Origin of the sequence: Paraburkholderia sp. LEh10, assembly GCF_017814945.1 — a bacterium.
GTDB lineage: Bacteria > Pseudomonadota > Gammaproteobacteria > Burkholderiales > Burkholderiaceae > Paraburkholderia.
The window spans coordinates 57672-114632 of the sequence record NZ_JAGIPX010000019.1 but is presented as its reverse complement, the minus strand read 5'-3'; the positions used below and the strand labels follow the sequence as shown (position 1 = coordinate 114632).

Below are 56961 nucleotides of genomic sequence, written 5' to 3'. Positions count from 1 at the left end.
GATCAGAAACAGCACGATGGCCGTCTGCAGCACGACCTTGCGTCCGAACAGATCGCCGAACTTGCCGTACAGCGGCACAACGATCGTCGAGGTCAGCAGATATGCGGTGACGACCCACGACAGACTGTCGAGCCCGCCGAGCTCGCCGACGATGGTCGGCAGCGCGGTCGAGACGATGGTCTGGTCAAGCGCCGCGAGCAGCATCACCAGCAGCAGCGCGGGAAACAGCACGCGAAGCGACGGCCGCTCGATGGTGCCGGGCGCCGCGTCGGGGGTGAGGGTTCGGGTGTCCGTCTGCACTTCCGGTGCTTTCAAGTTGCCTTGAAATTAATTAACATGAAGATTAATATATTCCCAATGCGGACATTCGTCAAATTCACAGTTCACCGTCATGGCAAGAAAATCGGCAGCGCAATCGGGTGCGGAACAGGCAGAAGGTGCGGGCCATAACCAGGGTGAAAGCGGACTGCGCGCGCCGGCGGACGGCGACGCGGTGCCGGCAGCCGCGCGCAAGCCGGGCCGGCCATCGGGCAGCGGCCGCGGACCGGAGCAGCGCGCCCGTCTGCTGGACGCGGCGCTCGCGCTGTTTGCGCGCCAAGGCATCGTCGATACGACGCTCGGGCAGGTTGCGCGCGAGGCGGGATTCACGCCGGCGATGATGCATTACTACTTCAAGACGCGCGATCAACTGCTCGACGTGTTGATCGACGAGCGTTTCCTGCCGCTGCGCGCGAGGCTGACGGGCTCGTTCCAGGTGCATCCCGACGATCCCCTGGCGGCCATCACGCTGCTGGTGCGGCGGCTCGTCGAAGTGGCGGGGGACTACCCGTGGTTTCCGTCGCTCTGGATCCGCGAGGTGATGAGCGAAGGCGGCCTGCTCAAGCAGCGCATGCACGAGCGCTTCGGCGATGCGAACCAGCGCGCCGGCACCGCGTACATCGAGCGATGGCAGAAGGAAGGGCGGCTTAGTCGGGATCTGGAGCCGTCGCTGGTTTTTCTGTCGGTGATTGGTCTGGCGATATTGCCGCTCGCGACGTCGGCCGTGTGGCGCAACGACCCCGCGCGGCGCAAATTGACGGCTGACGATATCGCGCGTCATGCCGTGGCGCTCCTGACCCACGGCGTCGGCCGCCCTGCGCCGGCATAAGCCGCATTTCGTCCCCATTCCCTTTTCTGCCCGGTTCCGCCATGCGGGCAACCCCCAATTTATGCGGCACGCAACATGCTTGATCCTGGTGCGCTTCGCGAGTCGCGGATCATGCGTGTGACCGCACTCTCGCGTTATCTGCCTGCCTTCAGACGGTCACGCAAGCGCCTGGCGCGCTCGTCAAGAGGACGCGGTGCCGTTCGCGGGCAAAGCGTGGGGATGAACCGTCACGCCATGCTCGCAACCGCACAGTCGCGTGCAACTCGACGCGGAAAATCGAGTCCGAAGGGAGGATGTGCCCGCCCCAGCGTGCGGGCCGCGACGAATACGCGAAGCGCGAGGGGTTGGCGGTACGGACAGCGCGTCCGTCCACCTCGGTAAGAACGTCCTATGAGAGTAGAAACGTTGAACTGTTTTCCGCTGCCGGCGCTGGCGCGGTACACAAGTGCGTAACATCATGTCCACGTCAGAATGCATAACCCGCTTTTCAAGCAATAACATCAAGATGAACGGAGTATTGAGGCTCGATCAGGCCACGATCGTGCTCGTCGAAGACGACCCGCAGAGCAGGGAATCGTTGAAAATTCTGCTCGAATCGGAAGGGGCGCACGTCATCGCGGTGGCGGATGCGGAGGAAGGTGTCGAAGCTGTGGTGCGCGCGCTGCCGGATGCCGTCGTCTGCGATCTGGACCTGCCCGCGATGGACGGCTTCTACCTGATTCAGCGCGTGCGGGATCACGAGATTCGCGGCGATCATTCTCCTTCCGTCGCGGTGGCCTTGACGGGCCATACGGATGAAGCCTACCGGCTGCGCAGCATCGGCGAAGGATTCCAGCACTTCATGACGAAACCGGCGCCGCCCGAGGCGCTGGTGACGCTTCTGCACGATGCGATTGGCGCGCGCGCCGCAGGTTTGACCTGACGCTCGAACCGCGGCGTTCCCGTTGGCGAATTCAGCTGCCGGTGGCCGGTGCCGCCTGGCACGCTGAACAGAGCCCTTTCAGCTCGATCCCATCCCCGGCGAGCCGGTAGCCCGCGTTTTCGATTTGTGCGACGAGCGCCTCGCGCAGCGCGGGTTGATGCAGTTCGGTGACATTGCCGCACTGCTGGCACACGACGAGAATGCCGTGCTGGCATTGCGTGAGGTCATGACAGACGGCGAACGCGTTGATCGACTCGATCTTGTGAACGAGCCCCGCGGAAAGCAGAAAGTCGAGTGCGCGATACACGGTCGGCGGCGCGGAGCCGGGGTGGATCTGGCGCATGTCGTCGAGCAGCGAGTACGCCTTCGTCGCGCGGCCCGATGTCAGCAGCAGTTCCAGCACCTTGCGGCGAATTGGCGTGAGCTTTTCGCCGCGTTCGCGGCAGTATTCTTCCGCCAGCGCGAGCGCCGCTTCGGCGGACGCAGGCGTGCCGTGCGTGTGCGCGTGGTTCGCATGCGCATCGTCCGTGTGTGAATGGACATGCGCCGTTCCATGCTCGTGATGCGCGCCGGGCGAATGATCCCGTGCGGCGTCGGCGGTTGGCTTGGCGTTTTTCATCCGCTGATTATACGGTTCGTCAGAACGGGCGGCGCGGGCGCACAGGGCGCCTCGCGTGGTGCAAATGTGCGTCGCCCGATCGCGACGTTCAGTCGAGCTTGACCTCGAACCCGCGCCGCACGCCCGGGCGTTCGAACAGCGTGTCATACCAGCGCTTCACGTGCGGGTAGTCGGCGAGATCGACCTTGTGCCGCTCGTGCCGCCACGCCCAGCCAAGAATTGCGAAGTCCGCGACGGAAAGCTCGCCCGCCACGTACTCCGTCTTGCTCAGGCGTGCATTGAGCACCGCGTACAGCCGCCGCGTCTCGGTCGAGAAGCGCTTGAGGCCGTAGCGCTTATCGTCTTCGGATGCGAGCGCCGCAAAGTGATGCACCTGGCCCGGCATCGGACCGAAGCCGCCCATCTGCCACATCAGCCATTCGAGCACGGGCACGCGGTCGCGCAGACTTTTCGGCAGGAATTTGCCCGTCTTCTCGCCGAGATACAGCAGGATCGCGCCCGATTCGAACACGCTGATCATCCCGCCGTCCGGCCCGTCGGAATCGACGATCGCAGGGATCTTGTTGTTCGGGCTGATCGCGAGGAAGTCCGGCTGGAATTGCTCGTCCTGGGTGATGTCGATCGCCTTGACGGTGTACGGCAGTTCCATTTCTTCGAGCGCGACGCTGACCTTGCGGCCGTTCGGCGTGCCCCATGCGTAGAGCGTGATGGTCATGATCAGGTCAGATCAAAGTCGACGTATCGCTTGAATCCCGAGCGGGGGGCGAGCCGCCGATACCAGCGTTCGAGGTTCGGCATCGACGGACGCTCGACGCCCGGCAAGCCGAACCAGCGTTTCGCGTACGCGCCGAGCACGATGTCGGCGAGCGTGAACTTCTCGCCTTCGATGAAGAAGCGCCCTTGCAGGTGCGCATCGAGCATCTTCCACAGCTTCGCGACGTTGCCGATGTCGGCGCTTAGCTTTGCCGCGTCGCGCTCGGCCTCCGGCGTGCGCACGATCGCCCAGAATACGGGACGCTCGGCGGGCTGCAGCGTGGACAGCGACCAGTCGAGCCAGCGGTCGATGCTCGCGCGCGCCTTCGGCTCGTCGGTGTAGAGCAGGCTGGAAGCGCCGTACTGCATCACCAGATAACGCAGGATCGAGTTCGATTCCCACAGCACGTAGTCGCCGTCGACGAGTGTCGGAATCTTGCCCGTCGGGTTCATCGCGAGATAGTCGGGTTCGTCGTTGCGGCCGAATTGCAGGCCGGCGTCGATGCGGTTGTAGGGCAGGACCAGTTCGTCGCACACCCACAAGATTTTCTGGACATTGACCGAGTTGGCGCGTCCCCAGATCGTAATCATCCGGTAATCCTCTTTCCTCTTCTTGTTGGCAAGCCGCGCCACGTGCGCGGCGTTCAATCGATAACGATACACGAAGCGGATTTATCTTTCCTTTCGCGGCCAATGCCCGTACGGGCGTTGCGTACAATGTGCGCACCCAACCTGACGAGGCATCGCATGGCCCGCATTGTCCCCGACGACTGGAAGAGCCTTGCCGCAACGGGCGCCGCCGCGCGCGAGCGCGAGACGCTGGCGCTGCTCGAAGAAGCGCTTCCGCGCGGCTACACCGTCTACCACGGCGTGCACTGGACGCGTCTGTCCGAGGGCTTTTCCGTGTTCGGCGAGGCCGACTTCGTGATCGTGAGTCCGTCGGGGCGCGTGATGATCGTCGAGCAGAAAACGGGCTTTCTGCGCGAGACGCCGAAGGGGCTCGTCAAGGTGTACATGCAGACGCAGCGCAATGTCGCGATCGCGCTGGCGCGCACGATGGAAGGGCTGCACCGGCGCTTTACGGCGGCCTTCGGCGCGGGCACGTATTTCATCGAAGAGCTGCTGTATTGCCCCGATCACATCGTCAAGGACACGGCGATCGCGGGCGTGAACCCGGCGCGCATCGTCGACGCGACGCGCAAGGACAAGCTCGTCGGCATCATCCGCGACGCGCTGCCCGAGGACGAGCCGCGTCTCGCGTGCGCGCCCAAGATCCATCATTTTCTCGCCGACGAACTGTCGCTCACGCCCGACGCGAGCGCGCTCGTCGGCCAGGCGGGCACGCTCGTCACGCGGCTCGCGGGCGGCCTCGCAACATGGGCGCGGCGGCTCGAATTCGCGCCGTTCCGGCTGCGCGTGATCGGCACGGCAGGCTCGGGCAAGACACAGCTTGCCGTGCAGGTGATGAAGGACGCCGTCGCACGCGGCGAGCGGCCTTTGTACGTCTGTTTCAACCGGCCGCTCGCGGACCATATCGCGCGCGTCGTGCCGCCCGAGGCGAAGGTCGCGAACTATCACCAGCTATGTGACTGGATCGCGCGGGACAGCGGCCGCGCACCGGATTTTCAGAGCGGCGACGTGTTCGAGCAGCTCGAAAGCGCGTTCGCCGACACGCGGATCGACGCGCGCTGGCAATACGATGTGCTGATCGTCGACGAGGGCCAGGACTTCCAGCAGCCGTGGGTGCCCGCGCTGGAGCGGCTTTTGAAGCCGGGCGGCGCCTGGTGGTGGCTCGAAGATCCGCTGCAGAACCTGTATATGCGCGAGAGCGTCGCGCTGCCCGGCTGGACAGTGCTGCGCGAATCGACGAACTATCGCAGCCCGCGTGACATCCTCGACTATCTGCGCGGCGTGGTCGGCGCGACGGTGCCGCTCGCGGGCAGTCTCGCGGCGGGCAGCCCGTTCGACGGCTCCGACATCCTGCTGTCCGCCTACGACGAAGGGCAGGCGCCCGAAAGCTGCATCGATGCGACCAAGCGGGCGATCACCCAGGCGCTGGCGCTCGGCTTTCGCAAGCAGGACATCGCGGTGCTGTCGTTTCGCGGACGCGAGGGCTCGGTGCTCTGGCCGCTCGATCACCTCGGTCCGCACCGGCTGCGCAGCTTCACGGGCAAGTACGATCTGTTCGGCAATCCGGCGTACCGCGAAGGCGACGTGCTGCTCGACTCCATCTACCGTTTCAAGGGGCAGTCGGCGCCGTGCGTGATCCTGAGCGAAGTCGATTTCGATGAGTTCGACGAGCGCAACGCGCGCAAGCTGTTTGTCGGCGCGACCCGCGCGACGATGAAGCTGATCGTCGTCGCATCACGGCGCGCCGCGCGGCATCTGCAACTGGGCGACGCGAAGGATCAGGCGGAGTAGCGCGCGGGCTCGCCCGGCCGCTGGCACGGCGTGCGGCTCAGCGCTGCCAGACCGACGCGCTGATCAGCGTGCCCGTGTGCCCGAGGGCATCCCACCAGATCACGCGCAGCAGCGGCGCTTCTTTCGCGATGAAAAGCGCCTGCACCGGGTCGCTTTCGATGAAGTGCGTGACGCCGCAGCGCAGCGCGGCGCTCGCCTTGTGCGCGGCGGCGCCCGCGGGCGTTTCGTCGTGCGCATCGGGTGTGCGCATCACCAGTTCGAGATGGCCGAAGCCGTGCCGCTCGAGCCACGCACGCGTGCGCGCGAGGTCCGCGTGCGGCCGGCCCGTGATCACCGCGCGCACCTTCTGCAGGTCGACGTCGGGCAGCACGTCGTACGGCAGGAGCGCGTCGCGTTCGTTCAGCGCCGCGGCCAGATCCTCGTCGTAGCGCGAAAGCGGCACGTCGGGCAGCAGGATGCCGTCGAGGTCGATCGCGTAGGTCGCGTACCGATGGTCGTCGGCCATCCTGTCCGCGGCGCCTGACTCGACTTTCAGCCAGTCCTCGCGGTATTCGGCCGTATAGGCCTGCCGCTCCCACGGAAACAACGCGAAGAAACCGGACGCATCATTCGCGTAGTCGGGGCGGATGCGGCTGATTTCATCGAATGCGCCCGTCAACGTCTTGACGGTCAGGCCGTGCTGTTCGAGAAACGCGATGCAATCGACGAGCGTAAAGCCGCGTCCCGCGATGTCTTCGCACAACAGCACTTTCGAGCCGGGGGGCGGCAGCGGCTGCGCCGAATCCCACGTGACGTGGCGCGCCCGGCGGTCGTAGCTCAGGAACGCAACGGGGACGCCGATCGTGTGCGAAGCCATCAATGCGAGGGGCGCGCCACCCCGTAAAATGCCCACGGCGGCAGCAAAGCGCTCTTCGAGCAGGGCGGGCTGCAGCGATTCGATCCAGTGGTCGAGCTGTTCGTAAGTCAACGGTAGAACCGGCTTTTTCATGATGTTGCGGTATCGAGTGGGCCGGATGGACGCGCGTCGGCGAAACGGCTTTTTTGAGATGGAAGCCGATATTATGCACGCCATGTAAAGATTCTGTGTCGGCGCATCCTGACACGCTGGCGTTATCGTCTGACGGCGTTGTCAGGCACAATGCGGGGCGGGTAACAACAAGACCACACAAGAGGGACCTGAAAGTGCATGACAAGCAATACGGATGGCTGCGCACGCTGATGCTCGCGCCCTTGCTGGCGCTGGCGCTGGCGCTCGTGACGCTGAGCGCGCACGCCGCGCCGGTGTCGACCACGCTCGCGCTCGACGTGAAGGGCAAGATTTCGAAGACCAACGACGCCGATCACACCGTTTTTCACTTCTCGGAAGCGCAGATTCTCGCGCTGCCCGTCCATACGATCTCGACGTCGACGACTTGGACGGCAAAATCCACCTTCACGGGGCCGCTGCTCGCGGATATTCTCAAGACGGTGGGCGCGTACGGCGATCAGATCGAAATCCACACGCTCGACGACTACACGTACACGATTCCCGTATCGGACACGAGCCGCTATGGCGTGATCGTCGCGTACAGCATGAACGGCGAGCGCCTGCAGGTCAGCGACTTCGGGCCGCTGTTTCTCATCTATCCGCGCGACCAGTTTCCCGGCGAGCTGGCGGGGGCGTCGGCGGACGCAAAATTCGTATGGCAGATCAAGGCTCTCATCGTCAAATAGGAAGGCGCCCGCTGCGCCGCGTCGTACTCGTCGTCATCTGGATCGCGGCGCTCGCGGCGCCGACCGCGGCGATCAGCTATCTGCTTTACTCGGCGCTTCTCAACCCTCGCGCGACCCAGCAGCTGACGGGCACCTATGACGGCTTCTACTGGGACGCCGCGCAGCTGCAGATCGCCTACGCGCGGCTCGAAAGCCAGTTGCTGCAGTACCAGACGGGCGCCGATTCCGATTATCAACGGCTCACGCTGCATTTCCAGGTGCTGCAGTCGAAGCTGCGCGTAATGGCGGGCTCGACGCAGCGCCTCGCCACACAGGCGGAGGCCGTCCAGCGCCAGCAGGAGGAGATCGCGCGGCTCTCCGGCATGCTGCGCGCGATGGCGCCTTCCCTCGAAGCGTTGCCGGACAACCCGGCGCTCGCATCGCAGATGGTCGAGGAGCTGCGCAAGCACTGGAAGGAAGTGAACGACCTCGCGCTGAGCCGCCGCTACGTCGACATGCAGGACCGCGAGGCGCTGAATTCCGACTTCATCGCCAAGCGCCGGATGCTGTTCGCGGGCGGCCTCGTGCTGCTGTTGCTGTCTGCGGCGGCGACCGTGCTGCTCGTGATGAACGGCCGGCGCCGCACCAACCTGATCCTGCAGCAGCGCGCCGCGCTCGAAGCCGAGCATCAGGCAAGCCGCGCTGCGCGCGAGGCGAGCCTCGCGAAAGATGCGTTCCTCGGCATGATCAGCCATGAATTGCGCACGCCGCTGCATGCAATCGTGTCGTCGATCGAGCTGCTCGGCTTCAACTTCCACTCCGAGGCGGACCGCAAGGTGATCCAGCGGCTCGACACGGCCGCGCGGCATCTCGAAGCGCAGATGAAGGACCTGACCGACTACGCGCGCCTCGGGGCCGGCAAGCTCGAACTGCGCAACGAGCATTTCGATCCGCGCGAGCTGCTGGTGTCGATCGTCGACGAGAACGAGCCGGCCGCGCGCGCGAAGGGTCTCGCGTTCGAAGGCTGCGCGAGCGGGCGCGTGGGGCTCGTCGATTCCGATCCGCATCGCATCCGGCAGATCGTCAACAACCTCGTGACCAACGCGATCCGCTACACCGAGCGGGGCACGGTCACGCTGCGCTTCGACCAGCGCGACGACGCGCTCGCCATCGTCGTCACCGACACGGGCGCGGGCGTGCCGCACGCGCAGATTCCGCTGATCTTCGAGGAGTTCACGCAACTCGATGCATCGCGCACGCGGCGCTTCGAGGGGGCGGGCATGGGGCTCGCGATCGTGCAAGGGCTCGTCGAACTGTTCAATGGGACGATCGGCGTGGAAAGCGAGGTGGGCGAGGGCACGCGCTTCACGGTGACGATTCCCGTGACGTCGGTCGCCGCGCCCGCCGCGACGACGGCCGCGCCGCATCCGGCGCAAGCCGAGGGCCGCCCGCAGGTGCTGATCGTCGACGACAACCAGCTGATCCGCGAATCGCTGTGCGAGATGCTCGAACACATGGGATGCGACGCGGCCGCCGTCGCCAATGCCGACGACGCGCACGCATGGCTCGCCGCGTCGCATTGCGATCTGGTGCTGCTCGATTTGCACATGCCTGACAAGGATGGCTATGCGTTCATGGCCGAATACGCGCAGAAGCCGGGCGCGCTCCCGCGCACGCCCGTGATCGCCGTGAGCGCGTACGCGCCCGATACGCAGACGCGCGCGGACGCCGACGCGTTCTTCGACAGCCTGACGAAGCCCGTCCACTACGAGGTGCTGCGCGACGCCGTGCAGCGCGCGCTGGCGGCGCGGCACGGGGCGTCGGTGGAGGGCTGATGCGCTCCTCCGGGGAAGGGGGCCGCCCGCTTGCCGCTAGACCCGGCTCAGACGTTTGGACAGATCGGCGACGAGGATCGCCATGCGCGCCGGCTTCTCGTAACAGGCGACGTCGTAGTTGCGCACGATGTCGCTGATTTCCGATTCGCTCGCCTTGCCTGTCAGCAGTTCGCCCGTCAGCACGAAAATGGGCGCGTCCGGGTTTTCCGACGCGCGCACCGCGCGGATCGCTTCCGCCGACGTCTGCGGACCGAACAGCCAGTCGATCACGACGCCGTCGAACACCTGGGTCTGCAGCGTCTCGGCGAAGGCTGTGAGGCCATAGATCGCGACGGCCGCGAAGCCGCTGCGCTCCAGGTAGTCACGCAGGTTGTCGGCGGACGCCTGGTCGTCGTCGACGACGGCGATCAGCGGCTTGTCGGTTTCGGCGCGGCGCGGGTAGATCTCGATCTTGTGGACTTCGTGCGCGTTCTGATAGAGCGCGCCGTCGTGACGCACGACGCGCCACTGGTCGAACTTCGACCACGCGATGAATTCCGGCCGGGCGCCCGCTTCGATCGGCGCGCCGATCCAGGCGGTGCACGCCAGTTCGATCGAGCCGATCGCGAACACGGCTTCCTGCGCGGTGGCGCCGACCATGCCGGGGTCGAGCGTCTGAGCGCCGAACAGCTGCGCGGCCGGTTCGCCGAAGACCTCGGCGACCTTCTTGATCTGCGAGAGCGTCCACGGGCTGTTGCCGCGCAGCTTGCGGTGGCCCTGCGAAAAACTCAAATCGAGGATCCGGCAAAGCTCGCTGGTTTGCTGACGCTTGCCGATGCCGTGACGGCTCATCAACTCGCGCACGCGTTCGGCGACGGCGAGCGAGTCGGTTGAGGTGGCTTCGTTGGACATGCGCGAAGTTTCGGTCGGTATAAATAGTTGTGTATGACGGGGCGTCGTGGCGATTGCGCGATGCGCGGTGCCACGCGGCACGCCGGGTGGGCGTGCTGCCCTTGCGGAAGGAACTGCACCGCAAGACTTCGGGCGCGCCTGGTGTCGCGCCGTGTCCGCATGATCGAGCCTCTCGACGAACCGCTGATTCTAATGAGTTCGACCGCCCGCGCGAACCAGGGCAGCGTCGATTCGTGTCGAATTTGTCTATTCTAGCGGTGAAACCTATGCAAGATGCATAACATTACGTGCATTACGGGCCTTTCGACGCATGCCATCGCGTTTCACGCGGACGCCGGGCCGACGATTTCTGAGCGGGTTGCTGCGCGGATGCGAGCCTGAGAAGATGCAGACCCTCTATACCGGTGCGCCGCCGCGTTGCGCACGCGCTTTCCGGTTTCCCTCCGGAAAAGGAGATGGCCCGGTCAGCGCAGGGCCATCTCGGTCCGGCTGACCATCTCATTAGTAAGGTGCCGCCCCGCACAGGGGCAACGCCTGCGGATGCCCGCGATAGCCGCAAAACACGATCGCAAGCGCGGATGCCCGCGATAGCGGCAAAAACAAGCCGCATAGCGGATGCCCGCCCAACGCAAGGGCAAAATAAACCGCATGGCAAAATGACCGGAAAGCGGCGCCAAAGCGCCAACCGCAGGAGCGAGACAAACAGCATGTTCGACATCAACACAACCCAAACCCAAACCCCCGCGCGCGGCGCGCTCACATCATGAAGCTGAACCGCGTCATCAGCACAGTCGAAGTGCACACGGGCGGCGAGCCGTTTCGCATCGTCACGAGCGGGCTGCCGAAGATTCCCGGCAAGACCATAGTCGAGCGGCGCGCCTGGCTCAAGGAGCACGCTGATCATCTGCGGCGCGCGCTGATGCTGGAGCCGCGTGGGCATGCCGACATGTACGGCGGCTACCTGACGGACCCCGTCACGGAAGCGGCCGACTTCGGCATCATCTTCGTTCACAACGAAGGCTATAGCGATCACTGCGGACATGGCGTCATTGCGCTAGCGACGGCGGCCGTCGCGCTCGGCTGGGTCGAGCGCATGGAGCCCGAGACGCGCGTCGGCATCGATGCGCCGTGCGGCTTCATCGAGGCGTTCGTCAAGTGGGACGGCGATCACGCGGGCGGCGTGCGCTTCGTCAACGTGCCGTCGTTCATCTGGCAGCGCGACGTGAGCGTCGAGACGCCGGGCTTCGGCACCGTGCGCGGCGACATCGCGTTCGGCGGAGCGTTTTACTTCTACACGTCGGGCGAGCCGTTCGGGCTCGAAGTGCGCGAGGCGCAGGTGGACCGGCTGATCCAGTTCGGCGCCGAAGTGAAGCGCGCGGCCAACAAGGCCTTCAAGGTCCAGCATCCGCAGATCCCCGAGATCAATCACATCTACGGCACGATCATCGACAACGCGCCGCGTCACGCGGGCTCGACGCAGGCCAACTGCTGCGTGTTCGCCGATCGCGAAGTGGATCGGTCGCCGACGGGCTCGGGCACGGCGGGGCGCGTCGCGCAACTGTATCTGCGCGGCCAGTTGGGCAGGCACGAGACGCTCGTCAACGAGTCGATCATCGGCACCGTGTTTCGCGCACGCGTGCTGTCGGAAACGAAGCTCGACGGCTTCGATGCCGTCATTCCCGAGATCGAAGGCGACGCGCATATCTGCGGTTTTGCGAACTGGATCGTCGATGAGCGCGATCCGCTGACATATGGTTTTCTGGTGCGCTGAACGCGCAAGGGAGAAAGTATCGACATGAGCAGCACGCCGATTTTCGACGCCGCCGGGACGGCGGGCCTGATTCCGTTTCGCGCGCTCGCCGACGCGCTGAAGACAGCCGCCGCCGATTACGCGGCTGGGCGCGTCGCGAGCCCCGAGCGGCTGGTGGTGCCGCTGAACGACAACGGCATCATGCTGTCGATGCCCGCAGCGGCATCCGACCTCGCGATCCACAAGCTCGTCAACGTGTGCCCGCGCAACGGCGAGCGCGCGCTGCCGACGATCCACGGCCAGGTGATGGCATTCGACGCCGATACCGGCAAGACATTGTTCATCCTCGACGGCCCGACCGTCACGGGGCGCCGCACGGCCGCGATGACGATGCTCGGCATCGAGACGCTGTCCCGCACCGCGCCGAAGGACATTCTGCTGATCGGCACGGGCACGCAGGCTGCGAACCACTTGCAGGCGATCGGCGAGCTGTATCCGGACGCGCGCGTGCGCGTGCGCGGCACCTCGGCGGCGCGCGCGCAGGCGTTCTGCGACGCGCAGCGCGGCAAGGCACGCGATCTGCAGCCGCTTGCCGGCGCAGCGACGCCCGATTCCGTCGACGTCGTCATCGCGCTGACGACGAGCCGCCAGGCCGTCTACGACGAAGCGCCGCGCGCGCAGCGGCTCGTGATCGGCGTCGGCGCGTTCACGCCGCAGATGTGCGAGATCGGCGCGCGCACGCTCACGGGCAGCGCGCTGTACGTCGACGATCTGGCGGGCGCGAAACACGAGGCAGGCGACTTCATTCAGGCGGGGATCGACTGGTCGACGGTGACGGGCATCAAGGACGCGCTCGCGAAACCGCCTTCGTTCGACCAGCCCGTCGTCTTCAAGACGGTCGGCTGCGCGGCGTGGGATCTGGCGGCGGGGCGCGTCGCGCGCGCGGCGTTGGGCGCGGGCTGAGCATCGTCATCGGCATGCGCGGCTGCCGATGACGTTGCCTTGCTCCGCGTAGTGCACGGCACAAGGGGAACGAACGTCCGTGCCGTGTCACGCGAGCACGCGTGCAAACAATCCGAAAACGTTGCAACATAGTTGTCTCGCGCAGACATGTCCGCTGTAAGCGCTGCCTGAACGGGCGGCATGGACTGGCTTGCGTTTTTCCCAGCAGTTCATTTTTCCGACCGCGCTATGACGACTTCCACCGCACCTGCTTCGCCGGACCGCCCGCTCGACATGATCATCTTCGGTGGCGCCGGCGACCTGTCAGCCCGCAAGCTGCTGCCCGCGCTGTATATGGCGCACACGCACGGCAATCTGCCCGCCGATACGCGCATCCTCGCGATCGGCCGCCGCGATTGGCAGCGCGAAGACTATCTGAAATGGATGGAAGAGCAGAGCAGGCCATTCATCGAGTCGAATTCATTCGACTCGTCCGCATGGGACCGTTTTCTCGCGCTCTTCGAATATGTGCGCGTCGACGTCGATCAGCCCGGCGACTACGCGCGTCTCGCTGAAGTATCGCGTCCCGACGCACTGCGCGTGTTCTATCTGTCGACGTCGCCGGAACTGTTCACGACGATCTGCGAGAACCTCGCCACGCACAATCTGCTCGACGAATATTCGCGTGTCGTGCTCGAGAAGCCCCTCGGCCATGATCTGGCATCGGCGAAGGCGATCAACGATTCCGTCGGCAAGCATTTTTCCGAGCACCAGATCTACCGCATCGACCATTACCTCGGCAAGGAAACGGTTCAGAACCTGATGGTGCTGCGCTTCGGCAACGCGATCTTCGGGCCGCTGTGGCAGGCGCCGTATATCCGCTGCGTGCAGATCACGGTCGCCGAGGCGGTCGGCGTGGGCACGCGTGCAGGCTTTTACGATCACACGGGCGCGATGCGCGACATGGTGCAGAACCACTTGCTGCAACTGCTGTGCATCGTCGCGATGGAGCCGCCCGTATCGCTCGACGCCGACGCCGTGCGTGACGAAAAGCTGAAGGTGCTGCGCTCGCTGCGCCCGATGACGGCCGAGGACATCGTGCGCGACACGGTGCGCGGGCAGTACACGGCGGGCGCTGTCGGGGGCGAGCCGGTGAAGGGTTATCTGGAAGAGGCGAACGTGCCGCCCGATAGCCGCGCTGAAACCTTCGTCGCGTTGCGTGCGCATATCAACAACTGGCGCTGGGCGAACGTGCCGTTCTATCTGCGCACGGGCAAACGGATGGCGAAGAAGCTCTCGGAGATCGTGATCGAGTTCGCGGATCTGCCGTTTTCGCTCATGCCGAATAGTCCTTGCGGGCCGCACAATTGCGGCAACCGTCTGGTGATCCAGTTGCAGCCGAATGAGTCGATCCAGTTGCAGATGCTCGCAAAAGAGCCGGGCAGCGGCATGCGGACCTTGCCGGTGAATCTGAATCTCGATCTCGAGCAGGCATTCACCAGCCGGCGCGCGGAAGCGTATGAGCGTCTGCTGATCGACGTCGTGCGTGGAAGGCTCACGCACTTCATGCGCCGCGATGAACTGGAAGCGGCATGGAAATGGGTCGATCCCATCATCGAAGGATGGAAGCGCAACGGAGACAAGCCGCGTCCCTATACGGCGGGGACCTTCGGGCCGGGGGCTTCGACGGCGATGATGGCGAGAGACAATATGGGGTGGTCGGAGGATGCGTAAGTCGGGCGGCCGTCAGTCGCGAGGCCCATAGCGGGTCGTGAAAAGGCGGAGAGGATGACTTCTTCGCCTTTTTTACGCCGGTTGCAATCGACGCCCGGCACACGCGTCAAAACACATCCACCCGCCCCGGAAACGTCTCGTCATATGCGACGGCGGCATCACCTTCGGCAGGCGTGCCGCCGCGCTGCTCTCTAAACATCACGGGCGGCATCCCGAACTCCTTGCGAAACTCCCGCCCCAGGTGCGAGGCATCGGAAAAGCCGCAACTGGAAGCAATATCCGCGACCGTCCGGTCCGAACTCGTCAGCAGCCAGGCCGCCGTTCTCAATCGCACCTGCTTGGCAAACGCCTGCGGACTCTTCCCCGTTTCAGCCTTGAACAACCGCTCCAGTTGACGCGGCGACAGATCGAGCTTGCAAGCCAGCTCCTCGAGCGGCAGCGTCCGTCCGACATGCTGCTCCATCAGCAGGATCGCGCGCTTGACCTTCGGATGCGTCGCCGGTTCGAGCCCGGGAGGATGTGGCTGCGGCGCATTGCCTTTCTGCATTTCGCCGACGAGCAAAATCCGCAGCGCCTTCTGCACCGTTGCCGTCTCGAAGTGCCTCAGCAAGATCGCCGCGGCCACATCGATGGAAGCGCGCCCACCCGAACATGTGATCCTTCGCCGGTCGATCACGAACAGCCGGTCCGCCACCAGCGCATCCGAATTCACGGATGGAAAACGCTCGACGAAATCCCAGTAGTGAAACCAGCTGACGCAGATCCGGTGCGCGTCGAGCACGCTCGCGCGCATCAACGCGAACACGCCCGTGCAGATGCCCACCAGCGTCGCATTCGAGCGCGCGGCGTTGCGGATGAACTGCAAGGTCTCGTCGCTTGCTTGCGGCCCCGAATGCAGCAGCCCGCCGACGACGACGACATAGTCGAACGGCTCGGCGTCGGCGAATGTCTGCCAGGGCGTGATCTGGATGCCGCAACTCGCGCGCACGGGCGCTAGCGACTCGCCGATCACGCTCCAGCAGCAGCGCACGGGCTTGCTGTAGTCGCCTTCGTCGGCGGACAGACGCAGCATGTCGACGAAGCCCGAGAACGCCGTCAGCGTGAAGTTCGGCAGCAGGATGATGCCGAAGCGGATGCGTTCTTTCGGCAGCGCATCGATGGAGGTCAGCGGTAGCGAATCAGCGATGGTCATGGCGCGATGGCGCAGCAAGCGTCATAAGGTCCGGCAACGAACGAAAACGACGAACGAAAGCGACGAACGAAAGCGACGAACGAAAGCGACGAACGAAAGCGACGAACGAAAGCGACGAACGAAAGCGACGAATGAAAGCGACGAACGAAAGCGACGAATGAAAGCGACGAACGAAACAGCGCGCGCAGCAAAACGCGCACGCGCGCGCGGGATAGCCCTAGCGTCGCCGATTCGCATGCCTGCCGCTTGTCCTTTTGCGACATCTATCTTCGCAGATGCGAAGCGCGTGCAACCCCGCGCGGTCGGCGATCCGGCGATCTTGCGCGCACCGCGACTTGTGATTTTCCGTCGCCGGGTTGCGCATAAACGCACCCGGCGCGCGCACTGGCGTCGCTATCCCATGTCGATGCCGTTTTTGTTCTATCGGCCGATTTTACGCTTTGGTGTACTGGCGTCACTCCCGGATCAACGCGATCCGTCCACTCAACTGAGCAAGGTTCCCATGAACGTCAGCGTTTTCGACCTGTTCAAGATCGGCATCGGCCCATCGAGCTCGCACACCGTCGGCCCGATGATCGCCGCGTGCCGCTTCGCTTCGCATATCGAGGACGCGAATCTGCTCGCGTTCGTGCGCCGCGTCAAAGTCGAGCTGTACGGCTCGCTCGGCGCGACGGGCAAGGGCCACGGCACCGACAAGGCGGTGCTGCTCGGCCTCGAAGGCCATCTGCCCGACACCATCGATCCCGACCTGATCGAGCCGCGGCTCGCGCAGATCCGCAAGGTCAGGCGCCTGTCGCTGCTCGGCAAGCACGAGATCGGTTTCGACGAAAAAGAACACGTGTCGTTCTTCCGCCGCCTGATGAGCGGCACGGGCAGCGTCGTGCATCCGAACGGCATGCGCTTTCAGGCGTTCGACGAGAACGGCCAGTTGCTGGTCGAGAAAGAGTATTACTCGGTTGGCGGCGGCTTTGTCGTGAATCGCGAAGGCGATCGCGTGAACGGCGTGCGCGGCGGCGGCGAGATGCCGTATCCGTTTCGCACCGGCGACGACCTGATGCGTGTGTGCCGCGAAAGCGGCCTGTCGATCGCACAAGTGACGTTCGCGAACGAATGCGCGTCGCGCTCGCCGGAAGACGTGCGCGAGGGCCTGTTGACGATCTGGCGCACGATGGCCGCCTGCGTGGCGCGCGGCTGCAAGATGCATGGCGAGCTGCCCGGCCCGATGCGCGTGAAGCGCCGCGCCGCGGATCTCTCCGTGCAGTTGCGCACGCGTTCGGAAGAGTCGCTGCGCGATCCGCTGTCGATGCTCGACTGGGTCAACCTCTACGCAATGGCCGTCAACGAAGAGAACGCCGCGGGCGGCCGCGTCGTCACCGCGCCGACCAACGGCGCGGCGGGCGTGATTCCCGCCGTGTTGCACTACTACGTTAAGTTCGTGCCGGGCTCGAACGAAAACGGCATCGTCGATTTCCTTCTGACGGCGGCCGCGATCGGCATCATCTACAAGGAAACGGCGTCGATCTCCGGCGCGGAAGTGGGCTGCCAGGGCGAGGTCGGCGTCGCGTGCTCGATGGCTGCGGCGGCGCTCGCGGCCGTGATGGGCGGCACGCCGACGCAGGTCGAGAACGCCGCCGAAATCGGCATGGAGCACAACCTGGGCATGACGTGCGACCCCGTCGGCGGGCTCGTGCAGATTCCGTGCATCGAGCGCAACGCGATGGGCGCGATCAAGGCGCTGAACGCGTCGCGCATGGCGTTGAAGGGCGACGGCCAGCATTACGTGACGCTCGACAACGTCATCAAGACGATGCGCGAAACGGGCGCCGACATGAAAACGAAATACAAGGAGACGTCGCGCGGCGGTCTGGCCGTGAACGTCATCGAATGCTAATGGTAACGAGCAAGGCAAACACGAAGGGGTCTGCGAGATGAGCCGCTATTCGATATTCAGTCTGTTCCGCAACGGGTTGTCGTATCACGAGAACTGGGAGCGACAGTGGAGGAGCCCGGAACCGAAGAAGGAATACGACGTCGTGATCGTCGGCGGCGGCGGGCATGGTCTTGCGACCGCGTACTACCTCGCGAAGGAGCATGGCGTGAAGAACGTCGCGATTCTGGAGAAGGGCTGGATCGGCGGCGGCAACACGGCGCGCAACACGACCATCGTGCGTTCGAACTATCTGTGGGACGAATCGGCGGCGCTGTACGAGAAGGCGATGAAGCTGTGGGAAGGTCTGTCGCAAGACCTGAACTACAACGTGATGTTCAGCCAGCGCGGCGTGATGAACCTAGCGCATACGCTGCAGGACGTGCGCGACACCGAGCGGCGCGTGAACGCGAACCGGCTGAACGGCGTCGATGCCGAGTTCCTCACGCCCGAGCAGGTCAAGGAAATCGAGCCGACCATCAACCTGAATAGCCGCTATCCCGTGCTCGGCGCGTCGATCCAGCGACGTGCGGGCGTCGCGCGTCACGATGCCGTCGCATGGGGCTTCGCGCGCGGCGCGGATCAGGCGGGCGTCGACATCATCCAGAACTGCCAGGTGACGGGCATCCGTCGCGACGGCGGGCGCGTGACGGGCGTCGATACGGTGAAGGGCTTCATCAAGGCAAAGAAGGTCGCCGTGGTGGCAGCCGGCAACACGACGACGCTCGCCGACATGGCGGGCATCCGGCTGCCGCTCGAAAGCCATCCGTTGCAGGCGCTCGTGTCCGAGCCGATCAAGCCCGTCGTCAACTCGGTGATCATGTCGAACGCGGTGCACGCGTATATCAGCCAGTCGGACAAGGGCGACCTCGTGATCGGCGCGGGCGTCGACCAGTACACGGGCTTCGGGCAGCGCGGCAGCTTTCACATCATCGAAGGCACGCTGCAGGCGATCGTCGAGATGTTCCCGGTGTTCTCGCGCGTGCGGATGAACCGTCAGTGGGGCGGCATCGTCGATGTGTCGCCGGATGCGTGCCCCATCATCAGCAAGACCGACGTAAAGGGCCTGTACTTCAACTGCGGCTGGGGCACGGGCGGTTTCAAGGCGACGCCGGGCTCGGGCTGGGTGTTCGCGCACACCATCGCGAACGACGAGCCGCATCCGTTGAATGCGCCGTTCTCGCTGGACCGCTTCTACACGGGACACCTGATTGACGAACACGGCGCTGCTGCCGTGGCCCACTAAACCCACTGGGAGAAAGAAACATGCTGCTGATCGAATGCCCGTGGTGCGGGCCGCGCGCCGAATCCGAGTTCAGCTGTGGCGGCGAAGCCGACATCGCGCGTCCGCTCGACACCGACAAGCTCACCGACAAGGAATGGGGCGACTACCTGTTCATGCGCAAGAACCCGCGCGGCGTGCACCGCGAGCAATGGATGCACACGCAGGGCTGCCGCCGCTGGTTCATGGCGACGCGCGACACGGTTTCGTACCAGATCCAGGGTTACGAGACTTTCAACACCGGCACTACGTCCGCTGAAGCACAAGGGGGCAACAAGCAATGAGCCAGAAAAACCGCCTCGGCGCCGGTGGGCGCATCAACCGCGCGATTCCGCTGACCTTCACGTTCAACGGCCGCACGTATCAGGGCTTCCAGGGCGACACGCTCGCTTCCGCGCTGCTCGCGAACGACGTGCATTTCGTCGCGCGCAGCTTCAAGTATCACCGGCCGCGCGGCATCGTCACGGCAGATGTGGCCGAGCCGAATGCCGTCGTGCAACTGGAGCGCGGCGCGTACACGGTCCCGAATGCGCGTGCGACGGAGATCGAGTTGTATCAGGGGCTCGTCGCAAACAGCGTGAATGCCGAGCCGAATCTCGAACACGATCGCATGGCGATCAACCAGAAGTTCTCGCGCTTCTTGCCCGCGGGCTTCTACTACAAAACCTTTATGTGGCCGCGCAAATGGTGGCCGAAATATGAAGAGAAGATTCGCGAAGCGGCGGGTCTCGGCAAGTCGCCCGACGTGCGCGATGCCGACCGCTACGACAAGTGCTACGCGCATTGCGACGTGCTCGTCGTGGGCGGCGGCCCGACGGGCCTCGCCGCCGCGCATGCGGCCGCCGTCAGCGGCGCGCGCGTGATTCTCGTCGACGATCAGCGGGAACTTGGCGGCAGTCTGCTGTCGTGCAAGGCGGAGATCGACGGACGTTCGGCGATGAGCTGGGTCGAGAAGATCGAAGGGGAACTGTCGCGCATGCCGGACGTGAAGATTCTGTCGCGCAGCACGGCGTTCGGCTATCAGGACCACAACCTCGTCACGGTGACACAGCGTTTGACGGACCATTTGCCCGTGTCGATGCGCAAGGGCACGCGCGAACTGCTGTGGAAAATCCGCGCAAAGCGCGTGGTTCTCGCGACGGGCGCGCACGAGCGGCCCATCGTGTTCGGCAACAACGATCTGCCGGGCGTGATGCTCGCGTCGGCTGTCTCGACGTATATCCATCGCTTTGGCGTGATGCCGGGCCGCAACGCCGTCGTGTTCACGAACAACGACGCGGGTTATCAGTGCGCGCTCGACCTGAAGGCTTGCGGCGCGGCCGTCACGGTCGTCGATCCGCGTGCGCAGGGCAGCGGCGCATTGCAGGCGGCGGCGCGCCGTCACGGCGTGAAAATCATGAACAACGCAGCCGTGATGACGGCGCACGGCAAGCAGCGCGTGACGTCGGTCGAAGTGGTCAAGTATGCGAACGGCAAGACGGGCGCCGTAACGGGCGAAAAGCTGGCGGACCTGCCATGCGATCTCGTCGCGATGTCGGGTGGCTTCAGCCCCGTGCTGCACCTGTTCGCGCAGTCGGGCGGCAAGGCGCACTGGAACGACTCGAAGGCGTGCTTCGTGCCGGGCAAGGGCATGCAGCCGGAGACGAGCATCGGCGCGGCAGCGGGCGAATTCAGCCTCGCGCGCGGATTGCGTCTCGCCGTCGATGCGGGTGTCGAAGCCGTGAAGTCGATCGGTTATGGCGTCACGCGTCCCCAGGTGCCGCAGGTGTCGGAGCTCGCCGAGTCGCCGATCCAGCCGCTGTGGCTCGTCGGCAGCCGCGCGGAAGCGGCGCGCGGAGCGAAGCAGTTCGTCGATTTCCAGAACGACGTGTCGGCGGCGGACATCCTGCTTGCCGCGCGCGAAGGCTTCGAATCCGTCGAGCACGTGAAGCGCTACACCGCGATGGGCTTCGGCACCGACCAGGGCAAGCTCGGCAATATCAACGGCATGGCGATTCTCGCCGATGCGCTCGGCAAGACGATTCCCGAAACGGGCACGACCACGTTCCGCCCGAACTACACGCCTGTGAGCTTCGGCACGTTCGCAGGCCGCGAGCTCGGCGATCTGCTCGACCCCATCCGCAAGACGGCCGTGCACGAATGGCACGTCGAGAACGGCGCGATGTTCGAGGACGTCGGCAACTGGAAGCGCCCCTGGTACTTCCCGAAGAAGGGCGAGGATCTGCATGCGGCCGTGAAGCGCGAATGTCTCGCGGTGCGCAACAGCGTCGGCATTCTCGATGCATCGACGCTCGGCAAGATCGACATTCAGGGCCCGGATGCCGCGAAGCTGCTGAACTGGATGTACACGAATCCGTGGACCAAGCTCGAAGTCGGCAAGTGCCGTTATGGCCTGATGCTCGACGAGAACGGCATGGTGTTCGACGACGGCGTGACGGTGCGCCTCGGCGAACAGCACTTCATGATGACGACCACGACGGGCGGCGCGGCGCGCGTGCTGACGTGGATGGAGCGCTGGCTGCAGACGGAATGGCCGGACATGAAGGTGCGGCTCGCGTCCGTCACCGATCACTGGGCGACGTTCGCGGTAGTCGGGCCGAAGAGCCGCAAGGTCGTGCAGAAGGTGTGCAGCGACATCGACTTCGACAACGAGGCGTTCCCGTTCATGTCGTATCGCAACGGCACCGTCGCGGGCGTGAAGGCGCGCGTGATGCGCATCAGCTTCTCGGGCGAACTCGCATATGAAGTGAACGTGCCCGCGAACATGGGGCGCGCGGTCTGGGAGGCGCTGATGGCCGCAGGCGCCGAGTTCGACATCACGCCTTACGGCACGGAAACGATGCACGTGCTGCGCGCGGAGAAGGGCTACATCATCGTCGGCCAGGATACCGACGGTTCGATCACGCCGCACGATCTCGGCATGGGTGGCCTCGTCGCGAAGACGAAGGACTTCCTCGGCCGCCGTTCGCTGACGCGCTCGGACACCGCGAAGGAAGGACGCAAGCAGTTCGTCGGCTTGCTCACCGACGATCCGCAGTTCGTGCTTCCCGAAGGCAGCCAGATCGTCGCGGGTCCGTTCCAGGGCGATACGGCGCCGATGCTTGGACACGTGACGTCGAGCTATTACAGCCCGATTCTGAAGCGTTCGATCGCGCTCGCCGTGGTCAAGGGCGGCCTGAACAAGATGGGGCAAAACGTGACGATCCCGCTGGCGAGCGGCAAGCAGATCGCCGCGAAGATCGCGAGCCCCGTTTTCTACGACACGGAAGGAGTGCGTCAACATGTGGAATGAAGCAAGGAACAATGCACCGGGCGCAACGTCGGCTGTCGCGCAACGGGGGACGGGTCAGCCCTGGCAGGAGTCGCCGCTTGCCGGCGTGGGCGACCTCGTGAAGAAGCACGCGGCCTCGCCGTCGAAGAAATTCAATCTGCGCGAGAAGGCGTTTTGCGATCTCGTGAATCTGCGCGGCGATGTGCGCGACGCAGCGTTTCTGGGCGCTGTCGAGAGCGTGACGGGCTGCCGTCCGCCCGCGAAGGCGAACACGGTCGCGCGCGGCAACGGCTATGACGTGCTGTGGCTCGGCCCTGACGAATGGATCGTGCGCTCGCTGCAACCGCAAGCGCCCGTCGCGGAAAGCAGGCTGGTGGAGGCGCTGCAAGGGCAGTTCGCATCGGCCGTCGATATCGGCAGCGGCTGGACGGTGCTCGAAGTGAGCGGTGAGAAAGTGCGCGACGTGATTGCGCGCGGCTGTCCCCTCGATCTGCATCCGCGCGTGCTTGCGCCGGGGCAGTGCGCGCAGAGCCATTACTTCAAGGCGTCGATCGTGCTCGTGCCCGTCGCCGACGATACCTATGAAATCGTCGTGCGCCGCAGCTTTGCCGATTACTTCGTCCGGATCATGCTCGACGCGGCCGAGCCGCTGATGTCGTGAAGCCGTTCGAAGAGTCGCTCGCGGCGTATGTCGAGCCGGCTCACCGCGTGCGGGGCAAGGGCTGGCGCGTGTTTGTCGATGAGCTCGTCGTATCGACGCGCATCGGTATTCACGCGCACGAGCACCTTGCGCCGCAGCCGGTCGTGATCGACGCGAGTCTTGCGTATCGCTGTGCGCCTTCGGAAGAAGGCACACATGCGATGATCGATTACGAGCGGTATTGCAATCGGGTGAGCGAGTTTCTTTCGACGAAGCCGCATACGAGGATGCTGGAGACGCTCGCGGTCGAGATCGCACAATTGTCGTTCGACGAGTGGCCTGCGCTCGATGCGCTTACGCTGTCGCTGCACAAGCCGAAGATTCGCGAGGGCACGACGCGCATTGGCGTCGAGCTGGACTGGACGCGTGCGGATCATGACGTGCATCGCGCGGCCGCGTTTTCGGGTTGAGCGTTGTTCGATATGTCGCGTGCGGATACTTCGGCATTGCTCAAGCGCGCATACGGGGCTGGAGATGCGCGTGCCGCGATTGCGCTGCTCGATCAGAGCATTGCGCTTGGGCATCGGCGGATCGCGTTGATTCGCTATTTGCAGGCACAGCATCTCGATGCGCCGCTCGATGCCCGGCATCATGAGTATGTGCGCGAGATCGCCGCGCGGATGAGTCCGCAGACGCTGGCGAGGGTAGTGGGGGAGGCGCGTGCGCGGGCGGGGAGGTATGAGGGGTAGTGTGCGGATTGTTTTGCCGCTGTCGCTGGCATTCGCTGTTCTGCCGCTGTCGCTGGCATCCGCTATCGCGGTTTGTTTTGCCTTTGCGCTGGCATCCGCGATAGCGCCTCGCGGCGCGGGCGTTGCCCCTGTGCGGGGCGGCACCTACTTTCTTTGCCGCGGCAAAGAAAGTAGGCAAAGAAAGCCGCTCACACCGCCAATGCTTGTTTTTATCCACGGGCCCTCAACATCCCCCTGTTTATCACGGCAGTGTGCTCGCCCACGCCCGTTGCCAGCGCACTGAGCGGCGGCTCCCCCGCTTCATGCACCCGCGTTGCAAGCCACAACCTCAATTATCCAGCGCCCCTGTGCGGCAAACCTATGTAGGCCGTCGCGCCATCCAGAATACCCTCGCTGCGCGACACACCCACACAGTTCGAGCGCTGTCCTGTGAGGCGCGATAACCAACATATGTTTGCCGCCAATCGGCAGTGAAACCTCGGGAGGGTTAGCTGTTGTGCCAGCGCATGAAGTGGGTGAGGCTTCAATCAGCGCGTGGGCAACGGGCGAGGTCAGCACGCTGCCATGCGAAGTGCGGGGGCGTTGAGAGCCCGTGGAAAAGCGTCAAGCACTGGCGGGGTGAGCGGCTTTCTTTGCTTCCTTTCTTTGCCGCGGCAAAGAAAGGAGGTGCCGCCCCGCACAGGGGCAACGCCCGCGCCGCGAGGCGCAATCGCGGATGCCAGCGATAACGGCAAAACAGACCGCGTCGCCGACGAGATCGACGTTGCGATGGCTCACGCCGATCGCCAGAATGGGAGGCGCGCCGGTACGACGTGTGCAATGACAAATGCCATGCGGGGAGCAGGGACAGGCCGCCATGCCGCGCGGCCCGGTTGCCCGTTACTTCCGCAGCGAATCGAGATCGATGACGAAGCGGTACTTCACATCGCTCTTCAACATGCGCTCATAGGCTTCATTGATCTTCTGCATCGGAATCATCTCGATGTCCGACGTGATGCCGTGCTTGCCGCAGAAGTCCAGCATCTCCTGCGTCTCGGCAATGCCGCCGATCAGCGAGCCAGCCAGACGCCGACGTTTCATGATCAGGTTGAACACCTGCGGCGACGGGTGATCATGCTCCGGCGCCCCCACCAGCGTCAGCGTGCCGTCACGCTTTAACAGGTTGATGAACGGATTCAGATCGTGCTGCGCCGCGACCGTGTTGACGATCAGATCGAAGCTGTTCACATGCGCGTCCATTTCCGCCTGATTCTTCGAGATCACCACTTCGTGCGCGCCGAGTCGCTTCGCGTCCTCGATCTTCGACGGCGACGTCGTGAACAGCACGACATGCGCGCCCATCGCGTGCGCGAGCTTCACGCCCATGTGGCCGAGCCCGCCGAGCCCGACGATGCCGACCTTCTTGCCCGGTCCCGCGCCCCACGTGCGCAGCGGCGAATACAACGTGATGCCCGCGCACAGGAGCGGCGCGACGCCGGCCGGGTCGAGGTTTGCCGGTACGCGCAGCACGAAGTCCTCGTCGACGACGAGTTGCGTCGAATAACCGCCGTAGGTCACGGCGCCCGTCAGGCGGTCGTTGCCGTTGTAGGTGCCGACGAAGCCGTTCTCGCAATACTGTTCGAGTCCTTCCTGGCAGCTTGCGCAGGTGCGGCACGAATCGACGAGACAGCCGACGCCGACCAGATCGCCGACCTTGTATTTCGACGCTTGCGGCCCGACTTTCGTCACGCGGCCGACGATCTCATGGCCCGGAACGACGGGGAAAATCGTGTTCTTCCATTCATTGCGCGCCTGATGCAGGTCCGAATGGCAGACGCCGCAAAACAGGACTTCGAGTTGTACATCGTGTTCGCGCAGATCGCGGCGCTGAAATTCGAACGGCGCGAGCTTCGATTGGGCGTCGGTTGCGGCATAGGCGTAAGTCGTGGTCATGACTGCTCCAGCTTGATGATGCAATTGCGCGGATCGCCGCGGCGCGATGCAGCGCGGCGGATGAATCTGTCGTGCGCCGAGGCGCGCGGGATGTCCGTGCAGAGGTCCGTCCGGGGAGCGCGGATGCGGCAATGCGGGCGGGCATTGCGCGGTTCGCCGCTGTTCGCCGCGGTTCGCGTGCGGTGCGCATGTGGTGCGCGAGGCAGTGGACGGGGTATCGCGGACAGGAAGCGGGCTTTGCGACAGGGTTCCCATGGTAGGCAGCGCGCGCCCCCCAAGGAATACCTGAAGGTCTTGAAGACTTGCCTAATTCTCCTGGTGGCCGACGCGCCAGGCCATTCAATGCTAGATTTCAAGCCATATTCTCTGGCGGCCGATGGTTTCGCCCACTGGATTTCATCATGTCGGACACAAAACTTTCACAGGCCGTGCCGCTCGCGGAGCGCACGGCGCAGCAGCGCATGGTCGAATTGCTGCGCACGCTCGCGCCCGCCGAGGGCATGACGGACGCGCCGCTCGAAGGCGTCAGGTTTCTGCGCGCGAATCACCCGATGCCGCGCCGCCCGGTGATGTACGAGCCGAGCATCGTGATCGTCTGCCAAGGCCGCAAGCGCGGCTACCTGGGCGACCATGCGTATATCTATGACGCGCAGCAATACCTGGTGTTGTCCGTGCCGTTGCCGTTCGAGTGCGAAACGGAAGCTTCCGTCGACGAGCCGTTCCTCGGCATTTCGATTCGCGTCGATCTGACGATGGTCGCCGAGCTGCTGATGCTGCTCAACGAAACGCACGGCGCCGTCGATGGCGAGCCGCGCGGCATCTACTCGACGCCGCTCGACCGGCCATTGAGCGACGCCGTGCTGCGCCTGCTCGAAGCGCTGGTATCGCCTTTCGATGCGAGAATACTCGCGCCGTCGATCGTGCGCGAGATCTGCTACCGCGTGCTGACGGGCGTGCAGGGCGATGCGATTCGCGCGGCGCTCACGCATCAGCATCACTTTGGTCGCATCGCGAAGGCGCTGCGCCGCATCCATACCGAGTACGACGCCGCGCTCGATGTCGAGACACTTGCGCGCGAGTCGGGCATGAGCCTCGCTGTGTTTCATGCGCAGTTCAAAAACGTCACGTCGACTTCGCCGATGCAATACGTGAAGACGACGCGCCTGCATCACGCGCGTCTGCTGATGCTGCAGGACGGGCTGAATGCGAGCGCGGCGGCGGCGCGCGTCGGTTACGAAAGCGCGTCGCAGTTCAGCCGCGAATTCAAGCGGCTGTTCGGCCTGAGTCCTGTCGATGAAGTGAAGCGCATGCGCGGCACGCTCGACCCTGTGATGCCGCCTCAGGCCCAACGTCCCGTCGCGGCCGTGCGCAAGTACGTGACGACGAACTGAAGCGGCGCATGACGTCGCGCCGTCACGCAGGTTCGTGACAACACACGCAGAGCTTGTTGCCGTCGGGGTCGCGAAAGTACGCGCCGTAATAGTTCGCGTGATACTCGGGGCGCAGCCCAGGCGGACCTTCGCAGAGGGCGCCGTGCGCGAGCGCCGTCGCGTGCGCGCGATCGACGCCCGCGCGGTCCGCCGCCAGCAACGCGACCATATGGCCATTGCCCGCGACGGCGGGCGCGCCGTCGAACGGCTTGCCGACCAGAAACAGCGGCCGCGCGACGCCCGGCTTCATCCATCCCGCCCACGGCCTGTCGTCCTCGCGAAACTTGAGCGCGAGCCCGACTTCGTCCAGCACCGCCGAATAAAACGCGAACGCCCGCCCGAAGTCGTTGACGCCGATGAACACGTGGGAAGGCATCGTATGCGGCTCCTTGACGTTGCTAACGGAAACCCACCAGGCAGGTAACGCCGATACCAGCATGATTGCTGATCTGGCTACGCTTTCGCGCGGTGATTACGATGGTCGCGCCGTCCATTCGAACAACTGCCACGGAGCCCGCCATCATGAAGCGTTTTCACATCGCGCTCGCTGTCGCGAACCTCGACGAATCGATTGAAGACTATAGCCGCCGTCTCGGGCAGCCGCCCTCGGCTGTGGTGCCGGGTCAGTACGCGATGTGGCGCACCGACCTGCTCAACTTCTCGATCAACGTGAAACCCGGCCAGGCAGGGCAGTTGCGCCACGTCGGGTTCGAGGACGACGCCGCGCAAGGCTATTCGAGCAGCGTCGACGTGAACGGGCTCGAATGGGAGCTGTTCTGCGCAGCGGAGCAGGATCGCCGCATCGTCGGCGCATACGGCGTGCCAGCGAAGCACTGAGCCCGCGAGCCGCTCGTGCGGCTCGCTTTCGTGGGTCACTTCTGTGGCGTGCTTTTGCGCCTCACTTCTGTGGCCGCGCGCCGCCCGTTTCCTGCGTCGTGTAGCAGCCCGCGGATCTGCTGATGTACGCGCAAAAGCGCACGCGATTGTTTTCGCGCAGGCGCGGGGCATGCATTCCCATCAGGCGAGATGTGCCGCGAGTCCCGGGAAATCGTCGCGATAACGCGTGACGAGCCGTACCGCCGTCTGCTCGAGCCGCGTGCGATCGAAGGACAGCGCGAGCTCCGCTGCGTCGGCCATCGCGCTCACGGTGGTGGCGCGCGGCATGTCCGAGTCTTCCCATGTTTGGGCGAATGCGATCTGCTTGGCGGGCCTCGCGAAGCTTTCATCATGCAGCAGATTGATGCGCGGCCGCGCGAACGCCATCGCGACGATCCGCCCGTGCAGGCTGCTGCCGATATAGCCGCGGCTGTGTGCGATCAGTGCGCAGATGTCCCAGATATTCAGCGAATCGAACAGATGTATGAAACGCGCGCGCATGCGTGCGGCGGTGCGTTGGAAACAACAGAAGTCGTCGTGCCACGGCGCCGCGCCCGCGCGAAAGAACACGACGGCGAGCCCGTGCGTCTGCGCGAGCGCATCGAGCTGCGCGGCGATCCGCGCGAGCGTCGCGTCGTCGCCGAAATCGGCGCTGAACTGCACCGCGAGGTAACCGTCCGGCGACGCTTCGATGATTCGTTTGACGGCATCCGACGCCGCATGCTCGCGGATTGTGCCGCCGAACAGATCGGCCACCATCACTGCGCAATCGGGCACGAGCCGCGCTTCGATTCCGGAGCGCGCGAGCAGCGCCTGTGTGTGTGCGTCGCGCACGCTGATATCGTCGGCACGCGCGAGCTTGCCGAGCACTTCGTTGCGCAGCGCTTCGTCGCGATCGGTCAGCGCGACGCCGCCGACGGCATGAAAGAGCACGCGCGCGGCGCAACGCAGCGATTGCTTCGACGACACATAGGGCGCAAGCCCGCGCACGCCGAGCATGCGTTGCGCCCATGCAAGGCGGTCGCGCCGCTGCGACGCGATGATCCGCTGCGCGTCATCGGGCGATTGCAGCATCACGGCGGCTTCCCACGCGTCGCAGGCCAGAATTTCGCCGCCGACATGAATCAGATCGATGGCACGTTCGTGCAGCCGTCCGAGCGCCTCGACGCGATGCCCGCCTTGCGCGCGCAGGTCGCGCGCGGCCAGTCCCGCGATGCGCACGTCGCGTTCGCCGAGCATGCGCTCAACGACATGCGGAAACAGCATGTCGCCGAGATTGTGGCGGTCGAATGCGCCGAACAACACGACGGGCCGCAGGCTTGCCGACATCGTTCGATCCTGTCTATGCGCCGCCCAGACATCGCATTGCGCGGCGCGATCGCTGATCTGACTTTCGCATTGTGAACCCTGCGAATCGATTTGACCCGTCGCCCGTTGGCGATTGCGAATGCTTACCCGTCACGTTCAGGGACGCGCGATCCCGCTCGACCCTTGCACCCCTTTGCTGAAGAATCTTTTACGCGGCGTTAACATGGACGCGTCATCGAAAGCGTCCGTACGAATGCTTGCGCGCACCCGTTGAACGACCGTCCATCGACGCCTGGCCGCGCGGCGCAACGTCTTACCCACACAAAGGAGCGAAGTCGAATGAGCACGATCACCACGAAGGATGGCACGCCGATTTTCTACAAGGATTGGGGCTCGGGCCGTCCCGTCGTTTTTTCTCACGGCTGGCCGCTGAACGCCGATGCGTGGGATGCGCAGATGCTGTTCCTGCTGCAAAACGGTTTTCGCGTGATCGCGCACGACCGTCGCGGACACGGCCGCTCGGGCCAGCCGTCGAACGGCAACGACATGGACACGTACGCCGACGATCTCGCCGCGCTGCTCGACGCGCTCGACATACAGGGCGCGACGCTCGTCGGCCATTCGACGGGCGGCGGCGAAGTCGCGCACTACATCGGACGTCATGGCACGAAGCGCGTCGCCAAAGCCGTGCTGATCGGCGCGGTGCCGCCTTTGATGCTGAAGACGCAAGCCAATCCGGGCGGCCTGCCGCTCGACGTGTTCGACGGCATCCGCAAGGGCGTCGCCGATAACCGCTCGCAGTTCTACAAGGATCTTGCGATGCCGTTCTTCGGCTTCAATCGTCCCGACGCGAAGGTGTCGCAAGGCACGATCGACGCCTTCTGGGCGCAGGGTATGGCGGGCGGCATTCACGGGCAATATCTGTGCATCCGCGAGTTCTCCGAAGTCGACTACACGGAAGACCTCAAGAAGTTCGACGTGCCGACGCTGATCCTGCATGGCGACGACGACCAGATCGTGCCGATCGACGCGGCAGGCAAGATGTCAGCGAAGATCGTGAAGAATGCGACGTTGAAGATCTACGAGGGTGGTGCGCATGGCATGTGCGTGACGGAGGCGGACAAGGTCAACGCCGATCTGCTCGCGTTCATCAACAGCTAAAGTGCGCGCGTGTAGCCAAACGGCGCACCCTTGCCGGCTGCGCCGTTTTGCTGTTTCATCCGCATTTGCGCATCGCCCGATGCACGCAACGCAAGGATGAACCCATGGCAATCGAACTCGACAAGGACGTGCGCAACGAGGCAATCGTGTCGATGCAACGCTATTTCGCGCAGAACATGGATGAACCCATCGGCAATATCCAGGCAGGCGCGCTGCTCAGTTTCTTCGTCGAGGAAATCGGCCCCGTCATCTACAACCTCGCGGTGCAGGACGCGCAGGAACGCATGCATGCGCGCGTGGCCGAGCTCGATATCGAGTGCCACGAAGACACATTCGGCTACTGGAAGAAGTACGGCAAGCGCCGCTGAGCCGTCACGCCGGGTCGCGGCCGCGATTGTCGCGCAACACGAAATCGACGAACGCGTGCAGCGGCGCGGGCATGTGCGTCGAGCACAATCTCGCGCTCGTCGACGCGCTGCGCAAGGTCGCGGACGCGAAGGGCGTGTCGGTCGCGCAGATCGCGATTGCGTGGGTCGCCGCGCAAGGCGCTGACATCGTGCCGCTGGTCGGCGCGCGGCGGCGCGACCGGCTGACGGAAGCGCTCGGCGCGCTCGACGTGATACTCAGCGCAGACGTTCTCGCCGCCATCGAGCGCGCCGTGCCGAAGGGCGCGGCAGCGGGCGAGCGTTATGCCGCCGCGCAAATGGCTCATCTCGACAGCGAGAAGGGCGCCGCGCATTGAGGCGTCGAGCGCACGCAACGCGGCGCTGGCGGATAGCCCGCCGCTTGCGCCGACGCGTTCGCCGCCGTGTTTGCCGCCGTGTTCGCGGCATGCCCGTTGCGATAACATCGGGCGCGATTGCGACTGCACACTTTCACCATGACCACCTATGTTGCGTTGTTGCGGGCCGTCAATGTCGGCGGCACCGGCAAGCTGCCGATGACCGAGTTGCGCAGGATGTGCGAGGAAGCGGGTTTCACGCATGTGCGCACCTACATTGCGAGCGGCAATGTCGTGTTCGACAGCACGCTCGCAAAGCGCGCGGCGCAAGAGGCGCTCGAACGCAGTCTCGAAGCGTATGCGGGCAAGCGCGTCGGCGTGGTGATCCGCACGGGTAAGGAGATGGCGGCCGTGCTGCAGGCGAACCCGTTCCATCAGGAAGCGCCGAACCGCACGGTCGCGATCTTTCTCGACGCCGCGCCGCCCGCCGACACGCTCGAGCACATCACCGGCCAGCGGAACGAGCGGGTCGCGCTCGGCAAGCAGGAGATCTATGTGCATTACGGCGACGGCATGGCAAAGACGAAGCTCAAGATTCCCGCCGCGAAGACAGGTACTGCGCGCAACATCAACACGATCGCCACGCTGGCCGAATGGGCCGCGCAATGATCGCGAACGGCGCTGCGACGAATCGGGCTTGTTGCTACACTGCGCGTTGCCCGCTTCGTTGCGGCGCTTCCCTTTTCACTTTTCCGTACCTTTCGGTTTTCCGCTTGCGCCACGGTCATGGAACCTTCCCTGCTCATACTGATCCCACTCGGCGACGACAGTCGCGCGCGCCTTGACGCATCGTTCGACGTGCTTTATGCGCCCACGCGCGACGCACGCAGCGAATGCATCGCCGCGCACGGCGCTGCGATTCGCGCGGTGCTGACCAATGGCACGACGGGCTTGAGCGCTGACGAGATCGACCGCTTGCCCGCGCTCGAATTCGTCAGCGCGCTCGGCGCGGGCTACGAAAACATCGCCACGGGCCATGCGCGTGCGCGTGGGATCGTGCTCGCGAACGGCGCGCGCACGAATGACGATTGCGTCGCCGATCATGCGCTTGCGTTGCTGCTCGCCGTCGTGCGCGACGTGCCGCAGCGCGACCGCGCGACGCGCGCAGGCATCTGGCGCGACGCGTTGCCGATGCGGCCTTCGGTGTCGGGCAAGCGGCTCGGCGTGGTGGGGCTGGGCAACATCGGGTTGAAAGTGGCGCGGCGCGCCGCCGGCTTCGATATCGACGTTGCGTATCACAATCGCAAGCCGCGCGACGGCGTTGCATTGCGCTACTTCGACAGCCTGCATGAACTCGCGCGCTGGAGCGACTATCTCGTCGTTGCGACGCCGGGCGGCGCGGCGACGCATCATCTGATCGATCGGGCCGTGCTCAAAGCGCTGGGGCCGCAGGGTTATCTGGTGAACGTGTCGCGCGGCAGCGTCGTCGATACGGCGGCGCTTGCGCATGCGTTGTCGCATCGCTTGATCGCGGGCGCGGGGCTCGACGTGTACGAGGGCGAGCCGCAACCCCCGCACTCGTTGCTGCCTTTGACGAACGTGGTGCTCACGCCGCATGTGGCGGGCACGTCGCCGGAATCGATCGCAGCTTCCGTCGATCACTTCATCACGAACGCGACGCGCCATTTTGCAGGCGAAGACGTGTTGACCCCCATCTGATCGTTCACTTCACGAGGAGCATTCGGCGATGGCCAAACATACGGCGCTGATCGAATGGAGCAGCAACGGCAGCACATTCACCGACAACCGCTATAGCCGCGCGCATCGCTGGACATTCGACGGCGGTGCGGTGGTGCCCGCATCGAGTTCGCCGCATGTGGTGCGCGTGCCGTTCTCCGATCCCGCGGGCGTCGATCCGGAAGAGGCGTATGTCGCGGCGCTGTCGAGCTGCCACATGCTGTGGTTTCTGTCGATCGCGGCTGGGCAAGGTTATGTCGTGACGTCGTATCGCGACGAAGCCGAAGGCACCATGGCGAAGAACGACGCAGGCAAGGAGGTGGTGACGCGGGTCGTGCTGAAACCCGCCGTTGCGTTTGCAGGCGCGAAAGCGCCGAGCGATGAAGCGCTCCGGCAGCTGCATCATCTCGCACACGACGCGTGCTTTCTCGCGAATTCGGTGAAGACGGTGATCGATGTGGAAGGAAGCTGGAGCTTCGGCGAAAGCCAATAAGCAGCGCGCTGTAAAGAATGGCCGACCGGTCAGGTCGGCCAAAAAGGATCTGGCTATTCCGAGGGCCATTGCCAGAACCGAGAGGTCGCCATTATGACGTGCCTAGCTGAAGCTTCGCTTAAGCGCACCGCACGCAATGTCCATAAACGGCACCGGCTTGCGCCATTGCGAACTGCTTACGTCTGCGCAGCAACAGTGACTGCTGATGCGTGCACTCAACGTGTTTTTACCCACATCAGCATCGCTTAAGGTTGGCGCTCCAAGAACGCCGCGCCGCGCTGCGACGTTCTTTCGGTAAGCACTGCATTTCCAGCGCCAATCGAATCGGAATTACCGCCTTGCTCGCTGCATTCGCGTGCAACCTTCAGCATTTTTCTCGTCATATAGCAGTCGAAGGAGAAAGAAATTCTGCATTTCTTTCGTACTCGATTGTTCTGTGTTCGGCTTGCCACAGTCATTCATGCGGAATGTAAAGGATCGTTACTTTGGTAAGCGAACTGCCATTCGCGCAATCGACTCTGTCATTTCTCTGCCGCCTTCCAACACATGGATCACACGCATTCGGCCGTAGTCTGAGGTTGGAATTCGACAACCTGTAGTCGCAATTAGACGTTTTCAAACAGTAACAACGAGCCGTGCTTAAGGGGTCATGATTCCGTTACTTTTTGAGTAACCGATCGCGCACGATGACACGGGGCGTGAAGCTGTCGGTGCGTGCGATCATTCGAGGCGGGACAACCGGGCACACATGAACCTCAATCTGAAACGGCTCTATCACGTTTGCAACCCTGAGCGTGCATGTCTTGATGGCAATCTGCCGACGCAGCGATGGCGTATCCGCAGCATCGACATTCGTGAGCGTCAGGGCGCCGCGTTGCTGGCCGATGACCATGCAGCCGGCCTGATCGAATTTCCGTCGTTGACGATTCCGTCGGATCTGAAGGAAGTCGACGAGCTCACGCGGTCGAGCGCGGAGATCAAGTGGGTCGCCGTCGTGACCAACGCGCATCTGAGCGATCCCGAAGTGAGCCGCATCGTGCGTACGCGTTGTGTCAGCTACATCAGGCTGCCCGCTGCGGCCGACATGATCGCGCACGCTCTCGATCAGGCGTATGAGATGTCGGACGGCGCGTGCGACGAGCGCAGCAGCGCGAGCACGGAAGCGGGCGCGATGATCGGCGCGTGCGCGCTCATCGGCGATGTGCGCGTGGCGATACGGCACGCGTGGGCGCATGAGCGGCCCATCACGATCGTCGGCGAGGCGGGAAGCGGAAAGCGCTTGACGGCCTCGTCGATTCATGCGGGTTCCGCGCGCCGCGACGGACCGTTCATGTCGATCGATTGTGCGGCCTACGCGCCGGAACGCGTGGAGCTGGAGCTATTCGGCGCAGGAGACCATCAGGTCGATGAGGGCAATCAGCGCTCCCGCCTCGAAGCGGGTGAGGGCGGTTCAGTGTATATCGACGGCATCTGCGAACTGCCGCTTGCGACGCAGCAGCGTCTCGCAGATCTGCTCGGCAATGGACCGCGCAATGTGCGCATCATCTGCTCTTCACACATCGACTTGCAACGCGCCGCCGACGAGCAGCGTCTGCATCCGCGTCTGCTCGGATGGTTGTCGCCCGACGTGATCCGGATTCCGCCGTTGCGCGAGCGCGGCGCAGACGTCCGGCTGCTCGCGGCGTATCTGCTGAAGAGCTTCCGCTCGGATTCCCGTCATGGCGTGCAAGGCTTCTCGCCCTGCGCATGGGAAGCATTCGATTCGCACATGTGGCCGGGCAACGTGCAGGAGATGATCAATCGTATACGTCATGCGATTGTCGCGAGCGATGGCGCGCTTATCACGGCTGCCGATCTGGGATTCGATCACGTCGCGAATCTTCCAGTGCTCAGGCCCTCCAGCGAGACGGAAGAGATCCCCGAGTGGGCGGCCGTCGAGCTTGCCGTCGCGCGAAACCACGGGCGGCTCGATGCCGCAGCGACGGAGCTGCAGATCTCAAAGGTGCTGCTCACGCGGATGCTGGCATCGAGCGCGCGGCGGACATCGACGACAGCGGGCGTGCGTCGGGCAGACTCGGCGTAAGTGCGCACGCCGCGCGTCTGCAGACTGAGAACGCGCGTCACGCACATGCTTCACGAACGCGCTTCAAGAAACCGCTTCACGAACGGTTACACAAAGCATTTTTGTGTAGCACTTTTTCGAATTTCTGCGCTGTATGCTTTCTTCATCCGGTGCGCGACGCGTGGGAAGAAGCGTCTGTTGACGCGCGTGCGCCCGCGCACATTGACTGATTTACTTGCGAATATTTTCGGATTTTTTTGCGCAGTTCAATGTTGTTTTCCGTGCCCTTTGAGCCATGAAAGAGCCCTATCGCGCCGTTCACCGCTATCCGCGCAACGACTCAGGACGAGACTTCGTCGTGGGCGACATACACGGCTGCTTCACGCAGTTGCGCAAGGAGCTCGAGGCGCGCGGATTCGATCCGCGGCGCGACCGGCTGTTCGCGGTCGGCGATCTGGTGGATCGCGGGCCGGAGTCGGATGGCTTGCTGGAAGCTGTCGAACGCTTCGGAATCAAGTCGGTGAAGGGCAATCACGAAGATGTCATCGTGCGGTGGCACAACGGCGAGGAGCAGTCGCTTTCGCTGCTGAGCAACGGCGCGGATTGGCTGCTCGACCGGGCCGACGACAGGGGATGGGTCAGCGCGCTCGCGCGCTACATGGCGGCGCTGCCCTATCTGATCGAGATCGAGACCGCGCATGGGCTGGTCGGAATCGTGCACGCGGATTCGCCCGTTTCGGACTGGCGCGTGCTCGTCAGCCAGATCGAACGCGAGACGGCCGACGGCAAGACGCGCCGCAAGGCCATCTGGTCGCGCACTCGCTGGAAGACGTATCAGTCGCATCCCGCGCCGTCGCGCAACACGTTGCGCGGGCTGCTCGACAGGGCAAAGCATAGCGTGCGCGCGCAGACTCACGCGGCCGGACGCATCGAGAACGTGACGGCCGTGATCGTCGGCCATACGCCCGTGCCCACCGTCACCGCGAAAGACAATGTCATCAACATCGACACGGGCGCCGTGTATGGCGGCAAGCTCACGATCCTGGATCTCGCCGAGTTGCCGCAATGGGTCGACGTATCGGATCGGCCTTACGTCGCGCCTGCCGATTGGGTTCGTCGCGAGCCCGCGGGGCGTGCCGCGACGAACGCGGGCGTGCATGTCGGCGCGAACGAGCCCGCGACGGCTGAGCGCCGCGCAATGGCTGACACATCGGCTGCGAGCACGGACAGCAGCCCGGCCATCGCCGAGCGTGCCGCCGTGACTGAAGAAGCCGCTGCAATGGCTGTCAGCCCCGAAGAACTTGCTGCAGCGGATAGCGTCGCGATTGCGGAAACGGCCATATCCACGGCCAGCCCGGTCGCGCGCGACGAAGGACCGCGTCTCGCGCCTGAGTCCAGACCCGCACGGGAACCGTTGTCGTCGTTCCCGGCGAACGGCATGCATATCACGGTGCGCATGAGCATCAACAGCTTCGTGAGCGAACGGCGCCCGGCTGCCGGTACGACGGGCACCAGGCGGCGGTAGCGGCAGCCGGCCGGCACATTGGGGGCGGGGGTCGCGCCCACGCGCTCAACGCGCACCATCCATCCCAAGACGTTTCAGCAGATCGCGCCCGCGCGCGCTGATCTGCAATGCGGCCGCGCCGCCGCGAAGCTCGTGGACTTGGACGAGTTCGTAGTGATGTAAAGCGAGGACATCGGGGTCGAGCGATTCGATGCGGCGCTCACTGCTATTCAACAGCATGAGCGTCGCGAGTTCGTGAGGGCTCAACATCAGGACACCTCCGTGGACAAGTGAGCGATCAGTCCGCACATGCTAAACGGATGGCGCGACAGTTTGACTACGAATGTGTTTCATGAAGTTACGCCGTTACAGGTTTGACGGCGATGAAAGGCGGCTGCTCGCGCTGCTTGCCCGACGCATGCGGGAAAAACGCGGCCGTGGGTGCTGTAGAGCATGTAACAGGCTTACTCGAAGGTAAGCCCGTGGCGGCGACTGGAAAGCATGCTGACGTGCGTCAGCGAGTGTCGTCGACGGCGACGCGCCAGGCGGGCGCTTCATCATCGACGTGCGAGACGAGCGTTTCGAGCGACAGCCCCTTCGTCTCGATGCCCATCACCCACACGGCGAGCGCAGCCACGCCGAACGACAGCGCGCCGAGCGTGAACACGCCGCCCTGTCCGAACACGGGCAGCACCACGCCGACGGCATACGGGCCGATCAGCGAGCCGACACGGCCGATCGCCGACGCGAAGCCGGAGCCCGTCGCGCGCGCTCCCGTGCCGTACAACTCCGGCGTGTAGGTGTAGAGCGCGGCCCACATGCCGAACAGGAAGAACTGCATCGCGAGTCCCGCGCAAATCAGCAATGTCACGCTGCCCGCGTGCAGTGCGGTTTGTCCATAGACGTAGGCCATCGCGCCGCCGCCTGCCAGCGAAGCAATACACGTGGGCTTGCGCCCCCAGCGCTCGACGAGCCACGCGGCGCACAAGAAGCCCGGCACGCCGCCCAGCGAAATGAGCACGGTGTAAAGCACCGACTTCGTTACCGCGAAGCCCGCCTGCTGCATCAACGCGCCGAGCCACGACGTCAGTCCATAGAAGCCCAGCAGCGCGAAGAACCACAGTGTCCATACCATGATGGTGCGCTGCCGATAGGCGGCGCTCCAGATCTCGCGAAATGCGCCGTGCTTCGCCGGCGCCGGGCGATCGGCGAGCGCCGCCGGCGCGGGCAACGAAGCGATGCCTTTGGAGCGCATCACCTTCGCTTCGATCTGGTCGAGCACGGCGTCGGCCTGCGCGAGACGGCCGCGGTGTTCGAGCCAGCGCGGCGATTCGGGCACGATACGGCGCACGATCAGCACGAACACGGCGGGGATCGCGAGCAAGGCGAACACGGTGCGCCAGCCGAATTGCGGCAGCACGACGTACGACACGCAACCGGCCGTGATGAAGCCGAGCGGCCAGAATCCATCCATCAGCGCGACGAGGCGTCCGCGCGACGACGTCGGCACGAACTCGGACAGGAGCGTCTGCGCGATCGGAAACTCCATGCCCATGCCGATGCCGAGCAGCACGCGATAGAAGATCAGCGCATCGACGCTTTGCGCCGTCGAGCACACATACGACGCGACGCCCCACAACACCATGCTCCACTGGAAAACGGGGCGGCGTCCGAAGCGGTCCGCGAACAGGCCCGCGACGGCGGCGCCGATCACCATGCCGAAGAAGCTGGCGCTCGCCACAAGCCCCGCCATCGCGCTCGACAGGCCGAATTCCGTCTTGATCGAGCCGAGCACGAAGGTCATCGTGCCGAGATCGACTGAGTCGAAGAAGAACGCAATCGCGATGATGATGAAGATGGTGCGGTGATAACCCGAAAACGGCAGGCGTTCCAGACGCGCGGCGGCGCTGGGACGCATCGCAGAAGAAACGGAAGAAGAAGCGTTGATCGGCATGGCGTGCCCGCTGGATAGTGGAAGAGGCCGGTTGCGCTGTCGAAGCGCGCACGCTTCGAAGCCCGGTTCGCTCCAGTAGACGCCGCCATTAATCCGTCATATAGAACAGATTCGGCATTGCAGTGGAACGTGTGCGCCATCCGTGCGTGTCATCGCCGGCGGCGCACGCGGCCGCTCAATGCGTATGCGCGGCCATGCCCGGTGCCGGTGCACGCGCAACGTTTTTCGCTCCGCGCGCCGGTGCGCCGTCCGCGACATAGTACGGCGCGGTGGAGCGCGCGAGCGGTTGGCGCCCGCGAATCCTGTCGGCGATCTTTTCCGCGAGCATGATGGTCGGCGCATTCAGGTTGCCCGTCGTGATGCGCGGCATGATCGACGCATCGACGACACGCAGCCCTTCGAGACCATGCACACGTCCTTCGCCATCGACGACGGCCATGTCGTCGTAGCCCATCGCGCACGAACACGACGGATGGTAGGCCGTCTCCGCGCGGGCGCGCACGAACGCGTCGATCTGTGCATCTGTCCGCAGTTCCGCGCCGGGGCTCAGCTCTCGGCCGCGGAAACGATCGAGCGCGGGTTGCGCGATGATCTCGCGCGTAATGCGGATCGCGTCGCGGAACTCGCGCCAGTCGAGCGGCTCGGACATGTAGTTGAAGAGAATCGACGGATGCTCGCGCGGATCGCGCGAACGCAGCTTCACGCGGCCGCGGCTCGGCGAGCGCATCGAGCCGACGTGGGCCTGAAAGCCGTGCATTTTGATCGCGTTCGTGCCGTTGTAGTTGATTGCAACGGGCAGGAAGTGATACTGGATGTTCGGCCAAGGGTCGTCGTCGCGCGTGCGGATAAAGCCGCCCGCTTCGAAATGATTGCTCGCGCCGATTCCCGTGCCCCTCAACATCCATTCGATACCGATCGCGGGCTGATTGCGCAGCAGCAGTGCAGGGTAGAGCGACACGGGCTCCTTGCACTCGTACTGCATGTACATCTCGAGATGGTCCTGCAGGTTCTGCCCGACGCCGGGCAGATCGAGCACGACGGGAATGTCCAGTTCACGCAGCCACGCGCCGGGGCCCACGCCCGAGCGCTGCAGCACTTGCGGCGACGCAATCGCGCCGCTGCACAGCAGCACCTCGCGGCGCGCATGCACGGTGATCCGCGCCTGGCCGTCCAGATACACGACGCCTTGCGCGCGCTTGCCGCTAAACAGAATGCGGTCGGTGGTCGCGTGCGTGACGATCGTCAGGTTGGGGCGCGGCCTTGCCTGATCGAGATAGCCGCGCGCGGTGCTCGCGCGGCGGCCGTTTGCCGTCACCGTCCGGTCCATCGGGCCGAAGCCTTCCTGCCGATAGCCGTTGAGGTCGTCGGTGCGTGGATAGCCGGCCTGCACGCCCGCTTCGACCATCGCTTCGAATAGCGGGTTCACGCCGGGCTTGCTGGTCGTCACATGCACGGGGCCATCGCCGCCGTGATAGTCGTTTGCGCCGATATCGCGCGTCTCGGCCTTGCGGAAATACGGCAGGCAATCCAGATAGGTCCAGTTTTCAAGGCCTTTTCGCCCAGCCCAGCCGTCGTAGTCGAGCGCATTGCCGCGGATATAGCACATGCCGTTGATCAGCGACGAGCCGCCCAGCCCCTTGCCGCGCCCGCACTCCATACGGCGGTTGTTCATATGCGGCTCGGGGTCTGTTTCGTACGCCCAGTTGTAGCGCCGCCCTTGCAGCGGATACGCGAGCGCGGCAGGCATCTGCGTGCGAAAGTCGAAACGATAGTCGGGCCCGCCTGCTTCGAGCAGCAGCACGGTCACGTCGCGGTCTTCCGTCAGGCGCGTGGCGAGCACGTTGCCCGCCGAACCCGCGCCGATGATGATGTAATCGTATTCCTTCGCTGCCATGCTGCGCTCCCCTCAAAACACGGGCTGATATTGGCCCAGTTCGACCTGGACGGACTTGATGCGGGTGTAGTGCTCAAGCGTCGTGATGCCGTTCTCGCGGCCCACGCCCGACTGCTTGTAGCCGCCCACGGGCATTTCGGCGGGCGACTCGCCCCACGTGTTGATCCAGCAGATGCCGGCTTCGAGCCCGTGGATCACGCGATGCGCGCGTGACAGGCTCTCCGTTACGACACCTGCCGCGAGGCCGTAGAGCGTGTCGTTCGCACGCGCGATCACGTCGTCTTCGTCGGTGAAGGTGAGAATGCTCATCACAGGGCCGAAGATTTCCTCGCGCACGATCTTCATGTCGTCGCGGCAGTCCGCGAACACGGTCGGCTGCACGTACTGGCCGCGCGCGTAGTCGCCTTGCGTGATGCGCGCGCCGCCCAGCACGAGCCGCGCGCCTTCCTGTTTGCCGCTTTCGATGTAGCCCAGCACCTTGTCCAGTTGCGCGGCGCTTGCGAGCGGACCGAAATTGGTCGACGGGTCCGACGGCCTGCCGATGCGGATGCGCTTCACGCGCTCGATCACGCGCGCTTCGAACGCCTGCTGCACCGACTGATGCACGAATACGCGCGTGCCGTTCGTGCATACCTGGCCTGCGCTGAAGAAGTTCGCGGTGACGGCGATGTCGGCGGCGCGGTCGAGGTCGGCGTCGTCGAACACGATCAGCGGCGACTTGCCGCCCAGTTCCATCGTCACTTCCTTGAGCGATGAGCCGCCCGCCATCGACATCACTTTCTTGCCTGTTTCCACGCCGCCCGTGAACGAGATCTTCGCGATGCCGGGATGCGCGGCGAGCATCGCGCCGACGCGTCCGTCGCCCTGCACGACGTTGAATACGCCAGCCGGCACGCCCGCTTCGAGATAGATCTCGGCGAGCTTCGACGCCGACAGCGGTGTGATTTCGCTCGGCTTGAAGATCATCGCGTTGCCGGCCGCGAGCGCGGGCGCGGACTTCCAGCAGGCGATCTGGATCGGGTAGTTCCACGCGCCGATGCCCGCCGTGACGCCTAGCGGTTCGCGCCGCGTATAGACGAACGATTCGGCGCGCAGCGGAATCTGCTGGCCCTCGATGGCCGTCGCGAGGCCCGCGTAATACTCGATCACGTCCGCGCCCGTGACGATGTCGACGGCGCGTGTTTCCGCAATCGGCTTGCCCGTGTCGCGCATTTCGAGTTCGGCGAGTTCGTCGTTGCGCGCGCGCAGCAGCTCGACTGCGCGGCGCAGGACGCGCGAGCGCTGCATCGCCGTCAGCGCGGCCCACGCGCGCTGGCCTTCGCGCGCCGATAGCACGGCGCGATCGATGTCGGCAGCGCTTGCTTGCTGGACGCTCGCGAGCTTGTCGCCCGTTGCGGGATCGAAGCTGTCGAATGTGGCGCCGCTAGTGGCGTCGACATATTCGCCGCCGATGTAGAGACGTTGCAGGCCGTAGGCGGGCATCGGTGTTTCTCCTTGAAGTGCGGGTGTTCGTGTCGATGCGCTGCGTTCAGGTGTCGCGGCGCGCGAGCAGCAGGTCGATGTAGTCGTTGGCCAGACGCAGCGCGGCTTTCGTGTCGAACGGGTCGCCCGACAACGCGCCGCGCAGCCAAAGTCCGTCGATCATCGCGGCAAGGCCGCTGGCCGCGCGCCGCGCGCTGGTGCGCGGCAGCTCCTTCGCGAACTCGGCGCACAGGTTCGAATACAGACGCCGCGTGTTCACGCGCTGCAAACGGCGCAACGCGGGCTCGTGCATGCTCTCGGTCCAGAACGCGAGCCACGTCTTCATGACGGGGCCGCTCACCTGCGAGACGTCGAAATTGGCGGCGACGATCGCGCGCAAACGCGCGCGCGGCTGCGGCTTCGCGGCGATGCGCCGGCGCGTCGTGGCCGCCCACAGATCGCGCAGGATATGGCGCATCGTCGCTTCGAGCAGTCCGTCCTTGTCGCCGAAATAGTGGCTGACGATGCCCGTCGAAATCTTCGCGCGGTGCGCGACGGACGCGAGCGTGGTGGCCGACAGTCCGGACTCATCGATGGTGAGCAGCGTGGCGTCGATCAGTTGCGCGCGACGCACTTCGCGCATTCCGACTTTGGGCATGGGGGCTCGCAGTGCTTCCGAAAGCCGTCACTCTAGTCTTTTTTTATTGAACGTTCAATCAACAAAAAGCGGTCCAAACGGGATTTGTCGGTTTGAGGAAAACACCTGTCGGGTTTTGAACATTGGCGTGCGGGGCAAAGGGTCTAACCTCGAATCAGCGCTCTTTTGCGCATGCAGACCAACATGGAGACGAGACGATGAGCAGCAATCGCGGGGTCGTGTATGTGGGGCAGGGCAAGGTCGAAGTGCGGCCGATCGATTACCCGAAGATGGTCGATCCGCGCGGACGCGCGATCGGTCACGGCGTGGTTCTCAAGGTCGTGTCGACGAACATCTGCGGTTCGGACCAGCATATGGTGCGCGGCCGCACGACGGCTGAAACAGGCCTTGTTTTAGGGCACGAAATCACGGGTGAAGTGATCGAGGTGGGCCGCGACGTCGAGACGCTGAAAATCGGCGATCTCGTTTCGGTGCCATTCAACGTCGCGTGCGGCCGTTGCCAGACCTGCAAGGAGCAGCATACGGGCGTGTGCCTGAACGTGAATCCGGCGCGCGCCGGCGGCGCCTACGGTTACGTGGACATGGGCGGCTGGATCGGCGGACAGGCCGAGTACGTGATGGTCCCGTACGCGGACTTCAACCTGCTGAAGTTTCCCGACCGCGACCGCGCGATGGAAAAGATCCGCGATCTGACCTGTCTTTCCGACATACTGCCGACGGGCTATCACGGCGCAGTGATGGCGGGTGTGAAGCCGGGCTCGACCGTCTATATCGCGGGGGCGGGCCCCGTCGGCATGGCGGCAGCGGCGTCGGCGCGCCTGCTGGGCGCGGCGTGCACGATCGTCGGCGACATGAACGAAGAGCGCCTCGCGCATGCGCGCGCCGTCGGCTTCGAGACGATCAATCTGTCGAAGGACGCGTCGCTCGGCGAGCTGATCGCGCAGATTCTGGGCAAGCCCGAAGTGGATTGCGCGGTGGACTGCGTGGGCTTCGAGGCGCATGGCCACGGCAGCAGCGGGTCGCGTGAGGAAGCGCCCGCAACGGTGCTCAATTCGCTGATGGACATCACGAAGCCGGCTGGCGCAATCGGCATTCCGGGACTGTATGTGACGGACGATCCGGGCGCCGTCGATGCCGCCGCGCGCAAGGGCAGCCTCAGCATCCGCTTCGGCCTCGGCTGGGCGAAGTCGCATTCGTTCCATACGGGGCAGACGCCCGTGATGAAGTACAACCGCAATCTGATGCAGGCAATTTTGTGGGACCGTTTGCCGATTGCGGATATCGTGAACGTGACGGTCGTGTCGCTGGATGATGCGCCCGATGGTTACCGTCAGTTCGATGGCGGCGCGCCGCGCAAGTTCGTGATCGATCCGCACGGGTTGCTGAAGGCCGCGTGACGCACGCGCATTCGCTTGCATTGCGCGGGTAGCAGGTCGAAATCTCCGTTGTCCCGGTGCTGGACGATGCCGCGCTTCTTTTTAAAGGAAGCGCGGCATTTTTTCGCACGACGTTCGCGCGATGACTTCAAAAGTCGTGACGAATCGAGAAAGTCGCACCTCTTTCGTGCGAGTGGTTCTGGTTCACCAGCGGGTTGGCCCTGAAACTCCATTCGTCGCCGGGCGAATCAGGTGTCAGGCCGTAATCAGGCGCACCCTGCACGTGGCCCGGCTGTGCGCCGTCGGGACGGGGCAGGCCCGGGTTGCCTTTCAACTGCCCAAAGCGCCGCGCGTACCCCGGCGCGATGCTGTAGTTGTCGTACAGGCCATAAGTCGGATTGCCCATGTGCAACGGGCTTGCTACGACATAGCGGTGCAGATGCCGTTGCGGCGGATACGCACTCGACGGAATCGGCGGATACGAGTAGAACAGGATCGACGGCGGTTGTCCGATGGGCAACGCGCGCGCGTGATCGTTCGCGTATGCCGTGCAGCTGGACAGAGCCAATACCACGCCGGCAACCCAGCGAAATGGATTGCCATGCTTCGCGGACATGAGGCAATCAACGACAAAAGTAGTCACGTTACCGGTCGCCTAGGCCCGGCAGGCTTCTTACGGGCCACATACTACATTTTAGTGCTTTCCGGCTTCTGCTTCTGATCGACTTGCGCCACGCGTCGATGCTGTCTCAGCTTGACGCGGATGCGTCGCCTGCGACGTGCAGATACGCGCCGCGGATTACCGGGACGACGGGAACCGCCATTGCCCTGTGCGGCAATTGTGCGCCTGCACAAGCGTCGAAATGAATGACCTTGTGCGCACCCCCTACAAAAGAGTGGGCGATTTGTGCACCGCAAGTGCGTATCTTTACATGCGCAGTATTGATCCCCGCTGCTGTATCTTCGATCGGAGCGCCGATCAAACAACCCAACCCGTTTAAGCTTCGCTCGCGCGGACGCTTCGCAAAAACATTGCGGTTCACCTTGCGACAAATGCGGATTGCTAAAAAAACGTCTGAACGGACAGAATAAGAAGTGGAGAGAGACATGAGCGGCAAATATTCGAACACGTTGGTGCATCGGTTTCTGCATTGGGAGCAGGCGCAACCGGACGCGATCTATCTGACGGAAAGCACACCTGATGGAACGGTCGTCGACTACACGTGGCGAGAAGTGGGCGATCAGGCGAGGCGCGCGGCGGCATGGCTGCAGGCGCAGGCACTGCCGCCGCGCAGCGCGATTTCGATCATCGGAAAGAACAGCGCCCACTGGATCATCGCCGATCTGGCGATCTGGCTCGCGGGCCATGTCTCGGTGCCGCTCCTTCCGGGCACGAGCGCGGAGATGGCGCGTTACGTGCTGCAACACTGCGACGTGCGCATGATCCTCGTCGGCAAGCTCGACGACATGGCGGAAGGCTGGAGCGCGCTGCGCGGCGTGATGCAGGCGCACGCACCCCTCGTCGCCCTGCCGATGTCGCCGCCGTTGCCCGACGCCATCCAGTGGCAGACGATCGTCGCCCAGCATGAACCCTTGCGCGAGGTCCACCTGCCGCAGCCCGGCGAGTTGGCCACGATCATCTATACATCGGGCAGCACAGGCCAGCCGAAGGGCGTGATGCACAGCTTCGGCGCGATCTACGCATACGCGATCGAAAGCGGCAAATTCAGCGGCTTCGGCACGGGCGACCGCGTGCTGTCGTATCTGCCGCTCGCGCATACGGCGGAGCGTTCGTTTGTCGAGTCCAATTCGCTCTGCTACGGATTTCGCGTATTTTTCAACGATAGTCTTGCGACCTTCCCGCAAGACCTGCTGCGCGCCCGCCCCACAGTGTTCATCTCGATGCCGCGGCTGTGGACCCGGTTCTATCGGAGCGTGATGGACCGGCTGCCCGCAAGCCAGCAGGCGTTGATCCACGAGTTTTCGCCTGAAGGCGCGGCGCTCAGGAAAAAGATCCTGACGATGCTTGGGCTCGATACGACGCGCATGGCGTTCACGGGCTCCGCGCCGCTGCCCGCGGAAATCACCGACTGGTACCGCGCGCTGGGCCTCGAACTGCTCGACGTGTACGGCATGACGGAGAACTTCTCGTACTCGCATTACAGCAGGCCTGGGCAGGTGCGGCTCGGGTATTCCGGCCAGGCAATGCCGGGCGTCGAATGCCGGATCGCGGAGAACGGGGAAATCCTCGTGAAGTCGCCGACGATGATGCTCGGCTACTACAGGCAGCCGGAGCTGACGGCGCAGAGCACGACGGAGGACGGCTTCTTCCGGACGGGCGATTGCGGCGAACTCGACGAACTGGGCCGGCTGAAGATCACGGGCCGGGTCAAGGAAATGTTCAAGACGAGCAAGGGCAAATACGTTACGCCGTCTCCGATCGAAAACCTGATGAACCATCCGAAGATGGAGTCGGTGTGCGTGACGGGGGCGGGCTATCCACAGCCGTTTGCGTTGCTGCTGCTGTCGGCCGCCGCGCGCGCCGAGATGCAGGACATGCGTGGCCGCGAAACGCTGCGCACGGAGATGAAGGAATTGCTCGATAGCGTGAACGCCCAATTGGACAAACACGAGAAGCTGGCGTTCGTCGTGCTGGTGAAGGAACCGTGGACGGCCGACAACGGCTGCCTGACGCCGACGATGAAGATGAGGCGCAGGGTCATCGAAGAGCGTTATATGCCACTTGCAACGGAATGGGCTGAACGCGCGGAAGCCGTCATCTTCGAGGACGAGTAACCACTACGGAGCGGACCGTCGTTGGTCCGCTCCACGCCGCGCGCGCGGCATGCAACGCGAAACCCGATCGCCTGTTCAGGCGGTGTCGTGCCGGCCGGCGCGGCGCCGCGCCGCGTGAGCGGCCCATACCTTGGAAGCGCCTTGCAGGCATATCCGTGCTTGAGCGATGGAAGGAGGCTGCGACGCACATCGCATTCCACATTCGATCGATGCCGCGCGTCGCAGAGCTTTGTCATCACCATAAAAAGGAACGCTCATGCTTCCAAAGACGGACCCTTCATTGCCGCCATCCAGGTATCTGCTGATGCTCGAGGCGCGCGCGATCTACGAACTCGGCGTGTTCTACGCGATGGCGCCGCTTCTGCGGCTTGCTCCTGCCGGCGACGGTCATCCTGTCCTCGTGCTGCCCGGATTCGGCGCGAGCGACATTTCGACAGCGCCGTTGCGCATGTTTCTGCGCGGGCTCGGCTACCGCGCGCATGGCTGGCGGCTCGGCATGAACCTGGGGCCTCGCGCCGACGTCGACGAGAAGATGCACAAGCGCCTTGAATGGCTGCACGAGCACTACGGGTGCAAGGTCAGCCTGATCGGCTGGAGTCTCGGCGGTGTTTTTGCGCGCGAGATGGCCCGTCAGTCCCCGGAACTCGTGCGCTGCGTGATCACTATGGGCAGTCCCTTTGCCGGCGAACCGAGGGCGAATCACGGCTGGCGCCTCTACGAGACGCTGAGCGGCCGGAAGGCGGACGACTGGCCGGATCGGGAGCGCATGAAGCAGCCGCCGCCGATGCCGAGCACGGCCATCTACAGCCGCTCGGATGGTGTCGTTGCCTGGCAAGGGTGTCTCGAGCAGGTGAGCCCGAGTTCGGAAAACATCGAAGTGGAAAGCAGTCATTGTGGCTTCGGACATCATCCCGCCGTGCTTTACGCGATCGCGGACAGGCTGTCGCAGCCGGAGGGCCACTGGAAGCCATTTAACCGCGAGACAGGCTTGAGGCGGGCGATTTATCGTGAAGCAAGCCAACAGGAGAGTGTCGGGACATAGCGGGGCGTACCGCTTCCCGTTTTTGCCCGGCTTTGTGCGCAGCTTTGGAAAGAAGAAAACTTAAATACACGGAGAGATACCAATGGACCATTTGAGCAGCGTGGACGCTTCCTATCTGCATCTGGAAACGCCTGAGACACCGACCCATATCGGCAGTCTCATGCTTTTTGAACTTCCGGACGGTTACACAGGGGACTTTTACGAGGACGTGAAAGCGGTGCTTGCGAAGCGCCTGCATCTGTGCAGCCTGTTCCACCGCAAGCTGGCACAGATGCCATTCGAACTGGCCGATCCCATCTGGGTTGAAGACGACGATGTCGATCTCGATTATCACGTGCGCAGTCACACCCTTCGCAAACCCGGGACGATGGCGCAACTCGAACAGGTCGTGGCGCGGCTGCATTCGTCGCTGCTCGATCGAAGCCGTCCGTTGTGGGAAGTCTATGTGATCGATGGCCTCGAAAACGGGCAGATCGCGTACTACACGAAAGTGCATCACAGCACGATCGATGGCAAGGCGGCCGTCGAGATGGGCAAGGTTCTTTACGATATCTCGCCCGAGATTCGCGAAGTCCGGCCGCCGCGGCGCACGCGCCGCAATCATTCGTATCAGCTCGGCGTCGTCGAGCTTCTGCAGGCAGCCTTTTCCAATACCGGCAAGCTCTACAGCGAGATCGTCGCAATGTGGCCGACGGCCATCAAGGCAGTGGGCATGGCGAGCAGTACCGTGGTCACACGCAAGTTGACGCAACGGGGGCGCGGTCTCGGCCTCGCGCCGAAGACCATTTTCAACACGTCGATCACCAACCAGCGCTCGTTCAGCACCCTGTCGCTGCCGTTCGACGACGTCAAGGCGCTCAGCAAGCGAGTCGGCGGCACGGTGAACACGCTCGTGATGGCGATGTGCAGCGGCGCATTGCGGCGGTTTCTGCAGGAACGCAACCTGCTGCCTGACACGTCGCTGATCGCGATGGTGCCTGTCAGCTTGCGCGGCGAAGACGACGCGTCGATGAACAATCAGGTGTCGGCTGTCCGCGTGGATCTCGCAACCGATATCCCGGACCTGTCCGAGCGCTTCAAGGCAATCCACGCGTCGTCCGAATCCGCGAAGGCCGTGGTCCGCGAACTGAAGCCCGTGCTGGGGGCGCAGATTCCCGTCTTCGGCGCGCCATGGCTGCTCTCGGGCATTGCAACGCTGTTCGGCCGGTCCGGTTTGCCGAGCCGTATGCCCGCCGTCGCCAACGTGTTGATCTCCAACGTGCCCGGTTTGCCGAGGCCGCTTTACATGGCGGGCGCACGGATGGTGCATTACTACCCCGTGGCGGTTCCGTATCACAGTCTCGCCGTGAACATCACTGTGCAGAGCTACGCGGGGTCGATGGAATTCGGCATTACCGCCTGCCGGCATGTCTTGTCCCAGGAAGAGTGCCAGGAACTGATCGGGCATCTGGTGGCTGAACTCGAAGCTATCCGGCAACTTGAAGATGTCCAGACCGACATGGTGCAGGCACAGGTGAGCGTTGCGGATCAACCGTCGATGCAGGTCGCCGAGACGACAGCCGATGAAGACGTGCCCGGAAGCAATCTCGATGTGCGGCGCGCGCCCGCTTCAAAGCGATCGGCTCGCAAGCCGGATGCTGACACGCGGCAGGCAAGCGAAGCATAGCGGCACGGTGTCCCGGCAATTCGTCAGGAATTGCCGACGCCCCATGCATGTCGACATGCATGGGGCGTTTGTATTTCAACGGAATCAGGCGGATTGTGCGGAGTCAGCCGAGTCGGCTGCGCGAATCGCCGATTTCAATGCGGCGTCCAGTTGATTGTCTGCCGTCTCCATGACCTGCATGGCGGCGCTTTGCATCGAATCGCAGGCATTCGCCGTCGCATCGACGACGGATTTGACGGGGCCGCCGGCGGAGCCCAGCGTGGTCCGGGCCCTGACGGCGATCTGGTCGAACTGCTTCTTCAGGTCTTGTGAGCGCTCCTTCAGATGCGCCCTCGCGACGCCAGACAACTCCGCTTGCGTGTGCAGCACGATCTCCTTTACCTGACGGCCGTACGCCACCGACTTTGCAGTGCTCGGTTGAACGAGGCGCGTTGGAATGGAGAAGAACTCCTGCATGCTGTTAGCTTCAAGCGCTCGCCTTGCCGCGTTCATGTTCTCGGCATTATGAGTCTTGAGCACTTGCCAGTTCAATTCGACCAATCCTCCAATGCCTTCGAACGTTTTTTCCGTCAGCGTCAGCAGGCCTTTCAGGCCGGATTTTTGAAAGGCAGAGATTTGTGTGGGAATCAGATTCAAGATGCGCTCCAGTGGTGGTTTGAGAACAACGGTGAAAATCAGGTGATTCCTTGTCGGCTTGCGGCGTAGACGCGCTGCTCGCGAGTCCACACGCTTTCGTCGATTGCTAGACGAAAGCCAGGATGCGACATGCTATTCATCGGGTCCGTGCCTCGTCGCGCACTGACGCGATAGCTGATGCATTAGGTTTCGCTGCACAGGAACGAGCCGCCGCACGTCACGCGCGCAGGCATAGGCCGTCGGACCCTTGATCTGTTCTATGCGCGGCTGCGGCGACGCGCAGCGGGCGGCAGCGCCGACCTGTCGTACAGGGTTGGCCAGGTCGTCGCGATTGCGCCGCCCCCGGCTTTCATTGGAAATTGAGGGTAACAAAGCGAACTGACGCTCATGCCCCCTCGAAAGAAGGGGGCATGTGACTCGACGGCATCTATCGATATGTTGTAGTACACCCCATCGCACGCGCGTTGACGGTGACGCTGCCATCGATGCCATGTCAACGATATGCGCTTCGTACGATGTGCCCCCGCGCAGCCGCTTCAAGGATCAACGGGATGAAGATGCGCGCGCCATGAAGCACACGCTTCAGGCATGTTCAATCGTTATAAGTGCTTTCCCGGACGAAGCCGCCCGCATCGTTGAACAGCATGTCGACGTGGCCATGCGTGTTTATCGTGAGAGTCGTGAGCGCCGGCGTTGCTTGCGAGAGGCGCATCGGTACGACGCCTCACCCCATTTTGTGCGCCTCGCATGATCCCCCTCACAACGAGGGGGAAGCGACGTCCCGCAAAGATGATTAACTTTGGCCCAACGTCGCAGCTTGCGCGTGCGGCCGAAGTGCGACGCATAAAAACACGGGATGAGGCGCAAGGGAACGGAGCGCGTTTGCCGCGCAGCGAGCTTCGATCACGGCGCAGCCTGGGCTTTCCGAACTCACCCGATTCGAGACATCAAAGGAACAAGCATGACTGCGCAGAACCAGGTCCGTGACGGCATGGCCGTCATCGCGCATGACAATCCCGGCCATCGCGCCCGGCCCCGCAAAAATAGCGGCGCGACGGCAGCCGGCCATGCGTTCGCTGAACCAGGCGCGCGCCGCATCGGTCACGCGCTGATCGAAGGCAAATGGCGTGGTGCGACGCGGATCGCCACGCCGATGCGCACCGGCGGCGGCGATAGCGCGACGTCGCTGTTCGCCGTGCTGTGAAGGGGAGACCGGCATGTCCCAGATACTCTCCCGGCGCGACCTGAATTTTCTGCTTTACGAATGGCTGGAGGTCGAGTCGCTGACGAGTGTTCCCCGTTACGCGGATCACTCGCGCGAAACCTTCGATGCCGCGCTCGATACCTGCGAGAAGATCGCGACCGATCTCTTCGCGACCCACAACAAAAAGAGCGATCAGCACGAACCGCACTTCGACGGGGAGACGGTTCACATCATTCCCGAGGTCAAGACAGCACTCGATGCGTTCTGCGCTGCCGGCCTGATGGCGGCCGGGCAGGATTACGAGTTCGGCGGCATGCAATTGCCGCTGGTGGTCGAGAAGGCGGGCTTTGCCTACTTCATGGGGGCGAACATCGGTACGGCGGGGTATGCGTTTCTGACCATCGGCAACGCCAATCTGCTGCTCGCACATGGCACGCTCGCGCAGATCGACGCATTCGTGCGTCCCGAAATGGACGGCAGGTTCTTTGGAACGATGTGCCTGTCCGAGCCGCAGGCGGGCTCGTCGCTGTCGGACATCGCCACGCGAGCCGAGTACGAAGGCGAATCACCGCTTGGCGAGCAATACCGGCTGCGCGGCAACAAGATGTGGATCTCGGGCGGCGAGCATGAGCTAGCCGGGAACATCGTGCATCTCGTGCTCGCAAAAATTCCTGGGCCAGACGGCAAGCTCACGCCAGGCACCAAGGGGATTTCGCTGTTCATCGTGCCGAAGTACCTCGTCAACGAAGACGGCTCGCGCGGCGAGCACAACGACGTGGTGCTCGCCGGCCTGAACCACAAGATGGGATACCGCGGCACGACCAACTGCCTGCTGAATTTCGGCGAGGGCACGAAGTACCGGCCGCGCGGCCGTGCCGGCGCGATCGGCTATCTGGTTGGTGAACCGGGGCAGGGACTCGCGCGCATGTTCCACATGATGAACGAGGCGCGCATCGGCGTCGGGCTTGGCGCGGCCGCGCTCGGCTACACCGGCTATCTGCACGCGCTCGACTATGCGCGCAGCCGTCCGCAGGGGCGCCTCGCTGGTCCCGGCGGCAAGGACCCGGCGAGTCCTCAGGTGAAGCTCGTCGAGCATGCCGATATCCGCCGCATGCTGCTCGCGCAAAAGAGCTATGCGGAAGGCGCGCTGGCGCTCAATCTGTATTGCGCGAAGCTCGTCGACGAACAACGCGCGGCCGAAGCGGACGGCGACCGCGCTGCTCATGAACGCCTGACGCTGCTGCTCGATATCCTGACGCCGATCGCGAAGAGCTGGCCGTCGCAATGGTGCCTCGAAGGCAACAGCCTCGCGATCCAGGTGCATGGCGGCTACGGCTACACCCGCGAGTACAACGTCGAGCAGTTCTATCGCGACAACCGCCTCAATCCGATTCATGAAGGCGCACACGCCATCCACGGGCTGGATCTGCTGGGCCGCAAGGTGACGATGAAAGACGGCGCGGCATGCTCGCTTCTGATCGACAGGATGCAGGCGAGTATCGCGCGTGCGTCGGCGACGAACGACGGCAAGCTCGTGAACTACGCGAGGTCGTTGAATGAAGCGGTGATCCGGCTCGCACACGTGACGCGCGTGCTACGGGCGACGGCCGACCCGGCTCTGACGCTCGCCAATGCATCGGTTTATCTGGAGGCGTTCGGCCATGTCGTGATGGCCTGGACCTGGCTCGAACAGGCGCGCGTCGCACAGCGCGCGCTCGACGCAGGTGCTGTCCCGGACGACGCGTTCTATCGCGGCAAGCTGGCGGCCGCCGCCTATTTTTTCCGCTGGGAATTGCCGCGCGTATCAGCCCAGTTCGATTTGCTTGCGAGCCTGGACAGGACCACGCTCGACATGCAGGACGCGTGGTTCTGACGCGCGCCCGGCGCGTTCCTGAATACAACTGAAAGGAGCTGAACAACCAATGCGTACCGTACAGAAGCTCTTCGACCTGAATGGAAAAACGGCCCTCGTGACGGGAGGCTCTCGCGGCCTGGGCTTGCAAATCGCCGAAGCGCTCGGCGAACAGGGTGCGCGCGTGATGCTGTCGGCGCGCAAACGCGACGAACTGGATGCCGCGAAGGCGCATCTGCGTGCGCACGGGATCGAGGCGGACTGGATCGCCGCCGACGCCGCGCGCGACGAAGACATAGCACGTCTCGCGGACGAGACGCTTGCGCGCTTCGGGCACGTGGATATTCTCGTGAACAACGCGGGTGCGGTTTGGGGCGCACCGGCTGAAGACTACCCGGTCGCGGCCTGGGACAAGGTGATGAACCTGAACATTCGCGGGCTCTTTTTGTTGACGCAGCGGATCGGCAAGCACTCGATGATTCCGCGCCGCTATGGCCGCATCGTCAACGTTGCATCGATCACGGGGCTCGCGGGCAATGTGCCGGGCACGATGGAGACGATTGCCTACAACACGTCCAAAGGCGCTGTGGTGAACTTCACGCGCACGCTAGCAGCCGAATGGGGCGAGCACGGGATCACCGTGAACGCGCTTGCGCCCGGCTTCTTTCCGTCGAAGATGACTCAGGCTTCGCTGGACGAGTGGGGCGTCGAGAACATGTGCGCACGTATGCCGCTGCGGCGCCTGGGTGACGACGAGGACCTGAAAGGCGCGGCGCTGTTGTTCGCGAGCGATGCGGGCAAGCACATCACGGGGCAGATCCTCGCGGTGGATGGCGGCGTGAGTGCCGTCGCGTGATGTTCCAGGCCTGCCTGCTTCAGTTGCGAAAAATCATGCGCGGAGCTTCGTGGTATCGCAGCGTGTCCGGCAAAGGCTTCTTCCTGATGATGTGGCTATGTGCGATATGGTCCGCCCGAGCCTGGCTCGACCAGAACTGGAAGCCCGGCCACATCGACGCATTGAATTGATTCATTGGATTACATCGTCCTGACAAATACAGTCAGGTATGCAAAATAAAAGGCAAAACATGCGACGCATCCCTAATCTCGTTCAAGTCTCGTTGCCGCTCGGTCTCGCGGCGCTATTCACCATCGGTTTGCCTGCTGTGTGCGCACAGGCAACAGGCATGGCGCCGGCGCAGGTCCACGCCTTGCCCCCGGGGCCTGATACCGAGGTCGGAATCACAGAGGCATACGCTCGGCTGGTTGCGCGCGACGCCTGGTTCTGGGCGTGGCCGATGGTCAACCTCTACAACCGGCGTCTGGCATTTCAGCGGGCGCCCGAGCCGGGTCTGTTCGGCGGGGTCATTCCGTTTGCGCCGCTGAACAGGTTGTCCATGTTGAGCGATTACATCGAACCGGGCCAACGCTGGGTAGCGTGTCCGAGCCAGGATATCGTGTACGGCGCGAGCATCCTGTCGCTCGATGCGGGCCCGGTCGTGATCCAGGTGCCGGACTTCGGCAAGCGCCTTTGGGTCTATCAGCTGACGGACATCCGGACCGACAGTTTCGGCCGCCTCGGTGCGATGTACGGCACCAAGCCGGGCTTCTACATGGTCGTGGGGCGGGACTGGAAAGGCGAGATTCCGAAGGGCATTGCCGGGGTGTTCCGCGCCAGTTCCGAGACGGCAATGGTCATACCTCGCGTCTTTCAGGAGGACACGCCGGAAGACAAGGCGGCGATCCAGTCGATGATCGCGAGCATCGACGTCTATCCGCTCACCGAATACGACGGCAAGATGAAGCGGCATGACTGGCGCACGCTGCGCAAGTTTCCGCAGCCGTCGCGGGCGAGCGACGGCGAATCACGCTGGGTGCGCCCCGCGACGTTTTTCGACCAGTTGCCGACCGTGTTGGCCGAAGCGCCGCCGAACCCGGGAGAGCAGGCGCGCTACGCTCAGACTCTGGCCGTAATCGACGCCGCAAGTAAAGATCCCGCATTGAAGAAGGCGATGATCGACGAAGCGGAGAAGGCGGACAAGGAACTGGTCGACCCGCTGCTTCAGTTCCGCAACTGGGGCGTGCGGCTGCCGTACTACTGGACCACCGTCAACAATGGTGCGCGATTTGGCACTGACTACTTCACGCGCACGGCCGTGGCGAGATCGAACATCATGGTCAACGCGCCGAACGAAACGAAGTACTACTACCAGGACCTGGACGCATCCGGCGCGCGATTGAGCGGCGACAACGCCTACGTGATCACGTTCGAAAAAGGACAGCTGCCGCCGACGCGTGCATTCTGGTCGCTCACGTTGTACGACGAGCATCATTTCTTCGTGCCGAATCCGCTGAATCGCTATTCGCTTGGCACCAGAAACAAGGGAATGAAATACGGCAGCGACGGTTCGCTGACGCTCTACGTGCAGGCCGAGTCGCCGGGCGCGGACAAGGAAGCCAACTGGTTGCCTGCGCCGAAGGGTGCGCAATTCTCGCTGATGCTGCGCAACTACTGGCCCGACGATGGCGTCGTGCAACGTGCATGGACGCCGCCGGGCGTAGTCACGGCAAAATGACGACAGGGCGCGATGCGGTGAGCTAGCGCAATGCGCTACTCGATCAGATCCCGCTTGCGCGCCCAGATCATCGCATCGTAGCGGCTCGATACGCCGAGCTTCGCAAAGATATTGCGCAGGTTCCACTTGACCGTCTCGAGCGTGATGTTGAGTGCAAGCGCAATGCGCTTGTTCGACATCGCCTGGGCGACGAGCGCGAGTATTTCCACTTCGCGCTGTGTCAGGACGGGCTGCATCTTCGAATCGCCGTGTCCGCGTCGCGCGCCAGTGGAGCCATCGTGGGCCGTGGCGTCGGGAAACTTGTCGAGCAGTTCCATCGCATACGTCAGCGTGGCGCCCTCGAATTTCTTCTCGCGCACCATGCTGGCGATCAGCTTCCCGGCGGGCGCCCCTTCGTCGACGAAAGTACGCACGATACCAAACCGCTGCGCTGCATCGACGGCTCGCACGAGGCAGACGTGCGCGTCATCCGTGCGTTTGCGGTCGGCATGGATGATGGCGGATTGCAGGTCCACCAGCGCCGCGAACCTGCCGCGGCAGAACGCTTCGGCATGGTTGCGCGAGACCTGTAGCGCCCGCAAGGCTTCGTCGGGATCTTCGTCGCGCAGAAGGCGCGCCTTCGCGAGCGCCGCGACGGCGGGAATCTCGGCCTTCCAGCCCGTTTCGGCGGGGTAGGCACGCGCGAGCTCCTCGACCGACGCCAGCGATTCTCTCGCACGTGTGCGATCGCCCTTGATCAGCAGTATCCGAACCTGCTCCGCCAGCATGTGGGCGACGGCGCGCACCTGGCGCATGCTGCGCAGGTGCGCCAATTGATGCTGCACGAACGACAGCGCCACGTCCGCGCCTTCCTGCAGC

Annotated in this window: 52 protein-coding genes (2 of these 52 running past the window's edge); 33 read left to right on the top strand and 19 right to left on the bottom strand. The window is 64.0% G+C overall.

Annotated elements, in window-relative coordinates; genetic code table 11:
• On the bottom strand, window positions 1-252 hold the 5' end (the start) of the coding sequence (locus J8I87_RS17935) for an MDR family MFS transporter (protein WP_313064879.1). The gene continues 1215 nt to the left of window position 1, outside the view; 252 of the gene's 1467 nt are visible here — the first part of the coding sequence; it begins with the start codon at window positions 250-252; its stop codon lies off the left edge, out of view.
• 139 nt (window positions 253-391) lie between these two features.
• Between J8I87_RS17935 and J8I87_RS17930 the strand changes: the two genes are divergently transcribed.
• Both J8I87_RS17930 and J8I87_RS17925 read left to right on the top strand, forming a co-directional pair.
• Window positions 392-1147: a TetR/AcrR family transcriptional regulator gene (locus tag J8I87_RS17930; RefSeq protein ID WP_209933004.1), complete on the top strand. Its 756-nt coding sequence runs from the start codon at window positions 392-394 to the stop codon at window positions 1145-1147.
• A 457-nt stretch (window positions 1148-1604) separates the two neighbouring features.
• Window positions 1605-2069, top strand: coding sequence for a response regulator (locus tag J8I87_RS17925; protein WP_209933003.1), 465 nt, complete (start codon window positions 1605-1607; stop codon window positions 2067-2069).
• Window positions 2070-2100: 31 nt separating this feature from the next.
• Here the strand turns inward: J8I87_RS17925 and J8I87_RS17920 are convergent, their stop codons facing one another.
• The 3 genes from J8I87_RS17920 to J8I87_RS17910 all read right to left on the bottom strand — a co-directional run bounded on the left by J8I87_RS17920 (window position 2101) and on the right by J8I87_RS17910 (window position 4032).
• Window positions 2101-2688 carry a Fur family transcriptional regulator gene (locus J8I87_RS17920; RefSeq protein WP_209933002.1) on the bottom strand — a complete coding sequence of 196 codons (588 nt, stop codon included), beginning with the start codon at window positions 2686-2688 and terminating at the stop codon, window positions 2101-2103.
• 88 nt (window positions 2689-2776) lie between these two features.
• Window positions 2777-3403 carry a glutathione S-transferase family protein gene (locus J8I87_RS17915; RefSeq protein WP_209933001.1) on the bottom strand — a complete coding sequence of 209 codons (627 nt, stop codon included), beginning with the start codon at window positions 3401-3403 and terminating at the stop codon, window positions 2777-2779.
• Between the two features lie 2 nt (window positions 3404-3405).
• On the bottom strand, window positions 3406-4032 hold the full coding sequence (locus J8I87_RS17910) for a glutathione S-transferase family protein (protein ID WP_209933000.1): 627 nt from the start codon (window positions 4030-4032) through the stop codon (window positions 3406-3408).
• A gap of 156 nt (window positions 4033-4188) precedes the next feature.
• Here J8I87_RS17910 and J8I87_RS17905 point away from each other — a divergent pair, with 156 nt between their 5' ends.
• Window positions 4189-5862 carry a nuclease-related domain-containing DEAD/DEAH box helicase gene (locus J8I87_RS17905; protein WP_209932998.1) on the top strand — a complete coding sequence of 558 codons (1674 nt, stop codon included), beginning with the start codon at window positions 4189-4191 and terminating at the stop codon, window positions 5860-5862.
• Between the two features lie 37 nt (window positions 5863-5899).
• Here the strand turns inward: J8I87_RS17905 and J8I87_RS17900 are convergent, their stop codons facing one another.
• Complete coding sequence (locus tag J8I87_RS17900; protein ID WP_209932997.1) at window positions 5900-6850, bottom strand: phosphoribosyltransferase; 951 nt, start codon at window positions 6848-6850, stop codon at window positions 5900-5902.
• Window positions 6851-7080: 230 nt separating this feature from the next.
• Here J8I87_RS17900 and J8I87_RS17895 point away from each other — a divergent pair, with 230 nt between their 5' ends.
• Both J8I87_RS17895 and J8I87_RS17890 read left to right on the top strand, forming a co-directional pair.
• Entirely contained in the window at window positions 7081-7575 is a 495-nt protein-coding gene (locus J8I87_RS17895; protein ID WP_209933036.1) for a molybdopterin-dependent oxidoreductase, read from the top strand.
• The gene (locus J8I87_RS17890) at window positions 7545-9389 is read left to right on the top strand and encodes a hybrid sensor histidine kinase/response regulator (RefSeq protein ID WP_209932996.1); all 1845 of its coding nucleotides are present in this window, start codon (window positions 7545-7547) and stop codon (window positions 9387-9389) included. Before J8I87_RS17895 ends, J8I87_RS17890 begins: the two co-directional genes overlap by 31 nt.
• 36 nt (window positions 9390-9425) lie before the next feature.
• On the opposite strand, the gene J8I87_RS17885 is transcribed toward J8I87_RS17890, so the two are convergent.
• Window positions 9426-10280 carry a helix-turn-helix domain-containing protein gene (locus J8I87_RS17885; RefSeq protein WP_209932995.1) on the bottom strand — a complete coding sequence of 285 codons (855 nt, stop codon included), beginning with the start codon at window positions 10278-10280 and terminating at the stop codon, window positions 9426-9428.
• A 763-nt stretch (window positions 10281-11043) separates the two neighbouring features.
• On the opposite strand from J8I87_RS17885, the gene lhpH reads away from it, so the two are divergent.
• From lhpH to zwf, 3 genes are all read left to right on the top strand, one after another.
• Window positions 11044-12051 (top strand): trans-3-hydroxy-L-proline dehydratase, encoded by a 1008-nt coding sequence (lhpH, locus tag J8I87_RS17880; protein ID WP_209932994.1) that lies wholly within the window; start codon window positions 11044-11046, stop codon window positions 12049-12051.
• A 24-nt stretch (window positions 12052-12075) separates the two neighbouring features.
• The gene (lhpI, locus tag J8I87_RS17875; RefSeq protein WP_245253992.1) at window positions 12076-12993 is read left to right on the top strand and encodes a bifunctional Delta(1)-pyrroline-2-carboxylate/Delta(1)-piperideine-2-carboxylate reductase; all 918 of its coding nucleotides are present in this window, start codon (window positions 12076-12078) and stop codon (window positions 12991-12993) included.
• A 228-nt stretch (window positions 12994-13221) separates the two neighbouring features.
• Complete coding sequence (gene zwf, locus J8I87_RS17870; RefSeq protein WP_209932993.1) at window positions 13222-14706, top strand: glucose-6-phosphate dehydrogenase; 1485 nt, start codon at window positions 13222-13224, stop codon at window positions 14704-14706.
• Between the two features lie 106 nt (window positions 14707-14812).
• Here zwf and J8I87_RS17865 read toward each other — a convergent pair whose 3' ends face one another.
• Window positions 14813-15898, bottom strand: coding sequence for a GlxA family transcriptional regulator (locus tag J8I87_RS17865; RefSeq protein WP_209932991.1), 1086 nt, complete (start codon window positions 15896-15898; stop codon window positions 14813-14815).
• A gap of 502 nt (window positions 15899-16400) precedes the next feature.
• Between J8I87_RS17865 and J8I87_RS17860 the strand changes: the two genes are divergently transcribed.
• The 7 genes from J8I87_RS17860 to J8I87_RS17830 are packed head-to-tail and all read left to right on the top strand — an operon-like array spanning window position 16401 to window position 23767.
• Complete coding sequence (locus J8I87_RS17860; protein ID WP_209932988.1) at window positions 16401-17789, top strand: L-serine ammonia-lyase; 1389 nt, start codon at window positions 16401-16403, stop codon at window positions 17787-17789.
• 37 nt (window positions 17790-17826) lie between these two features.
• Entirely contained in the window at window positions 17827-19071 is a 1245-nt protein-coding gene (locus J8I87_RS17855; protein ID WP_209932987.1) for a sarcosine oxidase subunit beta family protein, read from the top strand.
• 20 nt (window positions 19072-19091) lie between these two features.
• Window positions 19092-19391 carry a sarcosine oxidase subunit delta gene (locus tag J8I87_RS17850; RefSeq protein ID WP_209932986.1) on the top strand — a complete coding sequence of 100 codons (300 nt, stop codon included), beginning with the start codon at window positions 19092-19094 and terminating at the stop codon, window positions 19389-19391.
• Complete coding sequence (locus J8I87_RS17845) at window positions 19388-22399, top strand: sarcosine oxidase subunit alpha family protein (protein WP_209932984.1); 3012 nt, start codon at window positions 19388-19390, stop codon at window positions 22397-22399. Before J8I87_RS17850 ends, J8I87_RS17845 begins: the two co-directional genes overlap by 4 nt.
• Window positions 22389-23039 (top strand): sarcosine oxidase subunit gamma, encoded by a 651-nt coding sequence (locus J8I87_RS17840; RefSeq protein WP_209932983.1) that lies wholly within the window; start codon window positions 22389-22391, stop codon window positions 23037-23039. Before J8I87_RS17845 ends, J8I87_RS17840 begins: the two co-directional genes overlap by 11 nt.
• Window positions 23036-23488, top strand: a complete 453-nt coding sequence (locus J8I87_RS17835) for a dihydroneopterin aldolase (RefSeq protein ID WP_209932982.1) — start codon at window positions 23036-23038, stop codon at window positions 23486-23488. Before J8I87_RS17840 ends, J8I87_RS17835 begins: the two co-directional genes overlap by 4 nt.
• A 12-nt stretch (window positions 23489-23500) precedes the next feature.
• Complete coding sequence (locus tag J8I87_RS17830; protein WP_209932981.1) at window positions 23501-23767, top strand: hypothetical protein; 267 nt, start codon at window positions 23501-23503, stop codon at window positions 23765-23767.
• An 879-nt stretch (window positions 23768-24646) separates the two neighbouring features.
• Here the strand turns inward: J8I87_RS17830 and J8I87_RS17825 are convergent.
• Window positions 24647-25699 (bottom strand): NAD(P)-dependent alcohol dehydrogenase, encoded by a 1053-nt coding sequence (locus J8I87_RS17825; RefSeq protein WP_209932980.1) that lies wholly within the window; start codon window positions 25697-25699, stop codon window positions 24647-24649.
• Between the two features lie 401 nt (window positions 25700-26100).
• Between J8I87_RS17825 and J8I87_RS17820 the strand changes: the two genes are divergently transcribed.
• On the top strand, window positions 26101-27090 hold the full coding sequence (locus tag J8I87_RS17820) for an AraC family transcriptional regulator (RefSeq protein ID WP_209932979.1): 990 nt from the start codon (window positions 26101-26103) through the stop codon (window positions 27088-27090).
• A 22-nt stretch (window positions 27091-27112) separates the two neighbouring features.
• On the opposite strand, the gene J8I87_RS17815 is transcribed toward J8I87_RS17820, so the two are convergent.
• Window positions 27113-27505: a VOC family protein gene (locus tag J8I87_RS17815; RefSeq protein ID WP_209932978.1), complete on the bottom strand. Its 393-nt coding sequence runs from the start codon at window positions 27503-27505 to the stop codon at window positions 27113-27115.
• A gap of 146 nt (window positions 27506-27651) precedes the next feature.
• On the opposite strand from J8I87_RS17815, the gene J8I87_RS17810 reads away from it, so the two are divergent.
• Window positions 27652-27966: a hypothetical protein gene (locus J8I87_RS17810; protein WP_209932976.1), complete on the top strand. Its 315-nt coding sequence runs from the start codon at window positions 27652-27654 to the stop codon at window positions 27964-27966.
• Window positions 27967-28146: 180 nt separating this feature from the next.
• Here the strand turns inward: J8I87_RS17810 and J8I87_RS17805 are convergent, their stop codons facing one another.
• Window positions 28147-29334, bottom strand: coding sequence for a polysaccharide pyruvyl transferase family protein (locus J8I87_RS17805; RefSeq protein ID WP_209932975.1), 1188 nt, complete (start codon window positions 29332-29334; stop codon window positions 28147-28149).
• Window positions 29335-29652: 318 nt separating this feature from the next.
• Here J8I87_RS17805 and J8I87_RS17800 point away from each other — a divergent pair, with 318 nt between their 5' ends.
• From J8I87_RS17800 to J8I87_RS17765, 8 genes are all read left to right on the top strand, one after another.
• On the top strand, window positions 29653-30474 hold the full coding sequence (locus J8I87_RS17800) for an alpha/beta fold hydrolase (protein WP_209932974.1): 822 nt from the start codon (window positions 29653-29655) through the stop codon (window positions 30472-30474).
• A 104-nt stretch (window positions 30475-30578) separates the two neighbouring features.
• Window positions 30579-30842, top strand: coding sequence for a DUF2164 domain-containing protein (locus tag J8I87_RS17795; RefSeq protein WP_209932973.1), 264 nt, complete (start codon window positions 30579-30581; stop codon window positions 30840-30842).
• Window positions 30791-31216, top strand: coding sequence for an aldo/keto reductase (locus J8I87_RS17790; protein ID WP_409518767.1), 426 nt, complete (start codon window positions 30791-30793; stop codon window positions 31214-31216). The genes J8I87_RS17795 and J8I87_RS17790 overlap by 52 nt, the downstream gene beginning before the upstream one ends.
• A 138-nt stretch (window positions 31217-31354) precedes the next feature.
• Window positions 31355-31864, top strand: coding sequence for a DUF1697 domain-containing protein (locus J8I87_RS17785; protein WP_209932972.1), 510 nt, complete (start codon window positions 31355-31357; stop codon window positions 31862-31864).
• A 117-nt stretch (window positions 31865-31981) separates the two neighbouring features.
• Window positions 31982-32914: a 2-hydroxyacid dehydrogenase gene (locus tag J8I87_RS17780; RefSeq protein ID WP_209932970.1), complete on the top strand. Its 933-nt coding sequence runs from the start codon at window positions 31982-31984 to the stop codon at window positions 32912-32914.
• Window positions 32915-32942: 28 nt separating this feature from the next.
• Complete coding sequence (locus J8I87_RS17775; RefSeq protein ID WP_209932969.1) at window positions 32943-33425, top strand: OsmC family protein; 483 nt, start codon at window positions 32943-32945, stop codon at window positions 33423-33425.
• 748 nt (window positions 33426-34173) lie between these two features.
• Window positions 34174-35508: a sigma-54 dependent transcriptional regulator gene (locus tag J8I87_RS17770; protein ID WP_209932968.1), complete on the top strand. Its 1335-nt coding sequence runs from the start codon at window positions 34174-34176 to the stop codon at window positions 35506-35508.
• A gap of 274 nt (window positions 35509-35782) precedes the next feature.
• Complete coding sequence (locus tag J8I87_RS17765) at window positions 35783-37012, top strand: metallophosphoesterase (protein ID WP_209932967.1); 1230 nt, start codon at window positions 35783-35785, stop codon at window positions 37010-37012.
• A 45-nt stretch (window positions 37013-37057) separates the two neighbouring features.
• Here the strand turns inward: J8I87_RS17765 and J8I87_RS17760 are convergent, their stop codons facing one another.
• The 5 genes from J8I87_RS17760 to betI form a co-directional block, all read right to left on the bottom strand.
• On the bottom strand, window positions 37058-37261 hold the full coding sequence (locus J8I87_RS17760; RefSeq protein ID WP_209932965.1) for a hypothetical protein: 204 nt from the start codon (window positions 37259-37261) through the stop codon (window positions 37058-37060).
• A 244-nt stretch (window positions 37262-37505) separates the two neighbouring features.
• Complete coding sequence (locus J8I87_RS17755) at window positions 37506-38945, bottom strand: MFS transporter (RefSeq protein WP_209932962.1); 1440 nt, start codon at window positions 38943-38945, stop codon at window positions 37506-37508.
• Window positions 38946-39120: 175 nt separating this feature from the next.
• The gene (betA, locus tag J8I87_RS17750; RefSeq protein WP_209932961.1) at window positions 39121-40839 is read right to left on the bottom strand and encodes a choline dehydrogenase; all 1719 of its coding nucleotides are present in this window, start codon (window positions 40837-40839) and stop codon (window positions 39121-39123) included.
• Between the two features lie 12 nt (window positions 40840-40851).
• Window positions 40852-42321, bottom strand: coding sequence for a betaine-aldehyde dehydrogenase (gene betB / locus J8I87_RS17745; RefSeq protein WP_209932960.1), 1470 nt, complete (start codon window positions 42319-42321; stop codon window positions 40852-40854).
• A gap of 46 nt (window positions 42322-42367) precedes the next feature.
• Window positions 42368-42958, bottom strand: coding sequence for a transcriptional regulator BetI (betI, locus tag J8I87_RS17740; RefSeq protein ID WP_209932959.1), 591 nt, complete (start codon window positions 42956-42958; stop codon window positions 42368-42370).
• Between the two features lie 197 nt (window positions 42959-43155).
• On the opposite strand from betI, the gene fdhA reads away from it, so the two are divergent.
• Window positions 43156-44355, top strand: a complete 1200-nt coding sequence (gene fdhA / locus J8I87_RS17735; RefSeq protein ID WP_209932957.1) for a formaldehyde dehydrogenase, glutathione-independent — start codon at window positions 43156-43158, stop codon at window positions 44353-44355.
• A gap of 127 nt (window positions 44356-44482) precedes the next feature.
• Here the strand turns inward: fdhA and J8I87_RS17730 are convergent, their stop codons facing one another.
• Window positions 44483-44950 (bottom strand): hypothetical protein, encoded by a 468-nt coding sequence (locus tag J8I87_RS17730; RefSeq protein ID WP_209932956.1) that lies wholly within the window; start codon window positions 44948-44950, stop codon window positions 44483-44485.
• Between the two features lie 491 nt (window positions 44951-45441).
• Between J8I87_RS17730 and J8I87_RS17725 the strand changes: the two genes are divergently transcribed.
• The 3 genes from J8I87_RS17725 (at window position 45442) to J8I87_RS17715 (ending at window position 49838) form a co-directional block, all read left to right on the top strand.
• Entirely contained in the window at window positions 45442-47130 is a 1689-nt protein-coding gene (locus J8I87_RS17725; protein WP_209932954.1) for an AMP-binding protein, read from the top strand.
• 256 nt (window positions 47131-47386) lie between these two features.
• The gene (locus J8I87_RS17720; RefSeq protein WP_209932952.1) at window positions 47387-48172 is read left to right on the top strand and encodes an esterase/lipase family protein; all 786 of its coding nucleotides are present in this window, start codon (window positions 47387-47389) and stop codon (window positions 48170-48172) included.
• 82 nt (window positions 48173-48254) lie between these two features.
• Window positions 48255-49838 carry a WS/DGAT/MGAT family O-acyltransferase gene (locus tag J8I87_RS17715; RefSeq protein ID WP_209932951.1) on the top strand — a complete coding sequence of 528 codons (1584 nt, stop codon included), beginning with the start codon at window positions 48255-48257 and terminating at the stop codon, window positions 49836-49838.
• An 84-nt stretch (window positions 49839-49922) separates the two neighbouring features.
• Here J8I87_RS17715 and phaP read toward each other — a convergent pair whose 3' ends face one another.
• Window positions 49923-50474, bottom strand: coding sequence for a TIGR01841 family phasin (gene phaP / locus J8I87_RS17710; RefSeq protein ID WP_209932950.1), 552 nt, complete (start codon window positions 50472-50474; stop codon window positions 49923-49925).
• 961 nt (window positions 50475-51435) lie between these two features.
• Between phaP and J8I87_RS17705 the strand changes: the two genes are divergently transcribed.
• Genes J8I87_RS17705 through J8I87_RS17695 form a run of 3 tightly spaced genes read left to right on the top strand, consistent with a single transcriptional unit; the run spans window position 51436 to window position 54386 of the window.
• Window positions 51436-51678, top strand: coding sequence for a hypothetical protein (locus J8I87_RS17705; RefSeq protein WP_209932949.1), 243 nt, complete (start codon window positions 51436-51438; stop codon window positions 51676-51678).
• Between the two features lie 13 nt (window positions 51679-51691).
• Window positions 51692-53551: an acyl-CoA dehydrogenase gene (locus tag J8I87_RS17700; RefSeq protein ID WP_209932948.1), complete on the top strand. Its 1860-nt coding sequence runs from the start codon at window positions 51692-51694 to the stop codon at window positions 53549-53551.
• Between the two features lie 49 nt (window positions 53552-53600).
• Window positions 53601-54386, top strand: coding sequence for an SDR family oxidoreductase (locus J8I87_RS17695; protein WP_209932946.1), 786 nt, complete (start codon window positions 53601-53603; stop codon window positions 54384-54386).
• A gap of 19 nt (window positions 54387-54405) precedes the next feature.
• On the opposite strand, the gene J8I87_RS17690 is transcribed toward J8I87_RS17695, so the two are convergent.
• Window positions 54406-54561: a hypothetical protein gene (locus J8I87_RS17690; RefSeq protein WP_209932944.1), complete on the bottom strand. Its 156-nt coding sequence runs from the start codon at window positions 54559-54561 to the stop codon at window positions 54406-54408.
• 54 nt (window positions 54562-54615) lie between these two features.
• On the opposite strand from J8I87_RS17690, the gene J8I87_RS17685 reads away from it, so the two are divergent.
• A complete protein-coding gene (locus J8I87_RS17685) occupies window positions 54616-56103 on the top strand; it encodes a DUF1254 domain-containing protein (RefSeq protein WP_209932942.1) in 1488 nt (495 codons plus the stop codon).
• 35 nt (window positions 56104-56138) lie between these two features.
• Here the strand turns inward: J8I87_RS17685 and J8I87_RS17680 are convergent, their stop codons facing one another.
• Window positions 56139-56961 carry the 3' portion of a LuxR C-terminal-related transcriptional regulator gene (locus J8I87_RS17680; RefSeq protein WP_209932940.1) on the bottom strand. 1880 nt of this gene lie beyond the right edge of the window, so 823 of the gene's 2703 nt are visible here — the last part of the coding sequence; its start codon lies off the right edge, out of view; it ends in the stop codon at window positions 56139-56141.

Excerpts from the sequence above, each read along its gene's own strand:
- J8I87_RS17810 (WP_209932976.1), top strand. The coding sequence starts at position 27,652 with ATGAAGCGTTTTCACATCGCGCTCGCTGTCGCGAACCTCGACGAATCG.
- J8I87_RS17700 (WP_209932948.1), top strand. The coding sequence starts at position 51,692 with ATGTCCCAGATACTCTCCCGGCGCGACCTGAATTTTCTGCTTTACGAA.
- J8I87_RS17695 (WP_209932946.1), top strand. The coding sequence starts at position 53,601 with ATGCGTACCGTACAGAAGCTCTTCGACCTGAATGGAAAAACGGCCCTC.
- J8I87_RS17765 (WP_209932967.1), top strand. The coding sequence starts at position 35,783 with ATGAAAGAGCCCTATCGCGCCGTTCACCGCTATCCGCGCAACGACTCA.
- J8I87_RS17685 (WP_209932942.1), top strand. The coding sequence starts at position 54,616 with ATGCGACGCATCCCTAATCTCGTTCAAGTCTCGTTGCCGCTCGGTCTC.
- betB (WP_209932960.1), bottom strand. The coding sequence starts at position 42,321 with ATGCCCGCCTACGGCCTGCAACGTCTCTACATCGGCGGCGAATATGTC.
- J8I87_RS17930 (WP_209933004.1), top strand. The coding sequence starts at position 392 with ATGGCAAGAAAATCGGCAGCGCAATCGGGTGCGGAACAGGCAGAAGGT.
- J8I87_RS17705 (WP_209932949.1), top strand. The coding sequence starts at position 51,436 with ATGACTGCGCAGAACCAGGTCCGTGACGGCATGGCCGTCATCGCGCAT.
- J8I87_RS17755 (WP_209932962.1), bottom strand. The coding sequence starts at position 38,945 with ATGCCGATCAACGCTTCTTCTTCCGTTTCTTCTGCGATGCGTCCCAGC.
- J8I87_RS17720 (WP_209932952.1), top strand. The coding sequence starts at position 47,387 with ATGCTTCCAAAGACGGACCCTTCATTGCCGCCATCCAGGTATCTGCTG.
- J8I87_RS17760 (WP_209932965.1), bottom strand. The coding sequence starts at position 37,261 with ATGTTGAGCCCTCACGAACTCGCGACGCTCATGCTGTTGAATAGCAGT.
- betI (WP_209932959.1), bottom strand. The coding sequence starts at position 42,958 with ATGCCCAAAGTCGGAATGCGCGAAGTGCGTCGCGCGCAACTGATCGAC.
- J8I87_RS17725 (WP_209932954.1), top strand. The coding sequence starts at position 45,442 with ATGAGCGGCAAATATTCGAACACGTTGGTGCATCGGTTTCTGCATTGG.
- J8I87_RS17915 (WP_209933001.1), bottom strand. The coding sequence starts at position 3,403 with ATGACCATCACGCTCTACGCATGGGGCACGCCGAACGGCCGCAAGGTC.
- J8I87_RS17770 (WP_209932968.1), top strand. The coding sequence starts at position 34,174 with ATGAACCTCAATCTGAAACGGCTCTATCACGTTTGCAACCCTGAGCGT.
- zwf (WP_209932993.1), top strand. The coding sequence starts at position 13,222 with ATGACGACTTCCACCGCACCTGCTTCGCCGGACCGCCCGCTCGACATG.
- J8I87_RS17895 (WP_209933036.1), top strand. The coding sequence starts at position 7,081 with ATGCTCGCGCCCTTGCTGGCGCTGGCGCTGGCGCTCGTGACGCTGAGC.
- J8I87_RS17885 (WP_209932995.1), bottom strand. The coding sequence starts at position 10,280 with ATGTCCAACGAAGCCACCTCAACCGACTCGCTCGCCGTCGCCGAACGC.
- lhpH (WP_209932994.1), top strand. The coding sequence starts at position 11,044 with ATGAAGCTGAACCGCGTCATCAGCACAGTCGAAGTGCACACGGGCGGC.
- J8I87_RS17925 (WP_209933003.1), top strand. The coding sequence starts at position 1,605 with ATGTCCACGTCAGAATGCATAACCCGCTTTTCAAGCAATAACATCAAG.
- J8I87_RS17840 (WP_209932983.1), top strand. The coding sequence starts at position 22,389 with ATGTGGAATGAAGCAAGGAACAATGCACCGGGCGCAACGTCGGCTGTC.
- J8I87_RS17805 (WP_209932975.1), bottom strand. The coding sequence starts at position 29,334 with ATGTCGGCAAGCCTGCGGCCCGTCGTGTTGTTCGGCGCATTCGACCGC.
- J8I87_RS17690 (WP_209932944.1), bottom strand. The coding sequence starts at position 54,561 with ATGAATCAATTCAATGCGTCGATGTGGCCGGGCTTCCAGTTCTGGTCG.
- J8I87_RS17860 (WP_209932988.1), top strand. The coding sequence starts at position 16,401 with ATGAACGTCAGCGTTTTCGACCTGTTCAAGATCGGCATCGGCCCATCG.
- J8I87_RS17865 (WP_209932991.1), bottom strand. The coding sequence starts at position 15,898 with ATGACCATCGCTGATTCGCTACCGCTGACCTCCATCGATGCGCTGCCG.
- J8I87_RS17855 (WP_209932987.1), top strand. The coding sequence starts at position 17,827 with ATGAGCCGCTATTCGATATTCAGTCTGTTCCGCAACGGGTTGTCGTAT.
- J8I87_RS17780 (WP_209932970.1), top strand. The coding sequence starts at position 31,982 with ATGGAACCTTCCCTGCTCATACTGATCCCACTCGGCGACGACAGTCGC.
- betA (WP_209932961.1), bottom strand. The coding sequence starts at position 40,839 with ATGGCAGCGAAGGAATACGATTACATCATCATCGGCGCGGGTTCGGCG.
- J8I87_RS17910 (WP_209933000.1), bottom strand. The coding sequence starts at position 4,032 with ATGATTACGATCTGGGGACGCGCCAACTCGGTCAATGTCCAGAAAATC.
- J8I87_RS17900 (WP_209932997.1), bottom strand. The coding sequence starts at position 6,850 with ATGAAAAAGCCGGTTCTACCGTTGACTTACGAACAGCTCGACCACTGG.
- J8I87_RS17800 (WP_209932974.1), top strand. The coding sequence starts at position 29,653 with ATGAGCACGATCACCACGAAGGATGGCACGCCGATTTTCTACAAGGAT.
- J8I87_RS17830 (WP_209932981.1), top strand. The coding sequence starts at position 23,501 with ATGTCGCGTGCGGATACTTCGGCATTGCTCAAGCGCGCATACGGGGCT.
- J8I87_RS17890 (WP_209932996.1), top strand. The coding sequence starts at position 7,545 with ATGGCAGATCAAGGCTCTCATCGTCAAATAGGAAGGCGCCCGCTGCGC.
- J8I87_RS17820 (WP_209932979.1), top strand. The coding sequence starts at position 26,101 with ATGTCGGACACAAAACTTTCACAGGCCGTGCCGCTCGCGGAGCGCACG.
- J8I87_RS17825 (WP_209932980.1), bottom strand. The coding sequence starts at position 25,699 with ATGACCACGACTTACGCCTATGCCGCAACCGACGCCCAATCGAAGCTC.
- J8I87_RS17815 (WP_209932978.1), bottom strand. The coding sequence starts at position 27,505 with ATGCCTTCCCACGTGTTCATCGGCGTCAACGACTTCGGGCGGGCGTTC.
- J8I87_RS17795 (WP_209932973.1), top strand. The coding sequence starts at position 30,579 with ATGGCAATCGAACTCGACAAGGACGTGCGCAACGAGGCAATCGTGTCG.
- fdhA (WP_209932957.1), top strand. The coding sequence starts at position 43,156 with ATGAGCAGCAATCGCGGGGTCGTGTATGTGGGGCAGGGCAAGGTCGAA.
- J8I87_RS17850 (WP_209932986.1), top strand. The coding sequence starts at position 19,092 with ATGCTGCTGATCGAATGCCCGTGGTGCGGGCCGCGCGCCGAATCCGAG.
- J8I87_RS17920 (WP_209933002.1), bottom strand. The coding sequence starts at position 2,688 with ATGAAAAACGCCAAGCCAACCGCCGACGCCGCACGGGATCATTCGCCC.
- J8I87_RS17730 (WP_209932956.1), bottom strand. The coding sequence starts at position 44,950 with ATGTCCGCGAAGCATGGCAATCCATTTCGCTGGGTTGCCGGCGTGGTA.
- J8I87_RS17785 (WP_209932972.1), top strand. The coding sequence starts at position 31,355 with ATGACCACCTATGTTGCGTTGTTGCGGGCCGTCAATGTCGGCGGCACC.
- J8I87_RS17845 (WP_209932984.1), top strand. The coding sequence starts at position 19,388 with ATGAGCCAGAAAAACCGCCTCGGCGCCGGTGGGCGCATCAACCGCGCG.
- J8I87_RS17905 (WP_209932998.1), top strand. The coding sequence starts at position 4,189 with ATGGCCCGCATTGTCCCCGACGACTGGAAGAGCCTTGCCGCAACGGGC.
- lhpI (WP_245253992.1), top strand. The coding sequence starts at position 12,076 with ATGAGCAGCACGCCGATTTTCGACGCCGCCGGGACGGCGGGCCTGATT.
- J8I87_RS17715 (WP_209932951.1), top strand. The coding sequence starts at position 48,255 with ATGGACCATTTGAGCAGCGTGGACGCTTCCTATCTGCATCTGGAAACG.
- J8I87_RS17775 (WP_209932969.1), top strand. The coding sequence starts at position 32,943 with ATGGCCAAACATACGGCGCTGATCGAATGGAGCAGCAACGGCAGCACA.